This is a genomic window from Pseudomonas sp. ASL7 (assembly GCF_056680375.1).
The window spans coordinates 5,462,501-5,520,171 of the sequence record NZ_CM155279.1; the positions used below are offsets into that span (position 1 = coordinate 5,462,501).

46 protein-coding genes, 2 rRNA genes and 3 pseudogenes (2 of these 51 running past the window's edge) are annotated in these 57,671 nt (G+C 58.4%); 30 read left to right on the forward strand and 21 right to left on the reverse strand.

What is annotated here, in order from left to right; genetic code table 11:
- The 5 genes from AC1MDT_RS25215 to recD form a co-directional block, all read left to right on the forward strand.
- Window positions 1-1,822 (forward strand): 23S ribosomal RNA (locus AC1MDT_RS25215); it begins 1,070 nt to the left of the window's first position.
- A 173-nt stretch (window positions 1,823-1,995) separates the two neighbouring features.
- Window positions 1,996-2,111, forward strand: a 5S ribosomal RNA gene (gene rrf / locus AC1MDT_RS25220).
- A gap of 155 nt (window positions 2,112-2,266) precedes the next feature.
- Entirely contained in the window at window positions 2,267-5,719 is a 3,453-nt protein-coding gene (recC, locus tag AC1MDT_RS25225; RefSeq protein ID WP_480419455.1) for an exodeoxyribonuclease V subunit gamma, read from the forward strand.
- Window positions 5,716-9,408 (forward strand): exodeoxyribonuclease V subunit beta, encoded by a 3,693-nt coding sequence (recB, locus tag AC1MDT_RS25230; protein ID WP_480419456.1) that lies wholly within the window; start codon window positions 5,716-5,718, stop codon window positions 9,406-9,408. The genes recC and recB overlap by 4 nt, the downstream gene beginning before the upstream one ends.
- Window positions 9,405-11,507 (forward strand): exodeoxyribonuclease V subunit alpha, encoded by a 2,103-nt coding sequence (gene recD, locus AC1MDT_RS25235; protein WP_480419457.1) that lies wholly within the window; start codon window positions 9,405-9,407, stop codon window positions 11,505-11,507. Before recB ends, recD begins: the two co-directional genes overlap by 4 nt.
- Before the next feature lie 96 nt (window positions 11,508-11,603).
- On the opposite strand, the gene AC1MDT_RS25240 is transcribed toward recD, so the two are convergent.
- Complete coding sequence (locus AC1MDT_RS25240) at window positions 11,604-12,551, reverse strand: LysR family transcriptional regulator (protein ID WP_480419458.1); 948 nt, start codon at window positions 12,549-12,551, stop codon at window positions 11,604-11,606.
- A gap of 163 nt (window positions 12,552-12,714) precedes the next feature.
- Here AC1MDT_RS25240 and AC1MDT_RS25245 point away from each other — a divergent pair, with 163 nt between their 5' ends.
- A complete protein-coding gene (locus AC1MDT_RS25245; protein ID WP_414906604.1) occupies window positions 12,715-14,241 on the forward strand; it encodes a CoA-acylating methylmalonate-semialdehyde dehydrogenase in 1,527 nt (508 codons plus the stop codon).
- Between the two features lie 10 nt (window positions 14,242-14,251).
- Window positions 14,252-15,139 (forward strand): 3-hydroxyisobutyrate dehydrogenase, encoded by an 888-nt coding sequence (gene mmsB, locus AC1MDT_RS25250; RefSeq protein ID WP_480419459.1) that lies wholly within the window; start codon window positions 14,252-14,254, stop codon window positions 15,137-15,139.
- Between the two features lie 166 nt (window positions 15,140-15,305).
- Here mmsB and AC1MDT_RS25255 read toward each other — a convergent pair whose 3' ends face one another.
- The gene (locus AC1MDT_RS25255) at window positions 15,306-15,650 is read right to left on the reverse strand and encodes a cupin domain-containing protein (protein ID WP_008024653.1); all 345 of its coding nucleotides are present in this window, start codon (window positions 15,648-15,650) and stop codon (window positions 15,306-15,308) included.
- 286 nt (window positions 15,651-15,936) lie between these two features.
- Between AC1MDT_RS25255 and kynB the strand changes: the two genes are divergently transcribed.
- Window positions 15,937-16,599 (forward strand): arylformamidase, encoded by a 663-nt coding sequence (kynB, locus tag AC1MDT_RS25260; protein WP_480419460.1) that lies wholly within the window; start codon window positions 15,937-15,939, stop codon window positions 16,597-16,599.
- Window positions 16,596-17,450 (forward strand): tryptophan 2,3-dioxygenase, encoded by an 855-nt coding sequence (gene kynA / locus AC1MDT_RS25265; RefSeq protein WP_480419461.1) that lies wholly within the window; start codon window positions 16,596-16,598, stop codon window positions 17,448-17,450. The genes kynB and kynA overlap by 4 nt, the downstream gene beginning before the upstream one ends.
- 127 nt (window positions 17,451-17,577) lie before the next feature.
- Here the strand turns inward: kynA and AC1MDT_RS25270 are convergent, their stop codons facing one another.
- The 4 genes from AC1MDT_RS25270 to antA are packed head-to-tail and all read right to left on the reverse strand — an operon-like array spanning window position 17,578 to window position 21,945.
- Window positions 17,578-18,981, reverse strand: coding sequence for an amino acid permease (locus tag AC1MDT_RS25270; RefSeq protein ID WP_480419462.1), 1,404 nt, complete (start codon window positions 18,979-18,981; stop codon window positions 17,578-17,580).
- A 43-nt stretch (window positions 18,982-19,024) separates the two neighbouring features.
- Window positions 19,025-20,044, reverse strand: a complete 1,020-nt coding sequence (gene antC, locus AC1MDT_RS25275) for an anthranilate 1,2-dioxygenase electron transfer component AntC (RefSeq protein WP_480419463.1) — start codon at window positions 20,042-20,044, stop codon at window positions 19,025-19,027.
- Window positions 20,045-20,062: 18 nt separating this feature from the next.
- Window positions 20,063-20,554, reverse strand: coding sequence for an anthranilate 1,2-dioxygenase small subunit (gene antB / locus AC1MDT_RS25280; protein ID WP_480419464.1), 492 nt, complete (start codon window positions 20,552-20,554; stop codon window positions 20,063-20,065).
- A 2-nt stretch (window positions 20,555-20,556) separates the two neighbouring features.
- Window positions 20,557-21,945: an anthranilate 1,2-dioxygenase large subunit gene (gene antA / locus AC1MDT_RS25285; protein ID WP_414906597.1), complete on the reverse strand. Its 1,389-nt coding sequence runs from the start codon at window positions 21,943-21,945 to the stop codon at window positions 20,557-20,559.
- Window positions 21,946-22,318: 373 nt separating this feature from the next.
- On the opposite strand from antA, the gene AC1MDT_RS25290 reads away from it, so the two are divergent.
- The gene (locus tag AC1MDT_RS25290; protein WP_480419465.1) at window positions 22,319-23,326 is read left to right on the forward strand and encodes an AraC family transcriptional regulator; all 1,008 of its coding nucleotides are present in this window, start codon (window positions 22,319-22,321) and stop codon (window positions 23,324-23,326) included.
- Window positions 23,327-23,910: 584 nt separating this feature from the next.
- Here the strand turns inward: AC1MDT_RS25290 and AC1MDT_RS25295 are convergent.
- Complete coding sequence (locus AC1MDT_RS25295) at window positions 23,911-24,384, reverse strand: Lrp/AsnC family transcriptional regulator (RefSeq protein ID WP_480419466.1); 474 nt, start codon at window positions 24,382-24,384, stop codon at window positions 23,911-23,913.
- A gap of 174 nt (window positions 24,385-24,558) precedes the next feature.
- Here AC1MDT_RS25295 and kynU point away from each other — a divergent pair, with 174 nt between their 5' ends.
- The 3 genes from kynU (at window position 24,559) to AC1MDT_RS25310 (ending at window position 28,731) form a co-directional block, all read left to right on the forward strand.
- Entirely contained in the window at window positions 24,559-25,809 is a 1,251-nt protein-coding gene (kynU, locus tag AC1MDT_RS25300; protein WP_480419467.1) for a kynureninase, read from the forward strand.
- Window positions 25,810-25,914: 105 nt separating this feature from the next.
- Entirely contained in the window at window positions 25,915-27,228 is a 1,314-nt protein-coding gene (locus AC1MDT_RS25305) for an OprD family porin (protein ID WP_480419468.1), read from the forward strand.
- Between the two features lie 63 nt (window positions 27,229-27,291).
- Complete coding sequence (locus AC1MDT_RS25310) at window positions 27,292-28,731, forward strand: amino acid permease (protein ID WP_480419469.1); 1,440 nt, start codon at window positions 27,292-27,294, stop codon at window positions 28,729-28,731.
- Here AC1MDT_RS25310 and AC1MDT_RS25315 read toward each other — a convergent pair.
- On the reverse strand, window positions 28,672-29,556 hold the full coding sequence (locus AC1MDT_RS25315) for a LysR family transcriptional regulator (protein ID WP_480419470.1): 885 nt from the start codon (window positions 29,554-29,556) through the stop codon (window positions 28,672-28,674). The two genes, AC1MDT_RS25310 and AC1MDT_RS25315, sit on opposite strands and share 60 nt — an antisense overlap.
- 210 nt (window positions 29,557-29,766) lie before the next feature.
- Between AC1MDT_RS25315 and AC1MDT_RS25320 the strand changes: the two genes are divergently transcribed.
- Complete coding sequence (locus tag AC1MDT_RS25320) at window positions 29,767-30,531, forward strand: sulfite exporter TauE/SafE family protein (RefSeq protein ID WP_480419471.1); 765 nt, start codon at window positions 29,767-29,769, stop codon at window positions 30,529-30,531.
- On the opposite strand, the gene AC1MDT_RS25325 is transcribed toward AC1MDT_RS25320, so the two are convergent.
- Entirely contained in the window at window positions 30,521-30,835 is a 315-nt protein-coding gene (locus AC1MDT_RS25325; RefSeq protein WP_480419472.1) for a putative quinol monooxygenase, read from the reverse strand. The genes AC1MDT_RS25320 and AC1MDT_RS25325 overlap by 11 nt on opposite strands.
- A 161-nt stretch (window positions 30,836-30,996) precedes the next feature.
- Between AC1MDT_RS25325 and mdaB the strand changes: the two genes are divergently transcribed.
- From mdaB to AC1MDT_RS25375, 10 genes and pseudogenes are all read left to right on the forward strand, one after another.
- On the forward strand, window positions 30,997-31,587 hold the full coding sequence (gene mdaB / locus AC1MDT_RS25330; RefSeq protein WP_480419473.1) for an NADPH:quinone oxidoreductase MdaB: 591 nt from the start codon (window positions 30,997-30,999) through the stop codon (window positions 31,585-31,587).
- A 122-nt stretch (window positions 31,588-31,709) separates the two neighbouring features.
- The gene (locus tag AC1MDT_RS25335) at window positions 31,710-32,627 is read left to right on the forward strand and encodes a LysR substrate-binding domain-containing protein (RefSeq protein WP_480419474.1); all 918 of its coding nucleotides are present in this window, start codon (window positions 31,710-31,712) and stop codon (window positions 32,625-32,627) included.
- Window positions 32,628-32,723: 96 nt separating this feature from the next.
- Complete coding sequence (locus AC1MDT_RS25340) at window positions 32,724-33,617, forward strand: NAD-dependent epimerase/dehydratase family protein (RefSeq protein ID WP_480419475.1); 894 nt, start codon at window positions 32,724-32,726, stop codon at window positions 33,615-33,617.
- Between the two features lie 186 nt (window positions 33,618-33,803).
- Window positions 33,804-35,249 carry a SulP family inorganic anion transporter gene (locus AC1MDT_RS25345; RefSeq protein WP_480419476.1) on the forward strand — a complete coding sequence of 482 codons (1,446 nt, stop codon included), beginning with the start codon at window positions 33,804-33,806 and terminating at the stop codon, window positions 35,247-35,249.
- Window positions 35,250-35,333: 84 nt separating this feature from the next.
- A pseudogene (locus tag AC1MDT_RS25350) lies at window positions 35,334-35,495 on the forward strand (GntT/GntP/DsdX family permease); the annotation flags it as partial.
- Window positions 35,487-35,591: pseudogene (locus tag AC1MDT_RS25355) on the forward strand (MurR/RpiR family transcriptional regulator); the annotation flags it as partial. The pseudogenes AC1MDT_RS25350 and AC1MDT_RS25355, both read left to right, overlap by 9 nt.
- Before the next feature lies 1 nt (window position 35,592).
- On the forward strand, window positions 35,593-37,050 hold the full coding sequence (locus AC1MDT_RS25360; RefSeq protein ID WP_480419477.1) for an N-acyl-D-amino-acid deacylase family protein: 1,458 nt from the start codon (window positions 35,593-35,595) through the stop codon (window positions 37,048-37,050).
- Between the two features lie 216 nt (window positions 37,051-37,266).
- Window positions 37,267-37,635: a glyoxalase superfamily protein gene (locus tag AC1MDT_RS25365; RefSeq protein WP_480419478.1), complete on the forward strand. Its 369-nt coding sequence runs from the start codon at window positions 37,267-37,269 to the stop codon at window positions 37,633-37,635.
- 82 nt (window positions 37,636-37,717) lie between these two features.
- A complete protein-coding gene (locus AC1MDT_RS25370; RefSeq protein ID WP_480419479.1) occupies window positions 37,718-37,963 on the forward strand; it encodes a FitA-like ribbon-helix-helix domain-containing protein in 246 nt (81 codons plus the stop codon).
- Window positions 37,960-38,379: a PIN domain-containing protein gene (locus tag AC1MDT_RS25375; protein WP_480419480.1), complete on the forward strand. Its 420-nt coding sequence runs from the start codon at window positions 37,960-37,962 to the stop codon at window positions 38,377-38,379. The genes AC1MDT_RS25370 and AC1MDT_RS25375 overlap by 4 nt, the downstream gene beginning before the upstream one ends.
- Window positions 38,380-38,444: 65 nt before the next feature.
- Here AC1MDT_RS25375 and AC1MDT_RS25380 read toward each other — a convergent pair whose 3' ends face one another.
- Window positions 38,445-40,364, reverse strand: coding sequence for a HAMP domain-containing methyl-accepting chemotaxis protein (locus AC1MDT_RS25380; RefSeq protein WP_480419481.1), 1,920 nt, complete (start codon window positions 40,362-40,364; stop codon window positions 38,445-38,447).
- A gap of 260 nt (window positions 40,365-40,624) precedes the next feature.
- Here AC1MDT_RS25380 and pmrG point away from each other — a divergent pair, with 260 nt between their 5' ends.
- Together pmrG and AC1MDT_RS25390 are read left to right on the forward strand one after the other, a co-directional pair.
- The gene (gene pmrG / locus AC1MDT_RS25385; protein ID WP_480419482.1) at window positions 40,625-41,284 is read left to right on the forward strand and encodes a lipopolysaccharide core heptose(II)-phosphate phosphatase PmrG; all 660 of its coding nucleotides are present in this window, start codon (window positions 40,625-40,627) and stop codon (window positions 41,282-41,284) included.
- Window positions 41,285-41,318: 34 nt separating this feature from the next.
- A complete protein-coding gene (locus tag AC1MDT_RS25390; RefSeq protein WP_480419483.1) occupies window positions 41,319-42,152 on the forward strand; it encodes a phosphatase PAP2 family protein in 834 nt (277 codons plus the stop codon).
- A 173-nt stretch (window positions 42,153-42,325) separates the two neighbouring features.
- Here the strand turns inward: AC1MDT_RS25390 and AC1MDT_RS25395 are convergent, their stop codons facing one another.
- The 10 genes and pseudogenes from AC1MDT_RS25395 to AC1MDT_RS25440 form a co-directional block, all read right to left on the reverse strand.
- Window positions 42,326-42,586, reverse strand: coding sequence for a DUF6124 family protein (locus AC1MDT_RS25395; protein ID WP_480419484.1), 261 nt, complete (start codon window positions 42,584-42,586; stop codon window positions 42,326-42,328).
- 367 nt (window positions 42,587-42,953) lie between these two features.
- Window positions 42,954-44,384: pseudogene (locus tag AC1MDT_RS25400) on the reverse strand (ArnT family glycosyltransferase); the annotation flags it as partial.
- 84 nt (window positions 44,385-44,468) lie between these two features.
- The gene (locus AC1MDT_RS25405; RefSeq protein WP_480419485.1) at window positions 44,469-44,633 is read right to left on the reverse strand and encodes a hypothetical protein; all 165 of its coding nucleotides are present in this window, start codon (window positions 44,631-44,633) and stop codon (window positions 44,469-44,471) included.
- Between the two features lie 172 nt (window positions 44,634-44,805).
- Window positions 44,806-46,212: a DUF2252 domain-containing protein gene (locus tag AC1MDT_RS25410; RefSeq protein WP_480419486.1), complete on the reverse strand. Its 1,407-nt coding sequence runs from the start codon at window positions 46,210-46,212 to the stop codon at window positions 44,806-44,808.
- A gap of 243 nt (window positions 46,213-46,455) precedes the next feature.
- Entirely contained in the window at window positions 46,456-47,220 is a 765-nt protein-coding gene (locus AC1MDT_RS25415; protein WP_480419487.1) for an ABC transporter ATP-binding protein, read from the reverse strand.
- Window positions 47,221-47,236: 16 nt separating this feature from the next.
- The gene (locus AC1MDT_RS25420; protein WP_480419488.1) at window positions 47,237-47,947 is read right to left on the reverse strand and encodes an ABC transporter permease; all 711 of its coding nucleotides are present in this window, start codon (window positions 47,945-47,947) and stop codon (window positions 47,237-47,239) included.
- Window positions 47,944-48,672, reverse strand: coding sequence for an ABC transporter permease (locus AC1MDT_RS25425; protein ID WP_480419489.1), 729 nt, complete (start codon window positions 48,670-48,672; stop codon window positions 47,944-47,946). Before AC1MDT_RS25425 ends, AC1MDT_RS25420 begins: the two co-directional genes overlap by 4 nt.
- A gap of 55 nt (window positions 48,673-48,727) precedes the next feature.
- Window positions 48,728-49,510: a transporter substrate-binding domain-containing protein gene (locus tag AC1MDT_RS25430; protein ID WP_480419490.1), complete on the reverse strand. Its 783-nt coding sequence runs from the start codon at window positions 49,508-49,510 to the stop codon at window positions 48,728-48,730.
- A gap of 134 nt (window positions 49,511-49,644) precedes the next feature.
- Window positions 49,645-50,775, reverse strand: coding sequence for a succinylglutamate desuccinylase/aspartoacylase family protein (locus AC1MDT_RS25435; protein WP_480419491.1), 1,131 nt, complete (start codon window positions 50,773-50,775; stop codon window positions 49,645-49,647).
- Between the two features lie 92 nt (window positions 50,776-50,867).
- Window positions 50,868-51,914 carry an ornithine cyclodeaminase gene (locus AC1MDT_RS25440; protein WP_480419492.1) on the reverse strand — a complete coding sequence of 349 codons (1,047 nt, stop codon included), beginning with the start codon at window positions 51,912-51,914 and terminating at the stop codon, window positions 50,868-50,870.
- Window positions 51,915-52,247: 333 nt separating this feature from the next.
- Here AC1MDT_RS25440 and AC1MDT_RS25445 point away from each other — a divergent pair, with 333 nt between their 5' ends.
- Complete coding sequence (locus AC1MDT_RS25445; RefSeq protein ID WP_480419493.1) at window positions 52,248-53,651, forward strand: aminotransferase-like domain-containing protein; 1,404 nt, start codon at window positions 52,248-52,250, stop codon at window positions 53,649-53,651.
- Window positions 53,652-54,029: 378 nt separating this feature from the next.
- Here the strand turns inward: AC1MDT_RS25445 and AC1MDT_RS25450 are convergent, their stop codons facing one another.
- Complete coding sequence (locus AC1MDT_RS25450; protein ID WP_480419494.1) at window positions 54,030-54,566, reverse strand: hypothetical protein; 537 nt, start codon at window positions 54,564-54,566, stop codon at window positions 54,030-54,032.
- A gap of 303 nt (window positions 54,567-54,869) precedes the next feature.
- Between AC1MDT_RS25450 and AC1MDT_RS25455 the strand changes: the two genes are divergently transcribed.
- From AC1MDT_RS25455 to AC1MDT_RS25465, 3 genes are all read left to right on the forward strand, one after another.
- The gene (locus AC1MDT_RS25455) at window positions 54,870-56,249 is read left to right on the forward strand and encodes a hypothetical protein (protein WP_480419495.1); all 1,380 of its coding nucleotides are present in this window, start codon (window positions 54,870-54,872) and stop codon (window positions 56,247-56,249) included.
- A gap of 54 nt (window positions 56,250-56,303) precedes the next feature.
- Complete coding sequence (locus tag AC1MDT_RS25460; RefSeq protein ID WP_480419496.1) at window positions 56,304-56,534, forward strand: helix-turn-helix transcriptional regulator; 231 nt, start codon at window positions 56,304-56,306, stop codon at window positions 56,532-56,534.
- Window positions 56,535-57,014: 480 nt separating this feature from the next.
- Window positions 57,015-57,671, forward strand: partial view of an inovirus Gp2 family protein gene (locus AC1MDT_RS25465; RefSeq protein ID WP_480419497.1) — the 5' portion only. 45 nt of this gene lie beyond the right edge of the window; only the first 657 of its 702 coding nucleotides appear in the window; it begins with the start codon at window positions 57,015-57,017; the stop codon falls past the right edge of the window.

Genomic DNA, 57,671 nt, shown 5'->3' on the forward strand with positions numbered 1-57,671 from the left:
CTTTAAAGAAAGCGTAATAGCTCACTAGTCGAGTCGGCCTGCGCGGAAGATGTAACGGGGCTCAAACCATACACCGAAGCTACGGGTATCACTTAGGTGATGCGGTAGAGGAGCGTTCTGTAAGCCTGTGAAGGTGAGTTGAGAAGCTTGCTGGAGGTATCAGAAGTGCGAATGCTGACATGAGTAACGACAATGGGTGTGAAAAACACCCACGCCGAAAGACCAAGGTTTCCTGCGCAACGTTAATCGACGCAGGGTTAGTCGGTCCCTAAGGCGAGGCTGAAAAGCGTAGTCGATGGAAAACAGGTTAATATTCCTGTACTTCTGGTTATTGCGATGGAGGGACGGAGAAGGCTAGGCCAGCTTGGCGTTGGTTGTCCAAGTTTAAGGTGGTAGGCTGGAATCTTAGGTAAATCCGGGATTCTAAGGCCGAGAGCTGATGACGAGTGTACCTTTGGTACACGAAGTGGTTGATGCCATGCTTCCAAGAAAAGCTTCTAAGCTTCAGGTAACCAGGAACCGTACCCCAAACCGACACAGGTGGTTGGGTAGAGAATACCAAGGCGCTTGAGAGAACTCGGGTGAAGGAACTAGGCAAAATGGCACCGTAACTTCGGGAGAAGGTGCGCCGGTGAGGGTGAAGCATTTACTGCGTAAGCCCATGCCGGTCGAAGATACCAGGCCGCTGCGACTGTTTATTAAAAACACAGCACTCTGCAAACACGAAAGTGGACGTATAGGGTGTGACGCCTGCCCGGTGCCGGAAGGTTAATTGATGGGGTTAGCTAACGCGAAGCTCTTGATCGAAGCCCCGGTAAACGGCGGCCGTAACTATAACGGTCCTAAGGTAGCGAAATTCCTTGTCGGGTAAGTTCCGACCTGCACGAATGGCGTAACGATGGCGGCGCTGTCTCCACCCGAGACTCAGTGAAATTGAAATCGCTGTGAAGATGCAGTGTATCCGCGGCTAGACGGAAAGACCCCGTGAACCTTTACTATAGCTTTGCACTGGACTTTGAATTTGCTTGTGTAGGATAGGTGGGAGGCTTTGAAGCGTGGACGCCAGTTCGCGTGGAGCCAACCTTGAAATACCACCCTGGCAACTTTGAGGTTCTAACTCAGGTCCGTTATCCGGATCGAGGACAGTGTATGGTGGGTAGTTTGACTGGGGCGGTCTCCTCCTAAAGAGTAACGGAGGAGTACGAAGGTGCGCTCAGACCGGTCGGAAATCGGTCGTAGAGTATAAAGGCAAAAGCGCGCTTGACTGCGAGACAGACACGTCGAGCAGGTACGAAAGTAGGTCTTAGTGATCCGGTGGTTCTGTATGGAAGGGCCATCGCTCAACGGATAAAAGGTACTCCGGGGATAACAGGCTGATACCGCCCAAGAGTTCATATCGACGGCGGTGTTTGGCACCTCGATGTCGGCTCATCACATCCTGGGGCTGAAGCCGGTCCCAAGGGTATGGCTGTTCGCCATTTAAAGTGGTACGCGAGCTGGGTTTAGAACGTCGTGAGACAGTTCGGTCCCTATCTGCCGTGGACGTTTGAGATTTGAGAGGGGCTGCTCCTAGTACGAGAGGACCGGAGTGGACGAACCTCTGGTGTTCCGGTTGTCACGCCAGTGGCATTGCCGGGTAGCTATGTTCGGAATAGATAACCGCTGAAAGCATCTAAGCGGGAAACTAGCCTCAAGATGAGATCTCACTGGGACCTTGAGTCCCCTGAAGGGCCGTCGAAGACTACGACGTTGATAGGTTGGGTGTGTAAGCGCTGTGAGGCGTTGAGCTAACCAATACTAATTGCCCGTGAGGCTTGACCATATAACACCCAAGCAATTTGCAGGCTTCGAGCTGAAAAGCGAAAGAGCACCAGATTGCGGTGTGTGAAGACGAAACGAACCGAAAGTTCGACAAACTCACAAAGCACCAAGCTCTATCACCTACCCATTCGCTGGAGCGTAAACCGAAAGGTGAACGACCTGGCTACCGAATTTCTTGACGACCATAGAGCATTGGAACCACCTGATCCCATCCCGAACTCAGCAGTGAAACGATGCATCGCCGATGGTAGTGTGGGGTTTCCCCATGTGAGAGTAGGTCATCGTCAAGATTAAATTCCGAAACCCCTATCTGCGTATGCAGGTAGGGGTTTTGTTTTGCCCGCAGGAAAGTTCGTACAGCAATACCGGACGCCTCTGCGCTGTCACAGTCTCGCGACAATGCTAAGGTTCGGCCCTAGCTTTTGTATTTTCCAAGGAAGCCTTTATGCCGGACGCGACGTCCCTCAGTGCTGGTTTTATGGTGGTTCATGGCAATCGCCTGGACGAGTTGCGCAGCCTGGTAATCAGCTGGATGCGGCGCTACCCGTTGGCTCCATTGGAAAATGAAATTGCGCTGGTGCAGAGCAATGGTATCGCTCAATGGCTAAAACTGGCGCTGGCCGAAGACTCGGGGGATGACGACATGGGCGGCTGCGGAATAGCCGCCGCCATCGACGTGCAATTACCGGGCAGTTTTATGTGGCAGCTCTATCGCATGGTGCTCGGGCGTGATGAGATTCCAGCCAAATCCTTGCTCGATAAAGCCCCGCTGACCTGGCGTCTGATGCGTCTGCTTCCTCAGTTGATCAATCAACCGCACTTCGAACCTCTGCAACGCTTCCTGACCAACGACAGTGATTTGCGTAAACGCTATCAGTTGGCTGAGCGACTGGCGGATTTGTTCGACCAATATCAGGTATATCGGGCTGACTGGCTGGAAGACTGGGCAGACGGTCGCCATCAGTTACGCAATGGCAGAGGCGAAACAAAACCCCTCACCCCTGCGAACTGCTGGCAGGCAGAGTTGTGGCGGGCGCTGTTGCTGGATGTGGGGGAGCAGGGCATGGCGCAGAGCCGTGCCGGCGTCCACCAGCGGTTCATCGAACGCATCAATAGTCTCGACGTGGCGCCCAAGGGGCTGCCTTCACGGGTGATCGTTTTCGGTATTTCTTCTTTGCCTGCTCAAGCCCTGGAAGCTCTTGCCGGACTCGCCCGATTCAGCCAGGTTTTACTTTGCGTCCACAACCCGTGTCGTCACCACTGGGCGGACATCGTCGCCGATAAAGACCTGCTGCGACATCAATACAAACGCCAGGCTCGCAAGAGCGGCATGCCCGCTGTACTTGATCCGCAGACCCTCCATCAGCACGCCCATCCGCTCCTGGCGGCTTGGGGCAAGCAAGGGCGCGACTACATCAATCTGCTCGATAGCTACGACGACCCCAACAGCTATCGCTCGGCATTTCGCGACGGGCGCATTGACCTGTTCAGCGACAGCCAGCCACAGAACATGCTCAACCAACTGCAGGACGACATTCTTGAATTGCGTCCCCTGAATGAAACTCGCGAGCGCTGGCCGGCTGTCGATTTGAAGCGTGACGAATCGATCCGTTTTCACATCGTCCACAGCGCTCAGCGCGAAGTGGAGGTGCTCCACGATCAATTGCTCGCACGCTTCAGCGCTGATCCAGACCTAAGGCCTCGCGACATCATCGTGATGGTCCCGGACATCGACAGTTATGCGCCGCATATTCGAGCGGTATTTGGTCAGCTTGATCGCCTCGACCCGCGCTTCATTCCCTTCACGCTCGCTGACCAAGGCCAGCGCGGCCGTGACCCGCTACTGATCGCTGTCGAACATCTGCTCAAGTTGCCTGACAGTCGTTTTCCCGTCAGCGAGATCCTCGACCTGTTGGACGTTCCCGCACTACGTGCCAGGTTTGGTGTTGAGGAGCGCGATCTACCGACGCTGCACCGCTGGATCGAAGGCGCTGGCATCCGCTGGGGGATGAACGCGGAGCAGCGCGAAGGCCTCGGGCTACCCGAGGCATTGGAGCAAAACAGTTGGCGTTTCGGTTTGCGAAGGATGCTGCTCGGGTATGCGGTAGGCAGTGCGGGTGCCTGCGAGGGTATCGAGCCCTACGACGAGATCGGGGGACTGGACGCTGCGCTGATAGGCCCTTTGGTCGCACTGCTCAATGCCCTTGAAGTTGCCCATCAGGAACTCGCTCAACCTGCAACGCCCAAGCAATGGAGTTTGCGGTTGCAAGCGTTGGTGCAGTTGTTCTTCCTGGCCAGTAATGAGCATGACGACTACTTGCTGGCTCAACTCGAAGCGTTACGTGAAACCTGGCTTGAGACCTGTGAGTCAGTAAGCCTGCAGGAAGAATTGCCGTTGACGGTGGTCCGTGAGGCCTGGTTGGCTGGTCTCGATCAAGGCCGGCTGTCCCAGCGTTTCCTGGCGGGAGCAGTGAATTTCTGCACCCTGATGCCCATGCGTGCGATCCCTTTCAAACTGGTCTGCCTGCTCGGTATGAATGACGGCGATTACCCGCGTGCGCAACCACCATTGGACTTCGATCTCATGGGCAGTGATTACCGCCCTGGCGATCGCTCGCGACGCGAAGATGACCGCTACCTGCTGTTGGAAGCTCTATTGTCGGCTCGTGACCAGCTCTATATCAGCTGGGTCGGTCGTAGTATTCGCGACAACAGCGAGCGCCCGGCATCGGTATTGATCGGTCAATTGCGTGACCATCTGGCCAGCGGCTGGCGATTGCACGACGTCGACGAAAATTTACTTGAGGCCATGACTCAGGAACACCCGCTGCAGCCATTCAGCGCCCGCTACTTCCATGAAGCCGATGCCTTGTTCAGCTACGCCAATGAGTGGCAGGTACTCCATCAAACCGCTGAGCAAACGACTGACATCGAGCGCCTCGCTCCTTACGTCCAGGATGAGCCGCTCAGTCTCGGTCAACTGCAGGACTTTCTGCGTAATCCGGTGCGACATTTCTTCAGTCAGCGGTTGAAGGTGTTCTTCGAAGTGGCTGAGGCGCCATTGGCTGATGAAGAGCCATTCGTACTTGACGCATTGCAACGCTATAGCCTCAGCGACAGTCTGCTGGGAGCCGCGCTGGGAAATCTGGACGACACCGATCAGGCTCTCGAGGCGCAGGCAAAGCGCCTGCAACACAGCGGGTTGCTACCGATGGCCGGTTTTGGTGAGTGCCTTCAGCGAGAGTTGATTGAACCACTGCCAGATCTATTACATCGCTATCAGCAGCTCTTGGCGTTATGGCCAATACCGCTCACCAGTGCGCTGCCAGTGCACCTGGAATTGCAGGGGCTGCAGCTGGAAGGTTGGCTCAGTGGTCTGCATCAACGAGCCGATGGCTGTTTGTTATCGGTCACTACCATCCCCAACAGCATTGGCTCGATCAAGTCCCGTAAATGGCATCGACTGACGCGGCCCTGGGTCAATCACCTGGTGGCCTGCGCCAGTGGTATGGCGATGACCACAGCATTGGTGGCCAGTGACGACAGTCTGCTGCTCGGTCCGATTGAGGAGGAGGCAGCGCTGCGGATTCTGGGTGACCTGTTAATGGCCTGGCAAACGGGCATGCGCCAACCACTGCCGATCGCCGTGAAAACAGCGTTCGCGTGGCTCGGCCAAACCGATCCGGTCAAAGCCGAGGTGGCCGCCCGTAAAGCCTACGAAGGCGACGGCCTGACCACCGAGGGTGAACGGCGTGAAAGCACGGCACTCGCACGTCAGTTCGCCGACTACGACGCTCTGGTTGCTGATGAGACGTTCCCCGGTTGGTGCGACGCATTGTATCGCCCGCTGCTTGAAGCCCCTTGGCGTTCATTGACCAGCGAGGAGGCGCGCCCATGATCACGAAAACACCTCTGGCGCTGGCATTCCCGCTGCGCGGCAGCCAACTGATCGAAGCAAGTGCCGGGACCGGCAAGACCTTCACCATCTCAGCTCTTTATCTGCGTCTGGTCCTGGGGCACGGCGGCGAGTCGAGCGGTTTCGGACGTGAGCTGTTACCGCCGCAGATCCTCGTCGTGACGTTTACCGATGCGGCGACCAAGGAACTGCGCGAACGTATCCGTACACGTTTGGCCGAGGCGGCACGGTTTTTTCGCGATGAAACGTCGGCGCCCGATGGCCTGATAGCCGAGCTCCGGGAACAGTACCTTCCGGAGCAGTGGTCCGGTTGCGCAAATCGACTGGACATCGCGGCACAGTGGATGGACGAAGCCGCCGTCTCGACCATCCACAGTTGGTGTCAGCGCATGTTGCGCGAACACGCGTTCGACAGTGGCAGTCTGTTTACTCAAACCCTGGAAACCGATCACAGTGATTTGCTGGGTGAGGTCCTGCGCGATTACTGGCGTTTGTTTTGCTATCCGATGCAAGGCGATGCGCTGAACTGGGTGCGCGGTAATTGGGGCGGCCCGGCGGCCCTGCTGCCGCGAATACGGGGTTTGTTCGCCAGTGAATGCGATAGCGGCGAAGGCAAAGAACCTGCGGAGCTGATCACCGAGTGTCTGCTTGAGCGACGGGCGGCGTTGCTAGAGCTCAAGATGCCGTGGCGTCAGTGGGCGGATGAGTTGCTTTCTATTTGTCACGAAGGTGTTGCGAGCAAGAGCGTCGACGGTCGCAAGATGCAGGCGCGCTATTTCGAACCCTGGTTCGAAAAAATAAAAGCCTGGGCCGAGGACGAATCCCTCGAGCAACTGGATATCGGCACTGGCTTCACTCGCCTGACCCCCGATGGCATGGCTGAAGCCTGGAAGAAGGGCGAGGTCCCGAATCATCCAGGATTGGACGCGATGCCTGGCCTCAAGGCGAGTCTCGATGCGTTGCCGACACCTGATGCTGCGGTGCTGCAACACGCAGCTCAATGGGTGGGTGCGCGGTTCGAAGAAGAAAAACGTCGCCGAGCAGAAATGGGCTTCGATGACATGTTGCTGCGCCTCGATGCAGCGCTACAGGCCGATGGCGGCGAGCGTCTGGCAACCCTGATCCGGGAGCAATTTCCGGTCGCGCTGATCGACGAGTTCCAGGACACCGATCCGGTGCAGTACCGGATCTTCGAGAGCATCTATCGCATCGAAGACAACAGTCCCGAGGGTGGTCTGTTCCTGATCGGCGATCCGAAACAAGCGATTTACGCCTTTCGCGGCGCCGACATCTATACCTACCTGCGCGCCAGGCAGGCGACCGCTGGCCGTCTACATACCCTGGGTACCAACTTCCGTTCCAGTCATGGCATGGTCAATGCGGTAAACCATGTTTTCCAGCGTGCCGAGGCTCGTGCGGTGGGGCGTGGGGCATTCCTGTTTCGTGAAGAGAATGGCGATAACCCGGTACCGTTCCTGCCCGTCGCCTCCCAGGGACGCAAAGAAGCCCTGCACATTGATGGTCAGGTGGTGCCTGCGCTGAACGTCTGGCATCTGTCCGCCGAGCAGCCATTGTCGGGCGCGGTGTACCGACAACAATTGGCCGCCAGCTGCGCCAGTGAAATCACGGCGTTGCTTAACGGCGGGCAACAGGGCCGGGCAGGTTTTATACAGGACGGCAAGGATTTCAGGGGGCTCTTGCCCTCGGACATCGCCATCCTCGTACGCGATGGTAAAGAGGCGCAGGCCGTGCGGGGCGAACTGTCTGCCCGCGGCGTGCGCAGCGTTTATTTGTCGGACAAGGACTCGGTGTTCGCCGCCCAGGAAGCCCACGACGTGCTGACCTGGCTGAAAGCCTGTGCCGAGCCGGATGTCGAGCGTCCGCTGCGCGCCGCCTTGGCCTGCATCACGTTGAACCTGTCGCTGGCTGAACTGGAGCAGCTGAATCAGGACGAGTTGGCTTGGGAAGCGCGGGTCATGCAGTTCCGCAGTTATCGCGAACTGTGGCGCAAGCAGGGCGTATTGCCGATGCTGCGACGCCTTTTGCATGACTTTCAGCTACCCCAGTCATTGATCGCGCGCAGCGATGGCGAGCGGGTGTTGACCAACCTGCTGCACCTGTCCGAATTGTTGCAACAGGCCTCTGCCGAACTCGATGGTGAGCAGGCGCTGATCCGACATTTGTCCGAGCATCTGGCGCTGTCCGGTCAGGCAGGCGAAGAGCAGATCCTGCGTCTGGAGAGCGACGAGCAGCTGGTCAAAGTCGTGACCATTCACAAGTCCAAGGGGCTTGAGTATCCCTTGGTGTTCCTGCCCTTCATCTGTTCGGCGAAGCCGGTAGATGGCAGCCGTCTGCCGTTGCATTACCACGACTCCACCGGCAAGGCCCAGGTGACGTTGAAGCCGACCGCCGAGTTGATCACCCTGGCTGACGATGAGCGTCTGGCCGAGGATCTGCGCTTGCTTTATGTGGCGCTGACCCGAGCGCAACACGCTTGTTGGCTCGGCGTGACAGACCTCAAACGCGGTAATAACAACAGCTCGGTGCTGCATTTGTCAGCATTGGGTTATTTGCTGGGCGGCGGCGCAGCATTGCCCGAGTCGGCTGGTTTGAAGCGTTGGCTGGAGGACCTGCAGCAGGACTGTCCAGCGCTGCACTACTGTGAAATGCCGGAAGCGAGCGCCGAGCATTACCATCCGCCGCGTAACGAAGCGGCCTTGCTGGCGCCGCTGGTCCCCAAACGCAAGGCCAGCGAGAACTGGTGGATCGCCTCGTACAGTGCCTTGCGCATAGGCGACCGCCTGAGTGTGAGCACCGATGAAGCGCCTGAAAGCCCGCAAGCGCAAAAGCTCTTTGACGACGAGCGCCTCGACCCGCAAGCGCCACGAGAAGTGCTGGCAGGCGGTGCTGATATCCATCGATTCCCTCGTGGCCCGAACCCTGGCACCTTCCTTCATGGTTTGCTTGAATGGGCCGGTAACGAAGGTTTTGCCGTTACGCCGAAAGCCGTCGAAGACGCCGTTGGCCGGCGCTGCAACCGCCGTGGCTGGGAAGGCTGGATCACCACGTTGAGCGAATGGCTGCAACACCTGCTCAAATCTCCGTTGCACATCGGCGCAGGGCAAACGCCCGTGGTGTTCGAGCAGTTGACCCAATCCCGGGTCGAGATGGAGTTCTGGTTCGCCAGCCACAAAGTCGATGTGCTCAAGCTCGATGAACTGGTGCGCCAATACACCCACAACGGCGTGGCCCGGGTGTCTGCAGAGCCGGTCTTGCTCAATGGCATGTTCAAGGGCTTTATCGACCTGACGTTCGAACACGACGGTCGCTATTACGTCGCTGACTACAAATCCAACTGGCTGGGCGTTGACGATGCGGCCTACACCGAGCAGGCCATGGAACAGTCGATACTCGACAACCGTTATGACCTGCAATACGTGCTGTACCTGTTGGCCTTGCATCGACAGCTCAAGGCACGGCTGGTCGATTACGATTACGACCGGCATGTCGGGGGGGCGATGTACCTGTTTCTGCGTGGTACGCGCGCATCCAGCCAGGGTGTGTATTTCGCCCGTCCTCCAAAAGAGCTGATCGAACGTCTGGACCGATTGTTCCAAGGCAAGCCAGAACCCAAGGTTGAACCCGCCTGGGAACAGGGAGTACTGCTATGAGTCGCACCTTCGCCGATTTGTTGCCCACGCCTCTGGCGGGCGAAAGCCTGGCGCACCTGACTCCGTTGAGTCGCGCCGACGACTTGTTGATATTACTCACGCGGTGGGTCGAGCGCGGCTGGCTTCGGTCGCTGGACAAAGCCTTCGTTGCCTTTCTTCATGAACTCGCCCCTGACGATGATCCGCTGGTGCTGCTGGCGGCGGCATTGACCAGTCACCAACTGGGGCACGGCCACGTCTGCCTGGATTTGTTCGAGACGTTGAAAGCGCCGGACTTCGCCCTGTCGTTGCCGCCGGAAGGTGACGTGCAAAGTGGCGCGATGCTGCTGCCATCGCAATTGCTTGAAGCGCTGGAGGGGGCTCATTGGTGCAAGGTGTTGGCCGGCAGCAGCCTGGTCGCTTTGGCGGTCGACGGTCGTGAGGCGGCGCAGCACCGGCCCCTGGTGTTATCGGGCAAGCGCCTGTACTTGCGCCGTTACTGGGCTTACGAACGGCGCATCGACCACTCGCTGCGCCAGCGTCTGGCGGCGCACGAAACAGCACCCCGTGATTTGCCCGAACGCCTGACCGGTTTGTTCGGTCCCGCCAAACCCGGCGAAGTGATTGACTGGCAGAAACTCGCCTGTGCCCTGGCAACCCGTAGCGCCTTCAGTATCGTCACTGGCGGCCCGGGAACGGGCAAGACCACCACGGTCGTGCGCTTGCTGGCATTGCTCCAGGCACCGGCGGTAGAGGCGGGCAAACCGCTGCGCATACGGCTTGCTGCGCCTACCGGCAAGGCTGCGGCACGGCTGACGGAGTCCATCAGTCAACAAGTCCGGACACTCAAAGTCACTGAAGCCATACGAGACAAAATACCGTCTGACGTCACCACCGTGCACCGTCTGCTCGGCAGTCGTCCCGGTACCCGGCACTTTCGTCACCACGCGGGTAATCGCTTGCCGCTGGATGTACTGGTGGTGGACGAAGCCTCGATGATCGATCTGGAAATGATGGCCAATCTTCTCGATGCGATGCCGGCCCATGCCCGCCTGGTGCTGCTCGGTGACAAGGATCAACTGGCATCGGTAGAAGCGGGCGCTGTGCTGGGCGATCTGTGTCGCGACGCCGAGGCCGGCTGGTACAGCCCGCAGACTCGCCAGTGGCTGGAGTCGGTCAGCGGAGAAAGCCTGGTGTCCAGCGGTTTGCATGAAGACACCGACGGCACGTATCCACTGGCCCAGCAGGTCGTGATGCTGCGCCATTCGCGGCGGTTCGGCGAAGGCAGCGGCATTGGCCAACTGGCACGCTGGGTGAACCAGCAGCAGCCCGAGGAGGCCCGCAAGCTGTTGGCGGCTCGAAGTCACAGCGATGTGTTTTCACTGTCCCTCAAGGGGGAGCAAGATCGGGCGCTGGAGCGCTTGCTGCTCGAAGGTCATGGTGATGGGCCGCAAGGTTATCGGCATTACCTGGGCTTGCTGCGACGCGAGCGACCGCCGCTCGACTGTACGCTTGATGATTCGCGCTGGGCCGATTGGGCTCGGCAGGTGTTGCAAGCCTTCGACGCGTTCCAGTTGTTGTGCGCCGTACGCAAAGGGCCTTGGGGCGTGGAGGGCTTGAATCAGCGAGTGACCGGCGCGTTGCTCAAGGCCCGGCTGATCGATAGCGACCAGCAGTGGTATGAAGGTCGGCCAGTGCTGATGACCCGCAACGACTATGGTCTGGGTTTGATGAATGGCGACATCGGCATTGCCCTCAAATTGCCGGAACGGGACAGTCCGGGCAAGCAGGTGTTGCGTGTGGCGTTTCCGCGCAACGATGGTCAGGGCGGCGTGCGTTTTGTGCTCCCGAGCCGGCTCAACGATGTCGAAACCGTATATGCCATGACTGTGCACAAATCCCAGGGCTCGGAGTTTGCCCACACCGCGTTGATTCTGCCGGACGCCTTGAACCCGGTGCTGACCAAGGAGTTGATCTATACCGGGATTACTCGGGCCAAGGACTGGTTCACATTGATCGAACCTCGTGCCGGTGTGTTCGAAGAGGCGGTGCGGCGCAAGGTCAAGCGTTTGAGTGGGTTAATGCTGGAGTTGGAAGCAGGCATCGGGTCGGGTGACTGACAGGGTTGCGGTCAGTGACGGAAATAGTCCGAGCGACGACCCTGTCATAAACCGTTGCCAAGGGCTGCTGAGGTCTCCCTTTCTCCTTCCAGACACTCAATCTGCAAACCGAAGATCCCGCGTTTCGCCCAGCAACAACGGGCGATTCAGCTCAGTCACCTCGCGGATGTAATCCCACAACAGGGTAATCCGCTTGAGCTTCCTCAGATCCTCGCGGCAGTACATCCAGAACTGCCGGGTGATGTTGATTTCTTCCGGCAGCACCGGCAGCAGCCGTGGATCCTGCGCGGCCAGGAAGCACGGGAGAATCGCCAGCGATCGTCCTTGCTGCGCTGCCACGAACTGCGCAATCACGCTGGTGCTGCGCAGATTGGCGCTGGCGCCAGGCAGCACGTTTGCCAGGTACAGCAGCTCTGAGCTGAACGCCAAATCGTCGACATAACTAATGAATGAATGTTTACCCAAGTCTGCCGGGCGGAGGATGGGTGGGTGCTTGTCCAGATAATCCTGCGTCGCGTACAGCTGCAATCGGTAGTCGCAGAGTTTGCAGCAGACGTACGGGCCATGCTCCGGACGTTCCAGCGCGATGACGATGTCCGCTTCACGCTTGGACAGGCTGATGAAGTGCGGCAGCGGCAGAATGTCCACTGAGATTGCCGGGTAGGCGTCGACGAAATGGCTCAGCTGTGGGGTGATGAAAAAACTGCCGAATCCTTCGGTGCAGCCCATCCGCACATGGCCAGACAACGCGACGCCGGAACCGGAAACCTGCTCGCAGGCCATGTGCAGCGTGCTTTCAATTGACTCGGCGTAACCCAGCAGACGTTGGCCCTCGGCGGTCAGGACGAAACCGCTGGTCCGGGATTTTTCGAACAGCAACGTGCCCAATGACGCTTCCAGCGAGCTGATGCGCCGCGAGACGGTTGTGTAGTCGACCGCCAGGCGTTTGGCCGCGGTGCTGGCCTTGCGGGTGCGGGCGACTTCAAGGAAAAACTTGAGGTCATCCCAATTCAGCGAGCCTAAGGATGTGATGTTTTTTTGCATGATGGACCGGCTTTTATGTGCGTTCTTATTAGAAGTTTGCACATCTATACTCCAAAAACAGTCCGACAACCAATTCGCGACACATGCCTCATCTCAAGGCGACTGTCTCGCCTTGGCTCCCAAGATAGCTCTCTAAATAAGAACAACGTCCAGGAGACCCACCATGAACGTATCGCTCACGCCAAACGAAACCACGCTGCACAAGGTCAAGCTGTTGATCGACGGCGAGTGGGTCGAGTCCCAGACCACCGAATGGCACGACATCGTCAACCCGGCCACCCAGCAAGTGCTGGCCAAGGTTCCGTTTGCCACAGCCGCCGAAGTCGACGCCGCGATCAGTGCCGCCCATCGCGCCTTCCAGACCTGGAAGTTGACGCCGATCGGCGCGCGCATGCGCATCATGCTCAAGCTTCAGGCGTTGATCCGCGAACACTCCAAGCGCATCGCCGTGGTGCTCAGCAACGAGCAGGGCAAAACCATCGCCGACGCTGAAGGCGATATCTTCCGTGGCCTGGAAGTGGTCGAACACGCCTGTTCCATTGGTAGCCTGCAAATGGGTGAATTCGCCGAAAACGTCGCGGGTGGCGTCGATACCTACACCCTGCGTCAGCCAATCGGCGTCTGCGCCGGCATCACTCCGTTCAACTTCCCGGCCATGATTCCGCTGTGGATGTTCCCGATGGCTATCGCCTGCGGCAACACCTTCGTACTCAAGCCGTCCGAACAGGACCCAATGTCGACCATGTTGCTGGTGGAGCTGGCGATCGAGGCAGGCGTTCCGGCAGGCGTGCTCAACGTTGTTCATGGCGGCAAGGATGTGGTGGACGCGCTTTGCACCCATAAGGACATCAAGGCTGTTTCCTTCGTCGGTTCGACCGCCGTCGGTACTCACGTCTACGACCTGGCCGGCAAACATGGCAAGCGCGTGCAATCGATGATGGGCGCGAAGAACCACGCCGTGGTACTGCCGGATGCCAATCGCGAACAAGCGCTGAATGCGCTGGTCGGTGCCGGTTTTGGTGCAGCGGGTCAACGCTGCATGGCCACCTCTGTCGTGGTGTTGGTGGGCGCGGCCAAGCAATGGCTGCCGGACCTGAAGGCGCTGGCGCAGAAACTCAAGGTGAATGCCGGCAGCGAGGCTGGGACGGACGTTGGTCCGGTGATCTCGAAAAAAGCCAAGGCGCGGATTCTGGATCTGATCGAAAGCGGCATCAAGGAAGGTGCCAAACTGGAGCTGGACGGTCGCGACATCACGGTTCCAGGCTTTGAAAAAGGTAACTTTATCGGCCCGACCCTGTTCTCCGGCGTTACACCCGAGATGCAGATCTACACCCAGGAAATTTTCGGCCCGGTGCTGGTGGTGCTGGAAGTTAATACGCTCGACGAGGCCATCGCACTGGTCAACGCTAACCCGTTCGGCAATGGCACGGGTCTATTCACCCAGAGCGGAGCGGCGGCCCGCAAATTCCAGAACGAAATCGACGTCGGTCAAGTCGGCATCAACATCCCGATTCCGGTGCCGGTCCCGTTCTTCAGCTTCACCGGTTCGCGCGGTTCCAAGCTCGGCGACCTCGGTCCGTACGGCAAGCAAGTGGTGCAGTTCTACACTCAGACCAAGACGGTCACCAGTCGTTGGTTCGATGACGACAGCGTCAACGACGGTGTGAACACCACCATCAACTTGCGTTAAGGAGCCGGACATGAAAATCGCTTTTATCGGTCTCGGTAACATGGGCGCGCCGATGGCGCGCAACCTGATCAAGGCCGGCCATTCGTTGCGGCTGGTGGATTTGAACAAAGCCGTTCTGGCAGAGCTGGAACAACTGGGCGGCAGCATCAGCGCTTCGGCCCGTGAAGCGGCTCAAGGCGCAGAACTGGTGATTACCATGCTGCCGGCCGCCGTGCATGTGCGCAGCGTCTGGTTGGGTGAAGATGGCGTGCTGGCGGGGATCGCCAAAGGCGTACCGGCAGTGGATTGCAGCACCATTGATCCGCAGACCGCCCGTGATGTTGCCGCGGCGGCTGCCAAGCAAGGCGTGGCCGTGGCCGATGCGCCAGTCTCCGGCGGTACGGGGGGCGCAGCGGCGGGAACCCTGACGTTTATGGTTGGTGCCACCCCTGAACTGTTCGCCACCCTGCAACCAGTGCTGGCGCAAATGGGCCGCAACATCGTTCATTGCGGTGAAGTCGGCACCGGGCAAATCGCCAAGATCTGCAACAACCTGCTGCTGGGGATTTCCATGGTCGGCGTCAGCGAAGCCATGGCGCTGGGCGATGCCTTGGGCATCGACACGGGCGTGCTGGCCGGGATTATCAACAGCTCCACCGGGCGTTGCTGGAGTTCGGAGATGTACAACCCGTGGCCGGGCATCGTCGAAACGGCGCCAGCGTCGCGCGGCTATACCGGCGGTTTCGGTGCCGAGCTGATGCTCAAGGACCTGGGGTTGGCGACTGAAGCGGCACGTCAGGCGCACCAGCCGGTGGTGCTCGGCGCAGTGGCTCAGCAGTTGTATCAGGCGATGAGCCTGCGTGGGGAAGGCGGCAAGGACTTCTCGGCAATCATCAACAGCTATCGCAAACCGCAGTAGGAGCAGCCGGTCGACGCTCGATTGCTCGCGATGGTCGATAACGATAACGCGTAGAACCTGACACCCCGCGTCGCTCTCGAGTATTTCGCGAGCAAGCTCGCTCCTACAGAGGTACGCATCGACATTTACCGGGAGATCACGTCGGGTGATCTCCCGTTTTTTTGTATCAGGCGAACACGAAATACTTGCGCACGGTTTCAACCACTTCCCAGGTGCCTTTCATCCCCGGCTCGATGACGAAAATATCACCCGCGCGTAGATGGATCGGCTCCTTGCCTTCTGGCGTAATGATGCAGTACCCCTCGCGGAAATCGCAGTATTCCCACTTCACGTATTCCACATACCACTTGCCCGGCGTGCAAATCCACGTGCCCATGATCTTGCTGCCGTCTTCACTGGTGTAGGCGTTGAGGTTGACGGTGTGCGGGTCACCTTCGAGTTTTTCCCATTTGCAGGCGTCGAGCACTGGCAGTGGGTGAGTGTCGCGAAGAACGGTAATCGGTGCGGACATGATGACTCCGGGCGTTAGGGAGAACTGAACTCGCACCCTATAGGGCTTGGTGCGGCACCAGTTGTCTGTGCTCGACATCGAGGTATCCAGAAACGCAGCGACCGTCGTCTATCCGCACAAGGCCGGGTGGTGGAAATCGATGAGGGGGGCATTGAAATTTCCTCCCGATAAACCGCCGTTTCCTGGCAGTTTGTGCGAAAGCCTCCGGCATTTTTGAACGTATACGCAAGAACATGCACAGGTATCGCTCGTATCATTCACTTCGGAAAAGGCCGAGAGCTTTGCAATGAAAAAAACAATGTCGTGGTGGGACATCAGCCCGCCCTTGAGTGCCGCAACACCGACCTGGCCGGGTGATACGCCTTTTCAGGAAGAACGCGTCTGGACCTTCGGGCCTGAATGCCCAGTGAATGTCGGGCGCATCACGCTATCGCCGCACACTGGCGCCCATGTCGATGCGCCGCTGCACTACCGCGCGGACGGCGCCGCCATTGGCGAGGTGTCGCTGGATGTCTACCTCGGGCCTTGCCGGGTGTTGCATTGCCTGGACAGCGGCCAGCTGGTGCACCCTGAACACCTTGAGGGTCGTTTACATAACCTGCCCGAGCGTGTCCTGCTGCGCACCTATCGACAGGCGCCACTCACGACCTGGGATCCGCACTTCACTGCCGTCGCCAAGGAAACCGTCGATCTGCTGGCCCGTCTCGGCGTGCGCTTGATCGGTATCGACACGCCGTCGCTGGACCCGCAGCAATCCAAGACCATGGACTCGCACAACGCGGTGGCCCGCCACGGCATGGCCATTCTCGAAGGCATCGTGCTCGATGAGGTCGCGGAAGGTGACTATGAATTGATCGCACTGCCGCTACGTTTTGCCCATCTCGACGCCAGTCCGGTGAGGGCCATTTTGCGTCCACTGAATACATCGCAACATCAGGAGCCTCAATGAGCCAATGTCCATATTCACCTGCCAGCCAGACCGAGGAATGGCATAACGCCGAGCTGAATTTTTCCGACGCCATGAGCTACGGCGACTACCTGGACCTGGGGCGTATTCTCAATGCCCAACACCCCTTGTCTCCAGACCACAACGAGATGCTGTTCATCATCCAGCACCAGACGTCCGAGTTGTGGATGAAACTGATGTTGCACGAGCTTAAAGCTGCCCGCGAACACCTGCGTCAGGGAGAGCTGCCGCCGGCTTTCAAGATGCTGGCGCGGGTCGCGCGGATTTTTGATCAGTTGGTGCATGCCTGGACTGTGCTGGCGACCATGACGCCGACTGAATACCACTCGATACGACCCTTTCTGGGGCACTCGTCGGGTTTCCAGTCCTTTCAGTACCGCGAGATCGAGTTCATTCTGGGCAACAAAAGCGCGACCCTGTTGCGCCCTCACGCCCATCGTCCAGAGCTGTTGCAGGAACTCGAAAAAGCGATCGCTACCCCCTCACTGTATGACGAAGCGATTCGCTTGATGGCCAGCGCCGGTCTGCAGATCGACCCGCAGCGTTTCGAGCATGATCCGACCGGCCCTACCGTGCACGATGCCTCCGTCGAAGCGGCCTGGCGCGAGGTCTACAAAGACCCTTCGCGTTATTGGGACCTCTACCAACTGGCTGAAAAATTCATCGACCTTGAAGACTCGTTCCGTCAATGGCGCTTCCGGCATGTCACCACGGTTGAGCGGATCATCGGCTTCCAACCGGGCACCGGCGGCACAGAAGGTGTCGGTTACCTGCGCAAGATGCTCGATACCGTACTGTTCCCGGAGTTGTGGCGGGTACGTTCGACCCTCTAAGCGCTGCTTCCGTGTAGCAGCTGCCGAACGCAGGCTTCGCCAGCTGCTACATAAAGCACGACGGGACATCCAAAATAAAAAAGCCCCGGCATTCATTGAATGCCGGGGCTTTTTGTTGAGCGCGGGATTATTGAGCCACGGGCAAGCTCCGGTCCCTTGCCACACGCATCCGATAGAACACGTAGATGATCAACACCCAGACCGGCATGGCGTACACCGAGGCGCGTACGCCCGGAATCATCAACATCACGCAGATGATCATGGCCATGAACGCCAGGCACAGGTAGTTGCTGAAAGGAAACCAGAACGACTTGAAGCTCGGCACGATGCCTTGCTGGCCCATGATTTTGCGAAACTTCAGGTGAGTCAGGCTGATCAGCGTCCAGTTGATCATCAGCGAGGCGACCACCAGTGCAAACAGCAACTCCAGCGCATCGTGCGGGGCAACGTAGTTAATCACCACACACAACATCGTGATCAACGCGGAGATGCCCAGCGCGCGCAATGGCACACCTTGTTTGTTCAGCTTCATCAGCGATTTCGGCGCGTCGCCCTGTTCCGCCAGGCCATAGAGCATGCGGCTGTTGCAGTAGACGCCGCTGTTGTAGACCGAGAGCGCCGCGGTGAGCACCACGAAGTTGAGGATTTGCGCGGCCGTGTCGCTGCCGATCAGCGAGAAGATCTGCACGAATGGGCTGCCGCTGTAGGCATCGCCGGACGCGCCCAGTGTCTGCAGCAGTTGATCCCACGGGTACAGCGAAAGCAGCACGGTGAGTGCGCCGACGTAGAAGATCAACACGCGATAAACCACTTGGTTGATCGCCTTGGGAATGACCTTCCTCGGCTCACTGGCCTCGGCGGCGGTGATGCCCACCAGCTCCAGGCCACCAAAGGAGAACATGATGAACGCCATCGACATCAGCAAACCGGTGGCGCCGTTGGGAAAGAAGCCGCCGTGGCTCCACAGGTTCGTGACCGAGGCCTGCGGGCCGCCGGTGCCGCTGAACAGCATGTAGCAACCCAGGGCGATCATGCCCAGAATGGCCACGACCTTGATGATCGCGAACCAGAACTCCATCTCGCCGAAGATCTTGACGTTAAGCGTGTTGATCAGGTTGACCAGCACAAAGAACACCGCCGCGCTGACCCAGGTGGGGATTTCCGGCCACCAGAACTGCACGTATTTGCCGACGGCCGTCAGTTCTGCCATGCCCACCAGCACGTACAACACCCAGTAGTTCCAACCGGACAGAAAACCGGCATAACCGCCCCAGTATTTGTGGGCGAAGTGACTGAAAGAACCGGCTACAGGTTCTTCGACAATCATCTCGCCTAGCTGGCGCATGATCAGGAAGGCGATGAACCCGGCAATCGCATACCCGAGGATCATCGACGGTCCGGCCGATTTGAGCACGCCGGCGGAGCCCAGGAACAGCCCGGTACCAATCGCTCCGCCCAAAGCGATCAGTTGAATATGCCGATTTTTCAACCCTCGCTTGAGTTCGCCCTGTTGCAAGATCTCATCCGCCATCTCGTTCCCTTCTGGTTATTGTTGTCAGGCCTGATATGAAAGGTCAGATATTACTCTCGGTGAACTTTTCGTAATACAGGTGCACGCTGTCCAGTGCCTGGGTCTGCAACCAGCTCTTGATCGATTCGACCATGGGCGGGGGGCCGCAGACGTACATATCGACCGGCGCATCGCGCAGTTCGCTGGCGTCGAAATGCTCGGCAATGTAGCCGCGCTTTCCCGTCCAGTGCGGCGACGGGTCACTGACCACTTCGGTGTAACGAAACCCCGGAATGCGTTCGGCATAGGCCTCGATGCGTGCTCGCTCGCACAGGTCGGCAGCGTCCCGCACACCGTAGTACAAATGCACCGGTTGCGCGCATACGCGCTCGGCCAGTTCGTCGAGCATGCCCAACAGCGCAGAAAGCCCGGTACCGCCGGCCACCAGGATCAGCGGCTTGGCGACATGCCGCAAATAGAAGGCGCCCAGCGGTGCCTCCAGGGCGATTTGGTCGCCCACCTGGCAGCGTTCTCGGATGTAGTTGCTCATCACCCCGTCGGGCAGCAGGCGAATCAGGAATTGCAGTTGATTGCTGCTGCTCGGTCGGTTGGCGAACGAGTAGGAGCGTTTGCTCTGTGTCCCCGGAATCAGCAGCCGGGCGTATTGCCCCGGCAGGAAGTCCAACTGACTTGTCATACCGAGATCAAGATGCAGGATCGCTGTGCTGGCTGAGACCTGCGTCACTTCGGTGACTGTACCGCTGAGTTGCCCGGGACCCGAGGCGTTGCACAGGCTGGAAGCGAAGTCGAAATAAAACGCCGCGTCAGACTTCACCCTGGTCTGGCAGGTGAGCATTTTGCGTTGTTGCAGGTCCTGTTCAGAGAGGGCTTCCTCATCCACATAGTCCTGGCTGTAATCACCCGATTCGCAGCGGCCCTGGCAGGTTCCGCAGACACCTTCGCGGCAATCCAGAGGGATGTTGATGCCATTGCGCAGGGCGGCGTCGAGCAGTATTTCGTTGGGTTGTACGGGAAAGAACAGTGTTTTGCCGTCGGCAAAGCTGAATGCGACCTTGTGGTTCATGCCCCGGTCTCCATGGATTCAGAGGTGGTAGAAATCGAGCACCGAGTTGATGGTGTCGTTGAGCAGCAGGACATGCTTGCGGGTGATCAGCCAGCTGTCGGCGTGAGGCTTGAGGCGATAGGTCGCGCGGCCGTAAAACTGCTCGGACGTGGCCAGGCGATAGAACAAGGTGTGCCAGTTCAGACGCACTTCCAGTTCACCGCCGTCGAGCTCGCTGATCCGCACGTTGTTGATCAGGTGCAAGGTTCGGGGCATCGGCATCGAGGACGCGGATTTACCGGTGCGCAGGCGGAACACACGGTCCTCCAGACCTGAACGGTTGGGGTAGTAGATCAGCGACATCTCGCGCTTGGGGTCGAGGGTGTAGACATGCTCCGAGTCCCATTGCGGCAGATGGAACTCACTGTGCTCGTCGAACAGCTTGAGGTAGGCGTCCCACTCCTGGGCGTCGCACAGTTCGGATTTGCGATAGAAAAACTGCTCGATCTGGTACTGCAATTGCGCATTCATGTTCACACCTCACGTAGCTTCAGGGATTTCGCGTCCAGGCCATCCAGCAGGAATTTCTGCCAGTTGCTGTGCTGGTTGACGTAAAGGCCTTCGTGGGTGAATTCGGTGCCGGTCATGGCCGGGGCGATGCCGATGGACTCGCTGTTAGGCGTGGCGCCGGTTGCCCATTGGTGATTGCCGCGGGAAATATCGCTCCAGCGCTCAAGACGCGCCTGGAAACCACGCTGCGCTTCGCGGAATTCCACCAGGTCATCCGGCGTGCCCAGGCCCGACACGTTGAAGAAGTCTTCGAATTGGCGGATGCGGTTTTCGCGGTCAGCGTCCGATTCGTTTTTAACCCCCAGGCACTGGCTGATGATCTCGGTTTTGTTCCACGCCACCGGGCGGATGATGCGCAGTTGCGAGCTGATCTGATCGAGGAAAAACAAGCTCGGGTAAATATTCAGATTGCGCAGGCGATGCATCATCCATTCGGCCTTTTCCTGGCCGTGTTCTTCGACCAGCCGCGGCATGATCGTCGCGTAACCGGAGCGCACCGTCGGGTTGGGCATGTCACTGAACAACAGGCTGTGGCCGTTATCGAAGGCGAACCAGCCGTCGTCGGTATTGGCGTCGCCAGCGCCGAGTTTGCTGTAGTCCAGGGTGCTCCCGCTGCTGGTGCCGTTCTCGCTGTTGACCTGCTGGCGGTGCTGCACGGTGGCCACGTAGTTATAGTGGACGGTGCTGACGTGATAGCCGTCCAGGCCGTTTTCGTTTTGCAGTTTCCAGTTGCCGTCGTAGGTGTAGGCCGACTTGCCGGGCAGCACTTCCAGTTCACCGGTCGGGGACTGGGCAACCATCATGTCGAAGAACACCTTGGCGTCGCCGAGGAAGTCTTCGAGGCTGTTATCCGCGTGCACATCCAGGCTGATAAACACAAAACCCTTGTAGCTCTCGATGCGCGCTTTTTTCAGGCCGCGTGTGGCCTTGTCGAACCCTTCCGGGTATTCGCCGGGCGCCTTGACCTTGACCAGGCGGCCGTCGCTTTTGTAGCACCAGGCGTGGAACGGGCAGGTGAAGGTCGACTGGTTGCCCTTGCCGACGCGGGTCAGGGTCGTGCCGCGATGTTGGCAGGCGTTGATCAGGGCGTTGAGCTGGCCGTCGCCGTCGCGAGTAATGATCATCGGCTGACGGCCGGCGCGCATCGTGACGAAGTCGTGGTTATTGGCCAGCTCGCTTTCGTGGCAAGCGTAGATCCAGTTCTTCTCGAAGATCAGTTCCATCTCCAGATCGAACAACTGCGGCTCGGTGAACATATCCCGGGCGATCCGGAACACGCCGTCTGCCGGACGGAAGTCCAGGCAGCCTTCAATAAATGCTTTCCACTGCTCGACGTTTTTTTCGCCACTCATGGGTCTGTACCTTTTTTATTCGGGCCAATCGGTTGTGCTCATTAGAGAGAGTGGGGCGGGTGGGGGTCTATCCGGTTTGTCGACGAAGGCAGTCCATAAAATTGGTGGGGTAACACCCACGTATCGAGCTGGGGAGCGATTACTCAATCTGTGCACCATGCGATGGACGGCTGCCCCTGTTTGCAGCATTCAGGTACTGTTTGATGGGACGTCAAGGGTGTGGCCCGGGCATCGAAACAGCTGCTTTATCCACTTAGTCGGTGATTACTATCCACTGGGTTGGCACTGCGGTTTTGTGGCTTGGAACTTGCCTTTTTCCAGTCCGATATGCGCCGTCAGAGCGTGTTGAAAAAATAGCCGTGGGTGCACCGTGATGAGTAGCAAAACTGATTCGCAGTTTCGCGACATATGTATTGATAGCTTCGACGTCGAGGGCGCGAGGAACTGGATGTCCGGTATCTGCGGGCCCCATCGACTCGTGACCACGACCCCCGAGCGGATCCGCTTTCATCACAGCGCCAATGTGTTCAAGTCAATGGCCACGACACTGGGCACCATCGAATACGGCACGGATGTCACCGTCGACATCGAAGACGCCGAGCACTTCAGCAGTTACAGCCTCAGTTTGCCTCTGGTGGGCGAGCAGGAGTTGAGCAAGAACGGCAGCGTTTTGAAGTCCAATCGCGATCAAGGGGTGATCATTTCACCCAATGAAAACCAGGTGCTGGCGATCTCTGGCGATTGCCGCAAAGTCCAGGTGGTGATCACCCGCGCCGCCATGAGTGAGTCTTTGGAAGGCCTGCTGCAGCGGCCGCTGGATGCGCCGTTGCGATTCGAGTCGGTGATGGACGCGGTCGACGGGGCGTCGGCTTCGTGGTGGCGCATGGCGCGTTACTTCATCGCCGAGCTGGAGCGCAGCAGCGAACTGTATGAGCAAGTGGCGTTCACCCGTGATGTCGAAAGTTCGTTGATCAAGGGTTTGATCCTCGCCCAACCGAACAATTATTCAGAAGAATTGCGGGCCGTGTTGGGCGTGAAGCTGCCGCACTATCTGATCAGGGCCCGGCACTATATCCATGCCAACGCCCGGGAAGCCCTGCACCTGGAAGACATCGAAGCTGCGGCCGGGGTCTCGCGTTTCAAGTTGTTCGAGGCGTTCAAGAAATACTTCGCCTTGTCGCCGATGGTCTACTTGAAAAAGTATCGCTTGAGCGCTGTGCGTCAGGACATTCTTGAGCACGGTTCTGCGCGCAATATTTCCGAGATCGCCATGGGGTGGGGGTTTACGCACCTGGGGCGTTTTTCTGCCGAGTACCGTAAGTTGTTTGACGAATCTCCGAGCATGACTTTGCAGCGTAACGAAGCTCGGCGTATGCGGTAATGCTGCCCACTGAAGAAAATTTTGGGATTGGGATTGGGTGGGGGTACATATCCGTTTTTGCTGTAGCGGCGTCTGGCGGTTTCGCTCTTGCAGCGAGTCCCTTTTTCAAACGCCGGAGTGCCGGCCCAGCAAAAAGGAACCAAAAGGCTTTGCCCCTCCATTCGGTGCCTCGCCTAGGCTCGGCGTGCCGTAACGAAGGCATCCTTGCCGCGGTGCCCCCCGCGCAACGCCTGCGTTCGGCCTCTGGGAAAGGGGCTGGTAGATCAAAAGATCGCAGCCTTCGGCAGCTCAGAGCGTACGCATTCCCCTGTAGGAGCGAGCCTGCTCGCGATGAATTCGAAGGCAGCGCGTTTTTCTAGACAGTACGCGTTATCGTTCACGTCCATCGCGAGCAGGCTCGCTCCTACATAAAGCAGGTCGGCGTACAGCTTTTGATTCCCACCACTCATCAGGCCGAGCGTTAGCTCGCCTGCAGCTTTTGATCGTGAGGCACCGCCCCCCCCTCACGCCCTGAGCCTCTCCGTCAACCTGTGGCCACCTCCATCGGCGCCTCTATCAACGTTGATCCGCGCCCGCGGCCATCCTTACTTACGCACCACCAAGTCAAGCAACCCCTCACGCTCCTTGATCTTCTGCAGGACGATTTCCGAACGAATGTCGGTGACCCCCGCCGTGCGATTCAGCTGATTGACGATGAAATCGGAGAAGTGCTTGAGATTGCGCGCCTGGACTCGCAACACATAATTGCTCGCCCCGGTAATCACATAAGCAGTGACCACCTCCGGCCACAGCTGAACCTTCTTGATAAACGTCTCATGCCAGTCCTCGACATCCTGTCGCAATGACACATGGACGATAGCTTCCAGTTCGATGCCCAGTCGTTCGGCATTCAGTACCGCGCGATACCCTGTGATGATTCCCTCACTTTCCAGCAGGCGCAAACGGCGCAGACAGGCCGACGGCGACAGGGCGACTTTCTCCGCCAATTCCTGGTTGCTGATACGGCCATCCTGTTGCAGTTGATGCAGGATCCGCAGGTCTGTCGAGTCGAGATTCATGGTTGGTATAAATCCGCGGTTAATGGCATTTAATTCGAATTTTATGCGAGATAAGTACTATACGTCCGCTTACTTTGCACGAAAATTCTCCAAAGCTTCGTTCATTATCTCTCCACGGAAAAGGGGCCGACAACGCCTGAAAAACGCCACGACATTCAAAGAACAGGACCTTCAATGACCACAAGAAACGATTGCCTGGAGCTTGATGCTCAGGACACGCTCGCTCCACTGCGTCAGCAATTTGCACTGCCCGAAGGCGTGATCTATCTCGACGGTAACTCCCTGGGCGCGCGACCCGTCGCCGCCTTGGCGCGTGCTCAAGAGGTGATTGCCGAAGAATGGGGCAATGGCCTGATCCGCAGTTGGAACAGCGCGGGATGGCGCGATCTGTCCGAGCGTCTGGGCAATCAATTGGCGGGGCTGATTGGGGCGCGTGAGGGTGAAGTGGTGGTGACCGATACCACCTCGATCAACCTGTTCAAGGTGCTCAGCGCCGCTCTGCGGGTGCAGGCCACACGTTCACCGACGCGGCGTGTGATTGTCACCGAAAGCAGCAACTTTCCTACCGACTTGTACATCGCCGAAGGCCTGGCTGACCTGCTGCAGCAGGGTTACACGCTGCGCCTGGTCGACAGTCCCGAAGAGCTGCCGCAAGCGATTGATCAAGAGACTGCCGTGGTCATGCTCACCCACGTCAACTACAAAACCGGCTACATGCACGACATGCAGGCCCTGACCGCACTGACCCACGAATGTGGCGCACTGGCCATTTGGGACCTGGCACATTCCGCCGGGGCGGTGCCGGTCGACCTGCATCAGGCGCGCGCCGATTACGCCATCGGCTGCACCTACAAGTACCTCAATGGCGGCCCCGGCTCGCAAGCGTTTGTCTGGGTTTCACCTGATCTGTGTGATTTGGTGGCGCAGCCGTTGTCCGGCTGGTTCGGGCATTCGCGACAGTTCGCCATGGAGTCTCGCTACGAGCCGAGCAGCGGCATCGCACGCTACTTGTGCGGCACCCAACCCATCACTTCCCTGGCGATGGTCGAGTGTGGCCTGGCTATTTTTGCCCAGACCGACATGGCCAGCCTGCGCCGCAAATCCCTGGCCCTGACGGATCTCTTCATTCAGCTGGTGGAGCAGCGCTGCGCTGCGCACGAGTTGACGCTGATCACCCCGCGCGAACACGCCAGACGTGGCAGCCATGTGAGCTTCGAGCATCCCGAAGGTTATGCAGTGATCCAGGCCCTGATCGCCCGTGGCGTGATCGGTGATTACCGCGAGCCGCGGATCATGCGCTTTGGCTTTACCCCGCTGTACACAACCTTCACCGAGGTCTGGGACGCCGTGCAGGTCCTCGGTGAAATTCTTGATCAGAAAACCTGGTCGCAAGCGCAATTCCAGGTCCGCCACAGCGTCACCTGATACACCCGGTCAGCGTGTCTTGCTGCTGAGGTTTTCCCGGCAGCAGGCCTTCGCTCGCCTCCCAGAAAAAGTTCTGTGCAAACACAATAATAAGGAACCCGCAGAATGAAACTGTCCCTCTGGCCCGCCTTGCCGCTCGCCATGACGTCTTGTTTCGGTCAAATGGCCTATGCCGCACCCGACAATGGATTCGTCGAAGACAGCAGCCTGACCCTGACTAACCGCAACTTCTATTTCTACCGTAATAACCTCAACAATCCGGGCGGGCAGAACTATCGGGACGAATGGGCCCACGGGATCGTGCTCGATTATCGCTCCGGCTATACCCAGGGCGCTGTGGGTTTTGGGGTCGATGCCTACGCGCAGTTGGGCATCAAACTCGACAGCGGCAAAGGTCGTACGGGCACCGGTTTGCTGCCGGTCGACTCCGATGGCCGCCCCGAGGATGACTATTCCGAAGCAGGCGGTGCGCTGAAAGCGCGGATCTCGAACACCGAACTCAAGTACGGCAACCTGACGCCGTACAACCCGGTATTCGGCACTGGCAATGCGCGGCTGTTCACCGAACGGGCCAACGGCTTTGAGTTGACCAGCAGCGAACTGAAAGGGCTATTGCTCGACGCCGGACACTTCACTTCCGGCAACGACAGTGCCTCGACCAATAGCGATGGCGCCCTCAAGGCGTTGTATGCCGGGGTGCAAACCCGCAGCGTCGATTACCTGGGCGGCCGCTATGCCTTGAACGATCAGCTAAGCCTCAGCCTGTACGGTTCGCAATTCACCGATATCTGGCGGCAGTACTACGCCAATGCCAATTACACCTACGCACTGACACCCAATCAGTCGCTGAACCTGGATTTCAATATTTACCGCACCAACAATGAGGGCCAGAGCCTGGCCGGCAGAATTGACAACACCACGTGGTCGCTGTCCGGCGCCTACAAGGTCGGTGCCCATCGGTTGACCCTGGCTTACCAAAGCGTCAATGGCGATGAACCGTTCGATTATCTGGGCTTCGATCAGCAACCGGGCACGTCGATTTTCCTCGCCAACTCGATTCAAGTCCTGGACTTCAATGCGCCCAACGAACGTTCCTGGCAGCTGCGCTATGACCTGGACATGGCGCCCTTCGGCGTGCCGGGCCTGAGCTTCATGTCACGTTACGTCAGTGGCGACCATATCGACGACAGCCACTACGACGGCGGTGCCAATGGCGCTTATGGGCGTTACGGCAGTGACGGCAAACAATGGGAACGTGACATTGAAGCGCGCTACGTCGTGCAATCGGGCACGGCCAAGGACCTGACGGTGCGACTACGCCAGGCCAGTGTGCGTTCGACCGCGCAGGTGGCCCTCGCCGATACCACCGACAACAACGAGGTCCGGGTGATCATCGAATATCCGCTGAGTATTTTCTGATCCCGACCGGTAACCCCAACGACGTGCTCTCTTCAAGAAAGACAATATTCAGAGGCTGGAAAAATGACCGAAAAAACCGGTTTTGAAAGCATATCCAAACGTGAACAGGGCCTCAGGCGCCAGCTCACATCGGGCCAGATGAGCATGATCGCCATCGGCGGCGCGATCGGCACCGGGCTGTTCATGGGCAGCGCCTACGCCATTGGCTATGCCGGGCCGAGCGTGCTGCTCAGCTACGCCATCGGCGCGATCATCACCCTGTTGTTGATGGGCTGCCTGGCAGAAATGACCGTGGCTCATTCGACTTCGGGTTCCTTCGGTGCCTATGCCGAATTCTATGTCAGCCCGTTGGCCGGGTTCCTGGTGCGCTACGCCTATTGGGCGGCGATTGTGCTGGCGGTCGGCACGGAAGTGACGGCGGTGGCGATGTACATGAAGTACTGGTTCGCCAACGTCCCGGAATGGATCTGGATCGTTTCGTTCTCCAGCATCCTGATCGTCCTCAACGCCATCAGCGTGAAGACGTTCGGCACTTTCGAGTACTGGTTTTCGACCATCAAGATCGGCGCGATTGTCGGCTTCATCATACTTGCGGTGTACGTGGTGTTCGGTTCCGGCAACCCGGAATATGGCGTGCACAACTACACGTCCCATGGCGGCTTTTTTCCTAACGGTCTGCAAGGAATGTGGATCGCGGTGATCGTGTCGATCTTCAGCTACCTGAGCGTGGAAATGATCGCGGTCGCCGCGGGTGAGGCACAGGATCCGGAGCAAGCCGTGAAGAAGGCCTTTCGCGCGACCATCGTGCGACTGGTGGTGTTTTACCTGCTGACCCTGGCGCTGATGTTGGCGATCGTGCCGTGGGTTCAGGCCGGTCACGCTCAAAGCCCGTTCGTTACGGTCATGCAAACCATCGGTATTCCTGGCGCAACCGGCGTCATGAATTTTGTGATTCTGATCGCGGCGTTGTCGGCGATGAACAGTCAGCTCTACATCACCACGCGCATGATGTTCAGCCTGTCCCGTGGCGGCTATGCACCGAAATTCATGGGCGTGTTGAGCAAGACCGGGATCCCGCTGAACGCGTTGTTGCTGTCGAGTTCGGGCATCGCCCTGGCAACCTTGCTCAACATCCTGTACCCGGAAAGTTCCTTCACCTTGATGATGGCGATCTCCATGTTCGGCGCCATTTTCACCTGGTTCATGATCTTCCTGACCCACTACTGTTTCCGTCGTTACCACGAGCGCAATGGCGAGCGGAAACTGTCGTTCCGTATGCGCCTGTTTCCCTACACGACACTGTTGGGGCTGGTGTTGATGGGGGCGGTGATGATCACCACCTACTTCACTGACGCCTTCAAGATGACGCTGGTGTTCGGTGTGCCGTTCCTGCTGATTCTCTCGGTGGTCTATGGCCTGTTTTTCAGAAAGGCCAAACCTGCCTCACTCCGTGCGCAACGCCTCGACCAAAGCCCTGGCATAAACGGGCAGGTCGGTGAATGAACGGGCGCATAGCAGCAGTTTTCGCTGGGCCCAGTCTTCCTTCAGGGCAACGCTTTTAAACGGTTGATCGCCTGTTCGCCGCTGGATCGCTGCCAGCGGCACGATCGCCAGGCCTGCGCCGCGGGAGACCATCCGGATCACCCCATCGAACCCTTGCGCACGGATGCGGATTTGCATGCGGATACCCGCGTGCAGAGCCTGTTCTTCGAGGTACACCGCCAGCGCACTATTGGCGGCCAGCACGACGTAGTCATGCCGCAAGGTATCGCTGAAACCCGGTGTTTCGATGTCGGCCAAGGGGTGATCGCGGGGCATGATCAGCACCAGCGGGTCATCGCGAAAGGGCTGGGTTTGCAGGGTGTGGGTGTCCACGGCGTCGGAGACAATTCCGAGGTCGGCGGCGCCCTGCTGCAGGGCGTGAGTGATACGGGCGCTGGGCAACTCCTGCAAGTCGATGTCGAGGTTGGGATGCTCGCGCAGAAAGTCGGCGAGCAACTCCGGCAGGTACTCGGTGATCGCCGTGGTGTTGCACAACAACCGCACCTGACCTTTGACGCCGTTGGCGTACTCGGTCAGTTCCTGCTGCAGGTGCTCGGCTTGTTGCAGCAGCAGTCGGGCGTGTTGCGCCAGCGCTTTTCCGGCCGGAGTGGGGGTGACACCGCGACGACCGCGTGCCAGGAAATCGATGCCGAGCGAAGACTCCATGGCGCGGATTCTTGCACTCGCCGCCGCCAGGGACAGGTGGCTGCGCGCGGCGCCGGCGGTGATGTTGCCGCTGTCGAGGATGTTCAGGTAGAGGCGCAGGTCGGTCAGGTCGAAGTGCATTACAGCAACCTCAGAGTATGTGCTGTCTGGAAGGGCGCCTTCGCGAGCAGGCTCGCTCCCACATTAGAGCGGCGCGGTCCCCTGTGGGAGCGAGCCTGCTCGCGAAAGCGTCAGTCAAAACGACGAAGTTTTTCAGCCTCTTGCTGGGCGAGAGGCTACCTCAGTATATGGCAGATTTTCACACGGCCAGTCCGGGCTCAGGATAGGCGCATGAATACTCTCTGCGCGTTCTACCAAAACCTCGGCCTGACCCTTTCACTGCTGGTCATCGCGACCTTTTTGCTCGCCGGAATGATCAAGGGCATGATCGGCCTCGGCCTGCCGACCATCGCCATGGGCTTGCTTGGCCTGGCTATGGCGCCGTCGCAGGCTGCGGCATTGTTGATTATCCCGGCGACGCTCACCAATGTCTGGCAACTGGCATTTGGCGGGCACTTGCGGGGGCTGGTCACACGCCTGTGGCCGATGCTGCTGGCAATCTTCATCGGCACGGGTGTCGGCACGTTGGGGATCGGCATGGCTGGTAGTCATTGGGTGGTGCGGGGGCTTGGGGCGGCGCTATTGGTGTACGCCTTGAGCGGGTTGTTCTTGCCGACCTTGCGCGTCGGTCGCCAGACCGAGCGCTGGCTCGGTCCGGCGTGTGGCGTGCTGACCGGCGTCATCACGTCGGCCACCGGGGTGTTCGTGATCCCGGCAGTGCCCTATCTACAAACGCTGGGCCTGAGCAAAGATGAACTGGTGCAAGCGTTGGGCCTGTCGTTCACCGTTTCGACCCTGGCACTCGCCGCCGGCCTGTTTTGGCGCGGAGCGCTGGGCGGTGGCGAGTTGAGCGCCTCGATGCTGGCGCTGATCCCGGCAGTGCTTGGCCTGTTGCTGGGGCAATGGCTACGCCAGCGGATCAGCGCCGTGCTGTTCAAACGCGTGTTCTTCATCGGTCTCGGATTGCTCGGTGGCCACTTGTTGATCAGCGGGTAGCGGACGACGGGCTGAGCATCTCGATGGCGCGGATCTCGAAATCCCGTTCCAGATACTCCATGCGCATGTCGCCGAACTGTTGCATGTGCGGCAGATTGGAGTGCACGTCGAGGTGGGCCTGGGACTGCCAGATCTCGTAGAAGATAAACAATGTCGGGTCCTGCTTGTCGCGCAGCATGTGGTACTCGATGCAACCGGGCTCGGCCCGGCTTGCTTGCACGTGGCTGCTGAAGAACGCTTCGAAGGCGTCGGCTTTTTCCGGGCGGGTCTTGGCGTGCAGGATGAAGCCTTGCAATTCACTCATTAGAAATCTCCTCAAGTTCAGAACCGACGCAAGTGTATGGCAACAATCGCCTGTCGATTCGTGCGTATTGGTCAAATGAATTTTGCGGGTTGCGGGCTTACTCCCCGTGAGGTCGATCGCTAACCTGCCGCCATCAAATTTCTAACCTTCCGAGATTTCTCATGAAAAAAGTCCTATTGCTCAATGGCGGCAAACAATTCGCCCACTCCGATGGCCGCTACAACACCACCCTGCATGAAACCGCGCTGAGTGTGCTGGATCGCGGCGGTATCGACGTGAAAGCCACGTTCATCGACGAGGGTTACGACGTCGCTGAAGAAGTCGCGAAATTCCTCTGGGCCGACGTGATCATTTATCAAATGCCAGGCTGGTGGATGGGCGCGCCGTGGACCGTCAAGAAATACATCGACGAAGTGTTCACCGAAGGCCACGGCAGCCTCTATGCCAGTGATGGCCGCACGCGCTCCGACGCGTCGCAAAAATACGGCAGCGGCGGCCTGGTACAGGGCAAGCAATACCTGTTGTCGCTGACCTGGAACGCGCCGCAGCACGCCTTCGACGACCCGAGCGACTTCTTCGAGGCCAAGGGTGTGGACGCGGTGTACTTCCCGTTCCACAAGGCCAACGAGTTCCTCGGCATGACCGCTCTGCCGACCTTCCTCTGCGTCGACGTGATGAAACGTCCGAACATCGAGGCCGATGTGGTGCGCTATGAACAGCATTTGAACGAGGTGTTCGGCCTGTCTGTTTAAGGTTTCCGGCTAGTATCCGTCGCAACGGCGGAAAAGATCGCAGCCCGCCACTCCTTGTAGGCGCTGCCGAAGGCTGCGATCTTGGCGATTTATGCCACGCCGATTTGCGAAAGAGGACACACGTGAAAGCCAGATCCGATGAGTTGCAGATTTTCGTCTGTGTGATTGAGTGCGGATCGATCTCGGCGGCGGCCGAGCAGGTCGGGCAAACCCCTTCGGCGGTCAGCCGCACGCTGTCGCGGCTCGAGGCGAAACTGGATACCACGCTGATTAACCGCACCACGCGGCGCATGGACCTGACCGAGGAGGGCAAGTATTTCTTCGAGCACGCCAAATTGATTCTGGATCAGATGGACGAGCTCGAAGAGCGCCTCAATTCACGTCAGCAAACCCCGTCCGGGCGTCTGCGTATCAATGCTGCATCGCCGTTCATGCTGCACGCCATTGTTCCGTACGTTGATGAGTTCCGCCGGCTCTACCCGGACATCCAGCTCGAACTCAACAGCAACGACCTGATCATCGACCTGCTCGAACAAAGCACCGACATCGCCATTCGCATCGGCACACTGGCCGACTCGACCCTGCATGCCCGCGCTCTGGGGTGCAGCCCGCTGCACATCGTCGCCAGCCCGGCGTACCTGGAAAAACACGGCCGGCCCGTTGAAGTGGCGGACCTGTCCGGGCATGCCTTGCTGGGTTTCACCCAGAACGAGGGCCTCAATCAATGGCCGCTGCGCTATGTGCAGGGGGATCGCTGGCCGATACAGGCGTCGATCAGCGCGTCCAGCGGCGAGACGATCAGGCACCTGGCGCTGGAAGGCCAAGGCATTGCCTGCCTCTCGCACTACATGACCATCGACGACATCCGCGCCGGCCGCTTGCAGGTGCTGCTGGCGGATTTCAACAGTGGCTATCGCCAGCCGATCAATGCGGTGTACTACCGTAACTCGCAACTGGCGCTACGCATTCAATGCTTCCTGGACTTCATCCAGGGCAAATTGGCGGTGTATGCGAACACGGATTTCAAGGCTGATTCGTGATCCCTGTGCAAGAGTGAATTGGGGCAACGGGGGTTTTTCGTCAGTGATGACGCCTTGATACTCGTGACATCATTTATTCACGCAGGGAGTTTCTCCATGAACGTATTCGTTACCGGTGCCGCCGGTTTTATCGGTGGCTCCATTGCCACCGGTCTGGTCCAGGCGGGCCACAAAGTCACAGGCCTGGTGCGCAGCGCCGAACAAGCCAAGGAACTGAGCGCGCTGGGCATCACCCCGGTGATCGGCACGCTTGATGACAGCGTGCTACTAACCGAACAGGCCCGCGCCGCCGATGCCGTGATCAACGCCGCGAGCAGTGACCACCGTGGCGCGGTGGACGCCTTGCTCAATGCATTGCGTGGTTCCAACAAAGTGCTCCTGCACACCAGCGGTTCGAGCATCGTCGGCGATGCCTCGGGCGGTAAATCCAGCGACGTCATTTACTACGAAGACAACCTGCCGGAGCCCACCGTCGACAAGGCTGCCCGCGTGGCCATCGACAACCTGATCCTCGCCGCGGCGAAGGACGGCGTGAACTCCGCCGTCATCTGCAACACGCTGATTTATGGCCACAGCCTGGGCGTGAAGCGCGACAGCGTGCAACTGCCGCGCTTGTTGAAGCAGGCGCGCAAAAGTGGTGTGGTGCGGCATGTCGGTACGGGGCAGAACATCTGGTCCAATGTGCACATCGAAGACGTGGTTTCCCTGTACCTGCTGGCGCTGAGCAAAAACGTACCGGGCACCTTCTACTTCGTCGAAAGCGGTGAAGCGTCGTTCATCGACATGACGACGGCGATCGCGCAAGCGTTGAACTTGGGCGAACCGCAAGACTGGCCGCTCAAAGAGGCCGAAGCCGAGTGGGGTTATGAAATGGCCAACTACGGCTTGGGCTCCAACAGCCGGGTGCGCGGTAAGCATGCGCGTGAATGGCTGGGCTGGGTGCCGAAGCGGACGTCGGTGGTTGAATGGATTCGTGACGAGATGGTGTGAGTTCGCTCTAGACCGCGTCGCTGCCATCGCGAGCAGGCTCGCTCCCACATTAGACCGAGTCAGACCGGACGACGCGGTCTAATGTGGGAGCGAGCCTGCTCGCGATGGCATTTTCGGCCGCCCAATAACTGGCCGGTTTGCCCTCAATTCCGTAACATCCGCCGCTCTTTTTTCGTTGGGCAACCCATGAAACCACAACGCCTGCGCGCCGATGTCCTGGCGGGGCTCACCACGTCTTTCGCCCTGCTGCCTGAATGCATCGCCTTCGCGCTGGTTGCCCATCTCAATCCATTGATGGGGCTTTACGGGGCGTTCATCATTTGCACCCTGACCGCACTCTTCGGCGGGCGGCCGGGCATGGTCTCCGGCGCGGCCGGATCAATGGCTGTGGTGATCGTCGCGTTGGTGGTCCAGCACGGCGTGCAGTATTTGCTGGCCACCGTGTTGCTGGGCGGGTTGATCATGCTGGCGTTCGGGTTGCTGAAGCTGGGCAAACTGGTGCGCATGGTGCCGCACCCGGTGATGCTCGGTTTCGTCAACGGGTTAGCGATCATCATTGCCTTGGCGCAACTGGAACATTTCAAGCGCGGGGACACCTGGCTCAGTGGCACGCCGTTGTGCGTGATGACGGGGCTTGTGGCGCTGACCATGGCGATAGTTTATCTGCTGCCGCGTTTGACGCGTGCCGTGCCGCCAGCGCTGGTGGCGATTCTGGGGGTGGGCCTGGCGGTGTATCTGCTCGGTCTGCCGACGCGCACCTTGGGCGACATGGCGCACATCGCTGGCGGCTTGCCGATGTTTGCGCTGCCGGATATTCCGTGGAGCCTGGAAACCCTGCGCATCATCGCCCCCTACGCGATTTTGATGGCGCTGGTCGGCCTGCTCGAAACCCTGTTGACCCTGAACCTCACCGACGAGATCACCGAGAGCCGTGGCTTCCCGGATCGCGAATGCGTGGCGCTGGGCGCCGCCAATATGGTTTCCGGCGTGTTTGGCGGCATGGGTGGCTGCGCGATGATCGGCCAGACGGTGATCAACCTCAGTTCCGGTGGTCGCGGACGTCTGTCGGGGACGGTGGCCGGGGGGCTGATTCTGCTGTTCATTCTGTTTCTTTCGCCGCTGATCGAGCGCATCCCGCTGGCCGCACTGGTCGGAGTGATGTTCGTGGTGTCGCAGCAGACGTTTGCCTGGGCTTCGTTGCGAGTGCTGAACAAGGTGCCGCTGAACGATGTTTTGGTGATCGTCGCGGTAACGGTCATCACGGTGTTCACCGATCTGGCCACTGCCGTGCTGTGCGGAATCATCATTGCGGCGCTCAACTTCGCCTGGCAGCAGGCCCGCGAGCTCTATGCCGACAGTCATCTGGAAGCCGACGGCAGCAAGCTTTATCACCTGCACGGCACGCTGTTCTTTGCCTCGACCACGCCTTTTCTCAATCAGTTCGATCCCGCCAACGATCCACCCGTCGTGACGATCGATTGCCGCCACCTTAGATTCGTCGACTATTCGGCCATCGCCGCGCTAAAAACCCTGCGTGAGCGTTACACCAAAACCGGCAAGCATCTACGGGTGTTTCACCTTTCGGAGCGCTGCAAGCAGATGCTCAAGCGCGCCGGGGGCGAATACAACTAAGGGTGTAGGAGCGAGCTTGCTCGCGATAAGCCTGAGAACGCCGCGGGGGCTGATTTATCGCGAGCAAGCTCGCTCCTACACCCAATGCGGCCGCGCGACAGCCTGCCGGGGTTCGGCGTCATCATGGCGACTATTCTGCTGCCGGTGGTGTTGATGCTGATCGGTGGTTGGGCCAACCTGATTTCCACGGAGGGCAGCGGTTTCAACCAGTTCCTGCTGTTCATCGGCAACTCGGTGATCTCGCTGGCCAATCCTGAAGACAATCAAGAACGTCTGCGGCGGATCAAACTCGCCCTAGACGATTACCGCGGCGGCGACGATCACCTGCCGCTGGGAGACTGACATGATGTACGACACGCTGATTCGCAACGCCTTGGTCATCGACGGCAGCAACTGCCCCGGCTACTGCGCCGACGTGGCCATTCTGAACAGCCGCATCGAGCGCATCGGCGATTTGCACGACGCCACCGCCACCGAAGAAATCGATGCGGCCGGCCGTGTGCTGGCACCGGGTTTCATCGACGTGCACACCCACGACGACACGGTGGTGATCCGCCAGCCGCAGATGCTGCCCAAGCTCAGCCAGGGCGTGACCACGGTGATTGTCGGCAACTGCGGGATCAGCGCTTCGCCGGTGAGTTTGAAGGGCGATCCGCCGGACCCGATGAACCTGCTCGGGACGGCGGCGGCGTTTGTTTACCCGACCTTCAGCGATTACCGCGCGGCGGTCGAAGCGGCGAACACCACGCTGAACGTCGCGGCACTGGTCGGCCACACCGCATTGCGCAGCAACCACCTCGACGACCTGTTTCGCACCGCCACGCCGGATGAGATCAGCGCGATGCGCGAACAGTTACGGGAAAGCCTGGAGGCCGGCGCATTGGGCTTGTCCACAGGGCTTGCCTACGCCAGCGCCTTCTCGGCCACAACCGACGAAGTCATGCAACTGACCGAAGAGCTGAGCGCATTCGGCGCGGTCTACACCACTCATTTGCGCAGCGAATTCGAACCGGTGCTGGAGGCCATGGACGAGGCGTTCCAGATCGGCCGGCATGCGAAATCGCCGGTGATCATTTCCCACCTCAAATGTGCGGGCGCCGGTAACTGGGGGCGCAGTCCGCAGCTGCTGGCATCGCTCGAACACGCGGCGAAAACCCACCCGGTGGGCTGTGATTGTTATCCCTATGCGGCGAGTTCTTCGACCCTGGACCTCAAGCAAGTCACCGATGCGCATCGCATCACCATCACCTGGTCGACGCCGCACCCGGAACTGGGCGGCCGCGACCTGATGGACATCGCCGCCGAATGGGGCGTGCCGCTGCTGGATGCCGCCCACCGACTGCAGCCGGCGGGCGCGGTGTACTACGGAATGGACGAGGCCGATGTACGAAGAATCCTCGCGCATCCGTTATCGATGGTTGGCTCTGACGGATTGCCGGAAGACCCGTTCCCGCATCCTCGCTTGTGGGGCGCATTCCCACGCGTACTCGGGCATTTCAGTCGCGATGTGGGGCTGTTTCCGCTGCACACCGCGGTGCACAAAATGACCGGGCTGTCGGCCGCGCGATTTGGCTTGAAGGAACGGGGCGAAATTCGCCAAGGGAATTGGGCAGACCTGGTGTTGTTCGATCCCGCGACCATTCGCGACGTCGCCGACTTCAATGACCCGCAACGGGCAGCAGAAGGGATTGATGGGGTGTGGGTCAATGGTGTGTTGAGTTACAGCGAAGGCCAGGTGAACGGCAGAAGGGAAGGGCGGTTTCTGGCGCGGGAAGGGGATTTGCGCACAGGTTTTCATTGATGTAGGAGCGAGCTTGCTCGCGAAGGTGTGTGAGCTACATTGATGTCGACTGACACTCCATCGCGAGTAAGCTCGCTCCTACAGGGGGCGGCGTTCGGACGATCTTTTGAACTGCTTCACGTAGTGGCACATTGCAATTAAAGAAAGCCATCGCCAAGCCGAAGCGCTGACACTAGCCCAGCTATTTCTGGGCCTTTCCAGTCTGGGAGCAACTTCATGAGCTTCGGCAAAACCACCCCGATCCTGCGGATTTTCGATGAAATCAAGGCCGTGGAGTTCTACGTCGACTTCCTGGGATTCAAGGTCGACTGGCAGCACCGCTTCGAAGCCAACTTCCCGCTGTACCTGCAAGTCTCTCGCGGCGAGTGCGTGCTGCATTTGTCCGAGCATCACGGCGACGCGACACCGGGCTCGGCCGTACGGATCGAGACCGATGAACTGGAAGTCTTCCAGCAGCAACTGCTGGCCAAGGAATATCAGTTTGCGCGTCCACAGATTCAGGCGATGCCGTGGGGCAGCCAGGACATGACCGTAACCGACCCGTTCGGGAATCGGTTGGTGTTTACCAATGCGATTTGTGTGTAAGGCCGTTCAGCACCACTGCGAGGCTTGATGGAACAAGGTGTGTTAGCCTCAATCAATGATTTCATTGATTGCAGGAGGTATCATGGCCAGCATCACGATTCGAAACCTGGACGATCAGGTCAAAGAACAACTGCGCATCGCTGCAGCCCACAACGGTCATTCAATGGAAGAAGAGGCTCGCCTGATTCTGGGTAGAGCCCTGGCTACCGTTGATCGTGCGGGAGGGCTTGGAAGCCGGATCCGCAACAGATTCAGCACCACAGGCGGGATTGAGCTTGATCTTCCTGCGCGTCACGAGAAAGCGACCGCGGTGGATTTCTCCGAATGATAGTGCTCGATACCAATGTCCTTTCAGAGTTCATGCGCGTCGAGCCCGATAAACAAGTGCTGGCCTGGGTCGATGCACAACCGGCGATGGAACTGGCGATCAGTGCTATTACCGTGGCAGAAATTCTTCACGGCATTGCCCGGCTCCCGTTTGGCAAGCGTAAACAGAAACTTGAAGCGCATGCGATGGCGATGTTCGAAGAGGACTTTGCTGGGCGGATTTTGCCTTTTGATGCCCATGCTGCGGTTGAGTATGCGCCGCTGGTAACGGGTGCTGAAGCAAAGGGTCGAACGGCGTCGATGGCCGATGCACAGATTGCCGCAATCTGCCGAAGCCATAGCGCCCCGATTGCCACTCGTAATGTTCGGGACTTTGAGTTTTCCGGTATTGAAGTGATCAATCCGTGGAACGCATGATGCTGTCGTTGACGACAAAATCATCGTTCCCACGCGGGAGCGTGGGAACGATCTGAAAGTGAAAGTCAGACCCGAAAGTGGCTGACCATCATCTGCAACTGATTCCCCAACCGTGCCAGTTCAACACTGGACTTGGCGGTTTCGTCGCTGGCGGCGGCGGTCTGTTCGGACACGTCACGTACGTTGATGATGCTGCGGCTGATCTCTTCGGCTACGGCGCTTTGTTGCTCGGCAGCGGCGGCGATTTGCTGGTTCATCGACTGGATGTTGGACACCGTGCGGGTGATGTTTTCCAGTGATACCCCGGCCTTGCGAGTCAGCGCGACACTGCTGTCGGTCAGGACGCGACTGTTGTTCATCACCGCCGACACTTGCTGAGTGCCGTTCTGCAGGCCGGCCACCAAACCTTCGATTTCTTCGGTGGATTTCTGCGTGCGCTGGGCCAGGCCACGGACTTCGTCGGCCACCACCGCAAAACCACGACCGGCTTCACCCGCACGCGCGGCTTCGATGGCGGCGTTGAGTGCCAGCAAGTTGGTCTGTTCGGCCACGGCTTTGATCACGTCCATGACGCTGCCAATCTTGTCGCTTTCCTGCTGCAGCACGCTCATCGCTTCGGTGGAGCGCAGCACTTCGCTGGCCAGACGCTCAATCTGGGCGATGGCTTCGCTGACGACCTTGTCGCCTTCGCGAGCTTCGCCGTCAGCCGCGGCGGCGGCTTGAGAAGCTTGTTCGGCGTTGCGCGCGACTTCCTGCACGGTGGCCGTCATTTCGTGCATGGCGGTGGCCACCTGATCGGTCTCGATCTTCTGACTGTTGACCCCGGCGCTGGTTTGCCCGGTCACGGCCGACAGCTCTTCGGCTGCGCTGGCGATCTGGCTGACGCCGTCGCGGATGCCGCTGATCAAGTCGCGCAGGGTCACACCCATGCGCGCGATACCGTGTTGCAACACGCCGAGTTCGTCGCGGCGAGTCACCTTCACGTCCTGGGACAGGTCGCCGCTGGCGATGCGTTCTACCACCGCCAGCGTATCGCGCAGGGGGCCGGTGATTTGACGGGTGATGATCACGGCAGCAATGAGGCCGACCAGCAACGCCAGCAACGTGCTGATCAGTTGCAGGGTGCGAGCCTGGGCGCTTTCGGCGTCGCGGCGGTCGAGCTGGATCTGATACAGCTGATCGCTCAGGGACACGATGCTGGCGCCCTGGTCGGTCATTTCCTTGCGCGCTTGCACCGCATCGTTGTTGGCGGCCTTGTAGGCCTGCAAGGCGCTGCGGTAATTGATCAACGAGGTTTCCAGCTGACGCACGGCATCCAGCTGCGTGTCGGCGAACTGCACATTGAGCGTTTTCAGGCTGGCGAGGGCCGCGTCCACTTGGCCGACGGCTTTTTGCTCGGTCTCGGCGTTGGTGGTGTCGATGTAGCCGAGCACTTCATAGCGCGCCAGCAAAAAAGCTTCCTTGGCGGCCGCGATGGCCTGGAATTGTTCGAAGCGCTGGTCGCTCGCCGGCATCTGCTGCACGCGAGTGTAGAGGGCGTTGATCAGCGTGTTGGCGGTGTCGGCGCCGGCACCCATGGCGTCGCGCGCGCTGTTGCCGGTGCGGTACGCGCTGCGCATTTTATTCAGCGACGTTCTGTACGCCTCAATGACTTCGCCTTGCGCTTTGAGCAACTTGAGGTTTTCCGGGCTCTTGAATTTCCCCAGCAACGATTGTTGTTGGGCCGAAAAGGCTTCCAGGGTGGTCTGTACGGTCTGCGCGGCCGTTTCGTCGCCGTTGGTCAACATGTATTGCAGGCGAACCACGCGCAACTTGGTCAGGCCGGCATTGAGCTGGGTGATGTCGCTCATCCAGTTGCTGCGGTCAATCAACCCGCCCAGGCTTGTCCAGCCCGTCAGGGCGAGGACGCATGTCAATGCCAGGACCAGGCCGAATCCCAGGCCCAGTTTCAGGTTCACGCTGATATTGCCGAACCAGCTATTCATCAAAATTCCTCCAGGAACGTTGTGTTTCTTGATCGTCGGTTGGCTGGAAGATTGTTGTTTTTGGGTGCCAGCAAGGGTGTGTAGCAGGTCTGTATCGGCAGCCATTGCGAGAGCTGAAAGGATTTTGCAGGCTGATTCTGTAACAAGGGTTTGCTCGAGTCTTAAGCTTTTTTTCACATGAGTTTCACTACCCGCCGACGCGAGATTCTGTAATCTTGTCGGTCGAATGAAAAAGATGCGTGCCGGCGAGGCGGCTTGATGTGGAATTAAGACTGAATCTGTTCGGGAAAAAACGCTCGATTGATCTGAGCCGTCGCAAGGCAATCGTGGTGCTGGCCGCGGCCCTATTGGTCGTTCCGTTGACGATCTGGCTGCTGCATCGGGCCGCTGTGCCGAATCTGGCCAATGGCAACGTGGCCGCTGCCAAGGCGATGGTTGACGGTTGGGCCAAGGGCGACATAATCGTGCTGGTACGCCACGTCGAACGCTGCGATCATTCCAGCGCTCCCTGCCTGATTGGCAACGACGGCATTACCGAGCGTTCCCGCAGCGTTGCGGTGGACATCGGGGCGCAGTTCAAAAAACTGGGCTTGGACCATGCAGATATTTACAACAGTCCGATGCTTCGTACGTCGCAAACGGCCGGTTTCATGTTCAACAAAGTCAGTACCGGCGAGGACTGGTTGATCAGCTGCAAGGGCACCATGTTGCGTGATGCGCTGGCGCACAAGGTGGCCGGGCGCAACCTGATTCTGGTGACCCACAGCGAATGCATGGCGCAACTTGAGAAAGACCTTAAATTACCGACCTCTACGTTGGGTTACGGTGCGTCGTTGTTTATTTCGACCGAAATGCCTAAAGCCCCGCACATGCTCGGTTTTATCGAAGCTTCGGACTGGCACTCGGTGACCACCCAATAAGTTTTTCCAATCTCCTTCTGGATCTCGACACACAATGCTGACTGCTTCCCATAACCGTTTTTATTGGGTGAACTTCGGTATTCCACTGGTCTGCGCGGCCGTGGTTTTCCTGCTGTTCGACATGACCAAAATCGACATTGCTTTCAGCAATCTTCTTTTTGATCCCGTCACCAAGACCTTTCCGATCGACCAGATTCAATTCTTTGAAAAGCTCACCCACAAGTGGGCGCGCATCATTCCGAACTGGACCGCTGAAATTGCCTTGATTGGCGCGATCCTGTCGTTGGTCTGGCCGTTGGTCAACACGCAAAAGCATCCGCGTCTTGGCGGCTTCCTGGAGCGGTGCAAAGCCGCTCCGGTGCTCCGGTTTGCCACCGCTCATCGTCGGGACTTTTGGTTTGTGGTGTTCGCGTTTGCGATTTGCACCGGTGTGATCCATTTCCTCAAGTCGCACACCAGCGTGTACTGCCCGATTGAAACGACCCTCTATGGTGGGAAAATGGCCCATATAGAGTGGTACGACAACTTCCAGTTGTTCAAGGAAGCCGGCGATGGCCGTTGCTGGCCAGGCGGCCATGCCTCGGGCGGTTTCACCATGCTGGCGCTGTACTTTGTGGCGCGCCGTTACAGCTGGCGTTTTTCCAAAGCGATCATGTACGGCTCGCTGTTGCTTGGTTTCATCTACGGCACGACGCGGGTTCTGCAAGGCTGGCACTACATGTCCCACACCCTCTGGGCCGGGATCTTCGTGTGGCTGGCGTGTTTGCTGACGGCGCTGGCGTTTTATGGGCGAGCGCGGCTGGACGTGCCGATTCGGCAAAAGCATGAAAAACCGGTGTTGGCGGCTCAGACGCAACCTGCCAATTGAGATAGGTTTTTGACGACAAAAACCCGCATCCCGAGTAGGGATTGCGGGTTTTTTGTTGTCCAGAAATAGCTTTCGCGAGCAGGCTCGCTCCCACAGTGGCTCGCTGCCGTATACATGAAAACCCAAGGTGGGAGCGAGCCTGCTCGCGAAGAACGATAACGCGACAGGCCTGCCTAATCCTGCGGATCGACATTATCCAGCGCCCGGTTCACCGCCAACTCCGCCAGCATGATGATTTGCGCAATGGCCAGCGCCGTGTTGCGCTGTGGTCCGGTCAAGTCAGTGGCGAAATCGCTCATCATGACGCTGGCTGAAGCCAATGACTCGCAGGCATGGGCGAGAAGGCTTTCGGTGCGGATGTCGGGGAGGACCGTGAAAAAGGGGCTGGGGCGATAGGGTTTGGTAACGGGGGGATCGGGGATCAACTTATCCAAGGACGTATACCTATGACGTTGGAGCCACCACTTGCCGTTTCTCACACGGCGAAGAGGTGGCAGCTGTGTGCGAGGTGAGAAAACCGGTCATAGGTCACCCGGCCAGACCGAAGTCTGCCCGCACACAGCCGCCATAACGCATTTACAGACAGCGAAAAAAGCTGGCGGCAATTATGCAGATGCTGGCACTGGATGACTATGAGTTGCCGGGTTCTCACACCCGATCACTGAGTTTTCAGTGACAGCCCAAGACTAGAGAGCCCGCTTCCGAGCCACAACCTTAAAGACCTGTGGGAGATTTCTTCTCTGTCTCATCGACAGGTAGGACATCTCCTGCGACGAAAAACGATGTCGCTTTCTCACTGCCGACGAAGTAATAAACCTGTCGACCCACTTGCACCGTCTTGAGCACCTTCAACGGTGCGGCCGGTTCGGTGTCTCCACCCATAACCGCCACGTTGGACGGTGAAGCGTTCAAAAATTCATGCAGTTGCGCCTCGGTATCCAGCCCCTTGAGCACATTTTGCGTATAGAACACGCTGGCGCCACCTGCCCGTTCACTGGCCTTGAACATCGCGACCTGCAGCCCGTTGCTTTGCGCCGTCTGAATCTGCTCGATCAGCGGCAGGAAAGACTCGGTGCGATCCGCGGCAGGCAATACCCATTGCGCGACGGCGAGGTAACTTGCAACCACCACGGCCATCGCGCCGGCAGTCATGCCCTGACGGTGGCGGGCAATGCGGCCGAGTAACGTCGAGGCGGTTTCCCGTGCCTTGAGCCTTTCATACAGGACGCTCGCGTACTCGGCAGCGATGACCGCCGCCGCGGGTGTCATGGACATCAGGTACACGGTGCGTTTGCTCGAGGCCAGGCTCAGCATGACGAACTGCGCCAGTATCCACAGCGTGAAGAACAACAGGTACCGATTGGCCATCAAGCTTTTGCGGAAATGCCACAGCCCCAGGTACACCAGAATGTTCCACGGCAGAAAAGCTTCTGGCAGTTTGGCCAGGTAGTAATAGAACGGTTCGTAATGCCCCGCTTCGACAAAGGTGCCGCTGAAGCGTCCGACACTGTTGGTCACTAGCACTTCCGACAAGGCCTGGGTGCCGCCACGCAGGTACAGCATCGCCAGCCAGATCATCAGCGGCACCAAACCCAACAGCGTCAACAGGCCGGGGCGTAGCCAGTCCGAGACCTTCAGGCGTTTGTCCATCAGGCTCTCGGCCAGCAGAAACGCAAAGATCACCGCCCCTGGCATCGCCAGGCCCAACACGCCTTTACTCAACGTTGCGATGGCAATCCCCACGGCAAACAGCAAGGCGTTGGCGAGGTTTGCGCGTCGATGCCCTTGAAAGAACGCCAACAGCGCCATAGTCACACCCAGGGCGAGTAACGCGTCTTCACCGACGCTACGTACGTTGCTCCAGTAACTGGCCATGGTGGCCAGCAGAATCCCCGCCGTCCAGGCGATCGCCTTGGGTCGACCGAATCGCCGCAACATCGCGTAAAGGACCATCACGCTGAACAACCCTGCAAATGCCGACACCAACCGCACGGCCCATGACGTGCCACCGAATGCGCGGATTGCCCCGGCATCGAGCCACAGACTCAGGGGCGGTTTTTCCAGAAAAGGTTCACCGAACAACCGGGGCGTTACCCAGTCGTGATCCAGGTGCATTTCCATGGCGATCCCGGCGACCCGCGCCTCGGTGGAGCCTTGCAGTTGGTGATTGCCCAAGGCAAAGAAAAACAGCAGGGCGGCAAGCAGAAACAGTGAAGAGGTTGAGCGCGACATAGACTTCTTGTAACCGACGGAGAACCGGGAAGTCTTAGCATACGGAGTGAATGCTTAACAAAACGTGAAGAGCATGCGAAAAATTCAAACCGCCAACGGCAGGGTCACGATAAAGGTACTGCCTTTGCCGCCGCCGTCGCACATGCCGATCACCGTGCCGCCATGGGCCTCGACCCATTCACCCACGACCTTCAGGCCAATGCCGAGGCCAGCATCCGTTGAAGCCGCCAGCGTTAACATCCTGCGCAAACGGCTCGAAGATAAACGGCAGCGCCGCAAAAAACAGGCAAAAAAAAGCCCGCGGGAAAGCGGGCAAACCATAGTTTCTTGAATGAGCGAGCGCAATGTACCGGTTGGCAGGGGGCCATGGGGTGAAGAAAAGTTCATCTGGATGAAGGCCCGCTTCCGGCACCAAAACTCGCTAAGGCAAATGATCCGCCGCAAAGTCGGCTTCCGAACGCGCCCGCAAACGACCCTTGCGGCAGGCCATCTGGAAGCGCTCGAAGTCGCGCTCATTCTGTTTGGCGTAGCTTTGCGCATACTTGAATAGCGCATCTGCCAACGCGTCGCCTTTGCCGATGTAGCCGCTGATCTGCGCGGCGCAACCGGACGATCTGGCATGGGCGCGGGCCAACGCGCGGCCGCAGACGTGTCCGTAGGCGGCGAAGGTCTCGGCGTCGAAGTTTTCGAGTTCAGCGGTGATTTTCATGTCGCGCAACTGGCGCACATAGAAGTGACGTCCGTTTGGCCCGGTGGTCCATCCCAGGAACAGATCGCTGGCCGATTGCATCAACCGCTGGCCTTCGACCACGCGTTGACCGTTGTGGCGCACCCGTGATTTTGTCTTCACATAATTGGCGAGTACCGAACGCCGTGCTTCCTTGAATTGCAGGAACAGCGGGGACTCTTTTTCATCGGTCAGCAGGGCCACCATACAACGCGTGCCGACACTGCCGACACCCACCACTTTGAACGCCATGTCATGGACATGAAAACGCGATAACAGGTCCAGGCGATCGGCTTGCAGCGTGGCTCGATAGTCGCGCATGAGTGTGTCGTAGAGCGGACGCCAGTCCGAGAGACGTAGCCAGTCATCGTCGGAATCCAGCAACGTGGTGTTTTTGTGCAGGTGGAACATTTCCGGCAGGTCATCACGAATAGTCAGACGGCCTTGTGCATCACGTTCACTGATTTTCGGCAGCAGTTCGGCATGGGTGCGTCGTTCAGCTTTCTCTATGGCGCGCTGTACGTGTTCCAGCGTGCTTTTGCGCGCGCGCTCCAGCAGATCGTCATAACTGATGGATTCGTACCAGGTTTCCAGCACACTTTGTTCGGCGCACTCATGCATGGTCTGCTGGTAGGCGCCGACCACCTGGCGGCAGACCGTTTCTTCGACCGTATCGCCATGGCGCAGGTCGCGCGCGGCCACCACGAAACTTGCCACCAGCCGTTTCAAGTCCCATTCCCATGGCCCGGGATGGGCTTCGTCGAAATCATTGACGCTGAACAACAGGTTACGTTCGGGCGTGGCGAACCCACCAAAATTCATCAAGTGACTGTCGCCACAGATCGGCGCAACCAACCCCATGTTCTGCGTCCCCGCCAGGTCATGGGCTTGTAGCAGGGCGTTGCCGCGATAGAAGGTAAATGGCGACACCAGCATGCGCCCATAGCGCAGTTCGACCAGTGAGTTAATGCGGCCCACACTCGATGCTTTGATCAGCGGCAGCGGGTCGCGATTTATTTTTCCAACGGACGCCTGCGCGCTGCGGGAACAAAGTTTGCGAGCATCCTTGCCTTGCTTCAAGCGTTCTTTGAGGGTGGTCATGGGCGCTCGTTTGGTGGGTGTTTTGGGGGATGTGCGGGTTGAGTGTAGAAGGGCTTTGCGAAGCTGGGTTGGTCGTCGATGATCAGAGGGTCTGGCGCACTGGCCTCTCCAGAGGCGGTCGTGGTGAAGGTTCTCAACGGCCAAAGCCCAGATGCAACGAAGCCCGCACTTGGCGGGCTTCTTGGCTCTCTAGCACTTTGAGCAATCGTCTAGTCGCTCATTGTGCTGCTCGAACGAGGGCATTTACTTCAGGTTGCCACTGATGAACTGCTGCAGCCTTGCGCTTTGCGGGTTGCCCAGTACATCCTCGGGTGTTCCCTGCTCTTCGACCAGTCCCTGATGCAGAAACAGCACCTGGTTTGATACCTTGCGAGCGAAGCTCATTTCGTGGGTGACCATGATCATGGTGCGACCCTCTTCGGCCAGTCCCTGAATCACCTTGAGCACTTCGCCCACCAGTTCCGGGTCGAGTGCCGAGGTTGGCTCATCGAATAGCATGACTTCCGGTTCCATGGACAAGGCCCGGGCAATCGCCACACGCTGTTGCTGACCGCCAGAGAGGAATGCCGGATATTGATCAGCGACTCGGGCCGGCAGACCGACCTTATCCAGATAGCGTCGAGCCCGATCCTCTGCATCTTTCTTGCTGACACCCAGCACCCGACGCGGGGCCATGGTGATATTTTCCAGCACCGTCATGTGGCTCCACAGGTTGAAGTGTTGGAACACCATCGCCAGACGGGTGCGGATGCGCTGCAGTTCAGCCTCGTCGGCCACCCGCATGCCGTGCCGGTCATGGACCATGCGAATCGGCTGGTTGTCCAGGCTCATGGCACCGTCGTTGGGCGTTTCGAGGAAATTGATGCAGCGCAGGAAGGTGCTTTTGCCCGAACCACTGGCGCCAATCAGGCTGATCACATCGCCGGTTTTGGCGTTCAGCGAGACGCCCTTGAGGACTTCGTGGTTGCCATAGCTTTTATGCAGATTATCAACGGTCAGTTTGTACATGTGCGCAAATCCTGAATTAGTGAGCCGGGCCCAGGAAAGACAGCCAACGGCGTTCGGCCAGGCGGAACGAACCGACCAAGGAGAAACTGACCGCCAGGTAGATCGCCGCAGCGATGCCGAACGACTGGAACGTCAGAAAGGTTGCCGAGTTGGCATCGCGAGCGATCTTGAGGATGTCCGGTACGGTGGCGGTGAAGGCCAGCGTGGTCGAGTGCAGCATCAGAATCACCTCGTTGCTGTAGTACGGCAACGAACGGCGCAGGGCTGACGGCATGATCACATAGGCATAGAGCTTCCAGCCGCGCAGGCCATAAGCCTTGGCCGCCTCGACTTCGCCATGGTTCATGCTGCGAATCGCCCCGGCGAAAATTTCCGTGGTGTAGGCGCAGGTGTTCAGGGCAAAAGCCAGGATGGTGCAGTTCATTGCATCGCGAAAGAATGCATCGAACATGGGCTGGGCGCGCACAGCGGCGATGCTGTAGATCCCGGTGTAGCAAATCAGCAATTGGATATACAGGGGCGTACCGCGGAACAGGTAGGTGTAGAACTGTACCGGCCAGCGCACCCAAACATTGCTTGAAACCCGGGCAATCGACAGCGGGATCGACATCAAAAAGCCGAAAAAGATCGACGCGCTGAGCAGCCAGAGAGTCATGGTCAGCCCGGTGATGTGACTGCCGTCCTGATAAAGGAATGGTTTCCAGTATTCCTGCAGTAGCTCAATCATCGTACAGCCTCTCGGGAACCCGCCGCGTAATGCCGTTCGAGCCAACGCAAGACGACGTTTGAGGCACTGGTAATCAGCAAATAAATCAGTGCCGCCAGCACCAGAAAGTAGAACAGTTGGTAGGTGCTTTTACCGGCATCCTGAGCAGCCTTGACCAGATCGGCCAGGCCGATGATCGAGACCAGTGCGGTGGCCTTGAGGATCACCATCCAGTTATTGCCGATGCCCGGCAGGGCAAAGCGCATCATCTGTGGGAACACCACGAAGCGAAAGCGCTGGGCGCGGCTCAGGCCGTAGGCAGTGGCCGCTTCCATTTGCCCTCGCGGCACGGCGAGGATCGCACCGCGAAACGTCTCGGTAAAATACGCGCCATAGATGAACCCCAGGGTGATGACCCCGGCGCTAAACGGGTCGATCTCAATGTAGTCCCAACCCAGCGCTGCAGTGAGGCTGGTCAGCCAGGTTTGCAGGCTGTAGAAAATCAGCAGCATTAGCACCAGATCCGGCACCCCACGGATCAGCGTGGTATAGAGTTGCGCGGGAATGCGCAATGCAGAAGATTGTGAAAGTTTTGAGCTGGCGCCGATCAGGCCGAGCAACGCGCTCAACAACAGTGACAACACCGATAGTTTGACGGTCATCCAGGTGCCTGACAGCAACAGCGGACCGAAGCCCTTTAGACTGAAGCCGGACAGCCCCAGAATCTGCAATAGGTTTTCGAACATTGTGCAGCCCTTTGGCAATCAAGAAAGCGCCCACCCGCAGATGGGCGCCATGGTGTTACTTGCCGCTGTAAAGATTCAGATCGCCAAAGTGCTTTTGCTGGACTGCCGCGTAGGTGCCATTGTCGTGCAGCGCTTTGAGGCCCTTGTCCAGAAGCGCTTTGAGTTCCTGGTTGCCTTTAGTGATGCCCACCGCCGTTTTCTCTGGCATTAACTCGCTGTCGATCTGCTTGCTGACCTGGAAATCGGCACCTTGTGGTGACTTCAAAAAGCTCAATTCGGCTTGCAGCTTTTCCTGGATGGAGGCATCCAGGCGGCCGGAAACCAGGTCGGCATAGACCTGATCCTGGTTCGCATAGGCCTGGGTTTCTACTCCAGCCTTGTCCAGTACGGCTTTGGCGTAGGCTTCCTGGATAGAGCCTTGCTCGTAGCCGACTTTTTTGCCTTTGAGCGATACCGGATCAATGTCGATGGCCGCGCCTTTCTTGAACACCAGGACAGTCGGGCTCGAGAACAGCTCGCTGGAAAAATCGATGACTTTCTCACGGGCTGGAGTGACCGTCATGGACGAGAGCACGCCGTCGAATTTGTTGGCCCTGAGGCCTGGAATCATGCCGTCAAAATCGCTTTCGACCCATTTGCACTTGACCTTCAGTTCGGCACAGATGGCATTACCCAGATCGATATCGAAGCCCACCAGGCTGCCATCGGCAGCCTTGGACTCAAAGGGCGCATAGGACGGATCGACGCCAAAGCGCAACTCCTTGTACTCCTTGGCCAGCGCGGAACCGGCAGCGACACAGAGCGCCACCGCAGAAAGGGTCAGAAATGCTTTTTTCATTGTTATATTCCTAATATCCAACATGAGCGCTTGTGGCGCATGAGTACTGTTACTGGAACTTGCATGACGTACAGAAACGAAACCTGATGTTCATCTTGTTGCTCTTGCACCGTTCGGCTCTGCCGAAAAAATCGTCAGGCGCACAGCAGTGAGCCTGAGCGCACAGGCTCTCGCCCCGCGACAAACGTCAGCTCGGTATTGGCTTCGGTGAAACGCTCGATCACCCGCGCGTAGAAAACGCCCGTCACGCTGCTGTAGAGCGTGCTGACTTGGCCGCTGAGTGGATCGATAACATCGGCCAGCGCGGTGCCGGGTTCGACCCTGCTGCCGATGGGTGCGCGGTATGCAACCACTCCGGCGTGTGGGGCATTGAGTATCTCCACCCCGGCCAAAGGCGTCGGCTCACACAAGGGGGGCGGCACCTTGGTCTGTGCATCCGCGATCAAACCCAAGTGCCCCAGGTACGCCAACAGCGCATCGGCATCGCGCGTCGCTAGCTCGTGGCTGACATCGAACAGGCCGCGCAGTTCTAACGTGGCGGAGAAGGTTGCCAGCGGAATCGGCAGATGTGGGAAGCGCTGTTGCAACCTGTCCCAGATGGCCGTGAAGGATTCGTCGAAACTAAAGGTTTTGGCGTCGGGCCCACCCTGCTCGGTGGCATGCAGGACGGCATGTGCACCTGTGAAGCCGGCCAGTACTCGTGCCTGATCCTGCTGCTTGCTGTGTGCGTAAATGTGCACCATGGCCTCACTGTCGCAATGCACATCGATTACGTAGTCCGCCGCACTGGCCAGGCGCAGCAGAGTCAGGCGCAAAGACTCCAGCTCGGTGCGTGGCTGCAATGCGTCGAGGTGTTCGCGGGTGCAGCGACGTATCAGCGCGACGTTGGCAGCGGGATCGCTGCCAAGCTCACGGCTAACCTGCTCGCACACGAGTTCGGCGAGATCGAGGTAGTGGCGGTTGAAGTTCTCCCGGCTGGACAGCTCAAAGCGGCCGAGCTGACGCCCGAATACATAGTTGCCGAGGCCGATCGGGTTGGCGATCGGCACCAGTATCACCTCACCCGTCAGCCGGCCAGCGGCCTCAAGCGTCAGCAGGTGATTCTTGAGGTGGTGCAAAACCAGCATGCCGGGGTGCTCATCGGCATGCAGACCGGCCTGCAGGTAAACTTTTTTGCCCTGCCCCTGTGGCCCGAAATGCAGGCTGATGACGTCGCGTGGTGCGCCAAGGGTCTGCGCGATAAGCGCATGTCGATGCTCTTGCATGGGAATATCCAAAGGGTTGGTTCAGACGAGTGCAGCAGCACCGGGGTCGCAGCTTTTCTACCTGCCACACTTTGGCGCGACAGGTAGGTTTCTTAGGCGCGTTTCTTCTGCGGCATAGAAGCTTTTGGCTGTAAGCGGGCGAACAGGTCTTTCGGGTCTTTCAAGTCAGGGACCAGCTCGATCTCGCTGCCGATGTTCAGGGCCTCGGCGGTGTCGAGGACGTAGCGCAATGCCGAGTAGTCCTCCAGTGCGAAACCTACCGAGTCGAACAAGGTGACGACTTGCTCGGTGTCGCGACCGATCACTTCGCCGTTCACCACGCGCCAGAACTCGATGATCGGCGAGTCCTGCGGCATCTGCTGGATCTCGCCTTCGATACGACTTTGTGGTTCGTATTCGACGACCACCCGGGCGCGTTCGACGATATCGCGGTGCAACTCGGTCTTGCCGGGACAGTCGCCGCCCACAGCATTGAGGTGCATGCCGGGCTCGATCATGTCCGGGGTGAGAATGGTGGCGTAGGTCTTGTCGGCGGTTACGGTGGTGACGATATCGGCACCGCGCACGGCCTCGGCTACGCTCCCGGCAAGGATCACCTTGATCGCAGGGAAGCCGCTCAGGTTGGCCGCCAGCTTGGCGGTAGCCTTCGGATCAACGTCGTACAGACGGATCTCCTCGATACCCAGCAACGTGTGGAAGGCCAATGCCTGGAATTCGCTCTGCGAGCCGTTGCCGATCAGCGCCATGCTGCGGCTGTTGGTGCGCGCCAGGTAGCGGGCAGCCAGGGCTGACGTGGCGGCGGTGCGGATCGCCGTGGTCAGGGTCATCTCGCTGATCAGGCGCGGGGTTCCGGTGTCGACATCGGTCAACGCACCAAAGGCCATCACCGTCAGCTTTCCGGTCTCGGGGTTCTTCGGGTGGCCGTTAACGCACTTGAAGGCATAGAGTAAGTGGTCCGAAATCGGCATCAACTCGATCACTCCTTCGGGGGAGTGGTTGGCCAGGCGGGTGCACTTTTCGAAAGCGTGCCAGCGCAGATAGTCCTCACGAATGTATTCGGCCATTTCAGTCAGGCACTGGGCGAGGCCTTTTTGCGCAACGAGCTGGCTCAGGTCGTTGACGTCGATATAACGGGTCATGCACATCTCCTTTTATCGGGTTGTTCGGGACGTTTGAATCGCCCCGGTTTTCCCAGACACTCTTCCACGCTCAGTGCGTAACGCTTTTAAAGCGCCAGCAGCGATAGCTGTTTGTTGAAACGATGACGACGCTTTGGTGGGGCGACTGCACGGCGACACGGCGGCCGAGGATCACCTGGCCAAGCAGTATTTTTTATTCTGTGCATCTGCATGACACCGGCCAAGGGTGCGATTACTTCGACGCCAAACTACGCGATATTCACTTTCATTCCATACACAGCAGCCCCTAAGATGAACGTACCTGTATTGGTCGAAAAGGCTGCACACCCCCTCATGAGTTCGCCTCAAAAGACATCCCGTATCGGTCGGCTGGTGGAGCATTTTTCGCAATTGATCGACCAGGCCAAGCTGGCTCAGGGCGCGCGTTTGCCGTCCATTCGTGCCGCAGCCAAGGAATTCGAGGTCAGTACCTTCACCGTGGTACAGGCTTATGATCGCCTGGTCGCTTTGAGTTATGTCGAGGCGCGCAAAGGCGCTGGCTTCTTTGTCGCCCAGGCTTCGTCGAGTATCGAGCAGCAACGTAGCGCAGCCCCGCTGGGGGATGTCTATTGGCTGCTGGATGATGCGTTCCATCCGGATACTGATGCCTTGCAACCGGGTAGCGGCGGCCTGCCCGATAGCTGGCTGGACGAGGCGGGCCTTCGCCAGGCCATGCGCAGCCTTGCTCGTGGCACTGGACTGATTGCCGAGTATGGTGAGGCTCGCGGCCTGCTGGTCCTTCGGCAATGGCTGCAGCGCCATCTGAACGAGCGAGGGGTACCCGTTCAAAGTGAGCAAATCTTGCTGACACAGGGCGCCAGCCAGGCGCTAAACATTGTAATCAATGCCCTACTGCATCCGGGTGATTGTGTGCTGGTGGACGACCCAGGCTACATCAACCTGCTGTCTAATCTGCGTGACCACAAAGTCAAAATAATCGGGGTGCCCTGGACCCCACAGGGTCCGGATGTGGAGAAGCTTGGCGAGCTGCTGATCCTTCATCGACCCAAGGCCTTCTTCACCAATCCTTGGTTGCAGAACCCAACCGGCGCCAGTTATAGCCCGGCGGTAGCCCATCGCGTGCTGCAACTTGCCGATACTCATGATTGCTGGATCGTTGAGGATGACGTGCATGGTCAGTTGGTACCGAACAACCAGCCAACACTGGCCGCCCTCGACAACCTGCAGCGAGTGATTCATATCGGCAGCATTTCTAAAAGCATGGCCCCCTCGCTGCGGGTTGGCTTCGTCACCGCCGAACCAGCTGTGGCCGAAGCTTTGCTGCACTACAAGATGACCACCGGCCTCTACAGTTCGCAGCTTTGCGAGCAGCTGGCGTTGCAAATGCTCAATGACGGTACCCAGCGCAAACGCTGCCAGAAGCTGCGCGATCGTCTGTTGCAGGCCCAGGTATTTGCTCGCCAGCAACTGCAACAACTCGGCTGGCAATGCTGGGCCCCCATCGCACCGGCACCGTACCTGTGGATCGGTAGCGGCCAGGAAGGTTTCGATCCGGTGGCTCTGACACGCGCGGGGCTCAAGCAGAATATCCTGCTGTCCCCCGGCTGCATCTTCCGCCCCGACCTGGAAGTCACCCCCTGGCTTCGCTTCAACGCGGCCTTTGGCGAGGACCCGGCAGTCTGGCGCTTTCTCGCCGAAAGTCAGGAGCACAAGCTACGGGGATATCAACCTCATTGACCAAACGACCCCCGACGCAGCTATTCACCGTAAACGTAAGGGTTGATATCAGGTCGATTGGCAATCCCGAGAGCGTCGGCTTATCGGGTGTGTTCCGCTCAGTAATGTAACGATGAAGATGGCTACTCGCCTGATGGGCAACTTGTAGATGGGCTGAAGCCCAGAGGATGGGCTCCTGGGGGCTTGTCGTTTCTGAATTTCAGGCACAAAAAAAGACGTCCGTGGACGTCTTTTTTCGTTGAAGTGGCCGGGGTAATTTGAACAGGTTACTCAAGTTGTTGATTTTAAAATAAAATATCGGCTTTGTTTTTTAGTTGGAATGCCGTTTGGAATGCCAATGAGATTTGCTTGGTACCTTGGGCTGCGTGATGCAGTCGGCTAGATCAGTCTCGCTTCAGTTAGTGCGTGCATTTTAAGAGCATCGCTGATGGCTTTCTCGATTTCTCTAGTTTTTTTCTTCGTCTCAGATTGCAGGGTCGCCTGGTCTCCTTCGAAGCCTGGTTCAGCCTGCTCCAAGGTGAGCTCCCACATTGACAGAAGCGTGGCCAGTCGTTCGATCTGTCTCATGGCTTCGCGGTGCTGAGCCTTCCAGCGATCATCAAGCTGCTTCAATCGTTTGCGTTCAAAGTCCAATGCGTCGCGAAGCAACTGCTCTCGTTCATGGTGTTCCTCAAGCAGTTTCCCCGCGCCATTGAGGAGGTCGGCGACCAAGGCTGTCTCCGTCATTTTTAGTTTTTTTGCGTTGATGCTAAGGGCCTTTTTGGTATCGGTCGGAAGTGTGAACGAGTAGGGCTTCCTTTTCTTACCTGCGTTCAATGATCGATGTCGATGCTGTCGAAGGGTGTTCCTAAGACGTGTCACGAACTCCAGGCCGTCACGAGTTCCCTGCAGGTACACAATCGCGTCAGCAACCATTCCATAGCTAGGTTCCTTTCCCCGAGTTGCGTATTTGAGACAGGTTTGTATTCCTTCGTCGGGGGTTTGCTGCATGTAGCGATAGGCCCACTCCCACTCACCTCCCTCCTTTCGCAACCATCGAGGTCTGCCTGAGTTCCCGGTCATCGCCCTTCCTCCCGCTAATTTTCGTTGATGAATTCTAGGTCTTAATCTCTCCTGTCGCCATCGTTTCTAGGTGTGTTATTTGTAACGTTATGCGGTAACACTAATTAGACTTGTACAGGGTGTATAATCTGTAATTTAAATCTGGATTATCAAAAAATGAGCCTGCGTATTCAGCCCCTCATACCGAAGCTGACTGATTGCGGACCTGAGGCGCGATTCATATTGGAAACCATTGCGAGGGGCGGCTCGCATGGTGGTAGTGCAGGCGAGTGCTTCCGAGGCAAGCTGCTTGCAAAACAGCTCCACATGGTGGAAGGCATAGTCAGTGCTGCCTTGGGGGAACTAGTGGCGGTTGGTGTGGTGGAACGCTTGGAGTCGGCCCGTGCCGGAAAAGGTCGGCCAAAGATCAGTAATCAAATTGCTCCGCAGTCGCTGGACACTCTTGAGGGCCAGCAATGTTCACATGCCTCTCACCCGGAACATCTGAAGCGGCTTTTTTCTGGAGCTGATATCCCGGCAGAGTTATTGGGGGCGCAGCCGAAGCCCCAGAGGAAGAGGTCGACAGTTACCAAGCTTGGAAAACCTGCGCCTCCGGGGGCTCGTAGCAGGTTGAGTATCTGTAATCGATTGCTGCTGGGGGCATTGCTCGCAAATGCCGATCAATTTGGTGTTGTGACAGGGCTCAGCAACTTGGACCTTAGACGACTGACAGGACTCGACTCCGAGAGTTTAAGTCATCGGCTCCAGCGTCTTAGGGGAGTGGGCTTGATTCGCAGCTACGTGCCCGGAGTGACAAGTTCGGTATTTCGTACCAAGAAGGTCAACAGCTCGTATTTCCTCAACCTAAATCATCCAGGCTATGGCTTGAGTGGCGAAGGTGCGGTTCTGGTGCACTGGCTGCCGCAGTCCAAAGTTCGGAACGATGTTTTCGGTGTGTTGTTGCGGGACATTCATGGTTTTCGCCGTCCACCTGCGTTGAACCGCGCAGAGACACCCAAGGCGGTTCTTCACTTTCTAGCTCGTGAACGGCGATCTGTTTTCGAGGTCTTGCGACTCATGCTCTATCGATGCGCCTCTGAATTGCTCTCGCGCCACTGGTTTGAGCTCGGTTGTGAAGGTTCGGTCGATCCTGGCTGGCTGAGGGAGCGGATTGAGGCAGATCTGCAAAGGCCACCCGGTTTGGGAAAGGGAGAGGTCGAGTCTGATCGGGCGTGGAAGGTTGTCATCGACCATTTTTGCAAACTGGTTTCTGGGATTGCGCAGGCGTACAGAGCGAGGTTTGGTGCGGCGAATTGGATCGGGTTCGACTTGGCGGATCTCAGTATCCTGCCAGTGTTGGAGGGCGAAGGTGACGAAATCATGGTGCTGCTCCTGCAGCCACGACCGGTGGAGATTTCCACATGCACAATTCTGAGGGAGTCTCAACGTGGTGAGTTGGCCATCGAGAGCTGGGGGGAAGAGTCAGAAATGCCGCTGGACTATCGCTTCGTTTGCGGGTTGTTGACACCGCCAGCGCGGCGGTTACTGAAAAGGTAAGTCATTTTTTACCGCACCTGCAGATCCTCTGAACGAATACGAGGAGCCCCGTTCATGAGGATCATTCGCCTGAAAGAAGTCATCGACTCGACTGGCCTAGCTCGGTCGACCATCTACAAATACATCGCGGAAGGTAGCTTCCCGAAACCGGTATCACTCGGCGACCGCTGCGTTGGCTGGGTCGATAGCGAGGTGCACGATTGGATCTTGGCGCGGATCGAAGAGCGTGATCTGGCTGAAGGAGCTGGAGTGAGATGCACCGGTCGCTTGAGTATGGCCAGTTAGGAACCAGCATAAGCGCCATGACCGGCTGGGACTGGTCATGGCGCTTATGCTGAGTGTGCCTATACCTTTTTCGACAAGCAGTGCTGCTCCTCGTTCGCCTTGTTTGGGTAGCAATATCAGCGCATGTCGAAATGGTTTTATTCCGGAGTAAGGCATTGGTGGAAATAGCCAGCCTGGCTAGATAATTGATGATTCGTATCCCGAACCAGTCGAGAGCGTCATTCTCGGTAAAAGTAATATGCTTTAAGCAACCCTTACCACCTGCAAGGTTCACGGTTACACGCCAAGCTAGACAGTTACTTGAATAGGTATACGCAAGCTGGGTTCGCTGAGCATCGCTTCAGGTTAAATATCTACAGGCTAGGTAGGGCTAGCCAAGGCACCGATCATCAGCGGTATACAGGTTGGTTGAGCAGCAGTGCAACGGTTAAAAAATACTCATTGGGTAGAGGTTATGAACCTACCTGAGGAGTAATAACCATGCACCTTGATTCCCCCAAGACTAAACGCTCTCAGCTTCGTCATTCCGATAACACCAACCTTCACCTGCACGACTTGCCTACCTACGATGGCTTGCCTGTAATGCTGGCCGCAGGGCCCTTCATCCGCGAATACCTTTTCCGTCTGAAAAAGACCATTGATCTAGCGCTGGATCAACACTCAAGGGTACTGGCATTCCGGGTGGACCTACGCCTACCCATGGGCATCGACCTACCTGACTACGCTTACACCAACGAAGCTATCAGTCGGTTTATCGACTCGTTCAAGGCCAAGATCGAGCACAATCGCGCGAAGGCTCGTGAGCGAAATCCATACGCTCATGACAGCAAGGTGCGTTACGTCTGGGCTAGAGAAATTGGAGAGATGGGGCGCCCGCATTACCATCTGCTTATCCTGCTCAACCAGGAGGCGTACTACACGGTGGGGTGGCTCAAATCTAAAGCCAGCAATATCAATAACCGCATGAAAGAAGCCTGGGCAAGCGCTCTGGGACTGTCAGTTGATGACGTGAGAGGATTGGTGAATATCCCGCCAAGCGCTGAATACCGAATAGACCGAGATGTCCGCCCTGGTGATGTGGATGAACTGCCAGCACTGTTCTATAGGGCGAGCTACCTCTGCAAGGCCGCTACGAAG

What these genes read in the sequence shown, in the direction of transcription:
- recC (WP_480419455.1), top strand. Translation starts at nt 2,267, where the DNA reads ATGCCGGACGCGACGTCCCTCAGTGCTGGTTTTATGGTGGTTCATGGC.
- recB (WP_480419456.1), top strand. Translation starts at nt 5,716, where the DNA reads ATGATCACGAAAACACCTCTGGCGCTGGCATTCCCGCTGCGCGGCAGC.
- recD (WP_480419457.1), top strand. Translation starts at nt 9,405, where the DNA reads ATGAGTCGCACCTTCGCCGATTTGTTGCCCACGCCTCTGGCGGGCGAA.
- AC1MDT_RS25240 (WP_480419458.1), bottom strand. Translation starts at nt 12,551, where the DNA reads ATGCAAAAAAACATCACATCCTTAGGCTCGCTGAATTGGGATGACCTC.
- AC1MDT_RS25245 (WP_414906604.1), top strand. Translation starts at nt 12,715, where the DNA reads ATGAACGTATCGCTCACGCCAAACGAAACCACGCTGCACAAGGTCAAG.
- mmsB (WP_480419459.1), top strand. Translation starts at nt 14,252, where the DNA reads ATGAAAATCGCTTTTATCGGTCTCGGTAACATGGGCGCGCCGATGGCG.
- AC1MDT_RS25255 (WP_008024653.1), bottom strand. Translation starts at nt 15,650, where the DNA reads ATGTCCGCACCGATTACCGTTCTTCGCGACACTCACCCACTGCCAGTG.
- kynB (WP_480419460.1), top strand. Translation starts at nt 15,937, where the DNA reads ATGAAAAAAACAATGTCGTGGTGGGACATCAGCCCGCCCTTGAGTGCC.
- kynA (WP_480419461.1), top strand. Translation starts at nt 16,596, where the DNA reads ATGAGCCAATGTCCATATTCACCTGCCAGCCAGACCGAGGAATGGCAT.
- AC1MDT_RS25270 (WP_480419462.1), bottom strand. Translation starts at nt 18,981, where the DNA reads ATGGCGGATGAGATCTTGCAACAGGGCGAACTCAAGCGAGGGTTGAAA.
- antC (WP_480419463.1), bottom strand. Translation starts at nt 20,044, where the DNA reads ATGAACCACAAGGTCGCATTCAGCTTTGCCGACGGCAAAACACTGTTC.
- antB (WP_480419464.1), bottom strand. Translation starts at nt 20,554, where the DNA reads ATGAATGCGCAATTGCAGTACCAGATCGAGCAGTTTTTCTATCGCAAA.
- antA (WP_414906597.1), bottom strand. Translation starts at nt 21,945, where the DNA reads ATGAGTGGCGAAAAAAACGTCGAGCAGTGGAAAGCATTTATTGAAGGC.
- AC1MDT_RS25290 (WP_480419465.1), top strand. Translation starts at nt 22,319, where the DNA reads ATGAGTAGCAAAACTGATTCGCAGTTTCGCGACATATGTATTGATAGC.
- AC1MDT_RS25295 (WP_480419466.1), bottom strand. Translation starts at nt 24,384, where the DNA reads ATGAATCTCGACTCGACAGACCTGCGGATCCTGCATCAACTGCAACAG.
- kynU (WP_480419467.1), top strand. Translation starts at nt 24,559, where the DNA reads ATGACCACAAGAAACGATTGCCTGGAGCTTGATGCTCAGGACACGCTC.
- AC1MDT_RS25305 (WP_480419468.1), top strand. Translation starts at nt 25,915, where the DNA reads ATGAAACTGTCCCTCTGGCCCGCCTTGCCGCTCGCCATGACGTCTTGT.
- AC1MDT_RS25310 (WP_480419469.1), top strand. Translation starts at nt 27,292, where the DNA reads ATGACCGAAAAAACCGGTTTTGAAAGCATATCCAAACGTGAACAGGGC.
- AC1MDT_RS25315 (WP_480419470.1), bottom strand. Translation starts at nt 29,556, where the DNA reads ATGCACTTCGACCTGACCGACCTGCGCCTCTACCTGAACATCCTCGAC.
- AC1MDT_RS25320 (WP_480419471.1), top strand. Translation starts at nt 29,767, where the DNA reads ATGAATACTCTCTGCGCGTTCTACCAAAACCTCGGCCTGACCCTTTCA.
- AC1MDT_RS25325 (WP_480419472.1), bottom strand. Translation starts at nt 30,835, where the DNA reads ATGAGTGAATTGCAAGGCTTCATCCTGCACGCCAAGACCCGCCCGGAA.
- mdaB (WP_480419473.1), top strand. Translation starts at nt 30,997, where the DNA reads ATGAAAAAAGTCCTATTGCTCAATGGCGGCAAACAATTCGCCCACTCC.
- AC1MDT_RS25340 (WP_480419475.1), top strand. Translation starts at nt 32,724, where the DNA reads ATGAACGTATTCGTTACCGGTGCCGCCGGTTTTATCGGTGGCTCCATT.
- AC1MDT_RS25345 (WP_480419476.1), top strand. Translation starts at nt 33,804, where the DNA reads ATGAAACCACAACGCCTGCGCGCCGATGTCCTGGCGGGGCTCACCACG.
- AC1MDT_RS25360 (WP_480419477.1), top strand. Translation starts at nt 35,593, where the DNA reads ATGATGTACGACACGCTGATTCGCAACGCCTTGGTCATCGACGGCAGC.
- AC1MDT_RS25365 (WP_480419478.1), top strand. Translation starts at nt 37,267, where the DNA reads ATGAGCTTCGGCAAAACCACCCCGATCCTGCGGATTTTCGATGAAATC.
- AC1MDT_RS25370 (WP_480419479.1), top strand. Translation starts at nt 37,718, where the DNA reads ATGGCCAGCATCACGATTCGAAACCTGGACGATCAGGTCAAAGAACAA.
- AC1MDT_RS25375 (WP_480419480.1), top strand. Translation starts at nt 37,960, where the DNA reads ATGATAGTGCTCGATACCAATGTCCTTTCAGAGTTCATGCGCGTCGAG.
- AC1MDT_RS25380 (WP_480419481.1), bottom strand. Translation starts at nt 40,364, where the DNA reads ATGAATAGCTGGTTCGGCAATATCAGCGTGAACCTGAAACTGGGCCTG.
- AC1MDT_RS25390 (WP_480419483.1), top strand. Translation starts at nt 41,319, where the DNA reads ATGCTGACTGCTTCCCATAACCGTTTTTATTGGGTGAACTTCGGTATT.
- AC1MDT_RS25410 (WP_480419486.1), bottom strand. Translation starts at nt 46,212, where the DNA reads ATGACCACCCTCAAAGAACGCTTGAAGCAAGGCAAGGATGCTCGCAAA.
- AC1MDT_RS25415 (WP_480419487.1), bottom strand. Translation starts at nt 47,220, where the DNA reads ATGTACAAACTGACCGTTGATAATCTGCATAAAAGCTATGGCAACCAC.
- AC1MDT_RS25420 (WP_480419488.1), bottom strand. Translation starts at nt 47,947, where the DNA reads ATGATTGAGCTACTGCAGGAATACTGGAAACCATTCCTTTATCAGGAC.
- AC1MDT_RS25425 (WP_480419489.1), bottom strand. Translation starts at nt 48,672, where the DNA reads ATGTTCGAAAACCTATTGCAGATTCTGGGGCTGTCCGGCTTCAGTCTA.
- AC1MDT_RS25430 (WP_480419490.1), bottom strand. Translation starts at nt 49,510, where the DNA reads ATGAAAAAAGCATTTCTGACCCTTTCTGCGGTGGCGCTCTGTGTCGCT.
- AC1MDT_RS25435 (WP_480419491.1), bottom strand. Translation starts at nt 50,775, where the DNA reads ATGCAAGAGCATCGACATGCGCTTATCGCGCAGACCCTTGGCGCACCA.
- AC1MDT_RS25440 (WP_480419492.1), bottom strand. Translation starts at nt 51,914, where the DNA reads ATGACCCGTTATATCGACGTCAACGACCTGAGCCAGCTCGTTGCGCAA.
- AC1MDT_RS25445 (WP_480419493.1), top strand. Translation starts at nt 52,248, where the DNA reads ATGAGTTCGCCTCAAAAGACATCCCGTATCGGTCGGCTGGTGGAGCAT.
- AC1MDT_RS25450 (WP_480419494.1), bottom strand. Translation starts at nt 54,566, where the DNA reads ATGGTTGCTGACGCGATTGTGTACCTGCAGGGAACTCGTGACGGCCTG.
- AC1MDT_RS25455 (WP_480419495.1), top strand. Translation starts at nt 54,870, where the DNA reads ATGAGCCTGCGTATTCAGCCCCTCATACCGAAGCTGACTGATTGCGGA.
- AC1MDT_RS25460 (WP_480419496.1), top strand. Translation starts at nt 56,304, where the DNA reads ATGAGGATCATTCGCCTGAAAGAAGTCATCGACTCGACTGGCCTAGCT.